This is a genomic window from Bacillus cereus group sp. TH152-1LC, assembly GCF_027710505.1.
GTDB lineage: Bacteria > Bacillota > Bacilli > Bacillales > Bacillaceae_G > Bacillus_A > Bacillus_A mobilis.
In genome coordinates this window covers 1-57,671 of record NZ_JAQFNK010000025.1, presented here as the reverse complement: position 1 = coordinate 57,671, position 57,671 = coordinate 1, and the positions used below count along the sequence as shown (strand labels likewise).

Here is a 57,671-nt window from a genome sequence, read left to right as displayed (position 1 = left end):
TTTTCAAATAACTTATTTAAAAAATAACGATCATGTGAAACAGCTAGAATCGTCCCATTATATTGCTCAAGAGCTTCCTCTAAAACTTCCCTTGATTCAATGTCGAGATGGTTTGTCGGCTCATCTAAAATTAAAAAATTGATATCTTGATACATAAGTTGCGCAAGCCTTAATCTCATTTTTTCTCCACCGCTCAGTTGCGTTACTTTCTTAAACACCGCTGGACCATAAAATAAAAACTTAGCTAATATACGTCTCGCTTCTCCCTCTGTTACAGCTACATATTCCCTGAAAGCTTCTAATACATTACTCTTCACATTTCCGTACGCATGCTGTGATAAATAACCGATTTTCACACTACTACCAATTCGAATTTCACCAGCGTCTGGTTCTATTTCTTCTAATAGTAATTTTAGTAGCGTTGTCTTTCCTGTACCATTACGACCGACGATCGCCGCACGCTCTTGAAAACGAACATGTAAATTCGCTTCATTAAATAAAGGATGGCCAGCAAACCCTTTACTCACTTCTTTCATTACAACAACATCTTTCCCACTTCTCTCTTGCCCTTCAAACTGAAGCCCCATTTGTTTTCGTTCTAAAATAGGTTTCTTTAGTTTCTCTATACGTTCCAGTGCGCGTTCCATACTTCTCGCTCTCTTATGCAATCCTTCATTCGGAGGATTCGCCTGATTTGCCCATTCACGTAGTCGCTTAATTGCTTCTTTCATTTTCTTTATTTTCTTTTGCTGTTCTTGATAAGCCTGGAACTCCTGCAGCAACCGTTCTTCCTTTTCCTCAACAAACTGAGAATAGTTTGTATGATACACGTGAATCTCTCCATCTTCTAAATCAAAAATCTTCGTTACAACTTCATCAAGGAAATAGCGATCATGTGAAATAACCATAACCGTTCCATTGTATTCTTTTAAAAATTGTTCTAGCCATTCTACGGCGAATAAATCTAAATGATTGGTTGGTTCATCTAATAGAAGTAGATCTGGTTTCTGCAATAGCATATATGCAAGACTTATCTTTGTTTGTTCCCCACCACTTAACTCCAGAAATGATCGAGGAAATAGTTCTGTCACCTGTAGACCATTTGCTACCTTCATCAAATTCGTTTCTATTTCATAGCCACCAAGGAACGCAAACTTTTCTTGAGTTACTCCGTATCTCTCCATTAATTTTTGTAAAGCAGACGGTTCTCGTTCTTCCGCCATATCTTTTTCTAAAGTACGCATCTCTCTTTCTAATTCCTTTTCTGCTTTAAAAGCCGAACTCAGTACATCATATACAGTCATATCCTCATCAAATTTCGGAATTTGTGCCACATGACCAATACATGTACCTTTCTTCATATGAATGGCTCCTGCATCTAAACTTTCCATTCCAGTTAGAAGCTGAAAGATTGTTGTCTTCCCACTACCGTTACGACCAACTAATCCAACACGTTCACCATTCTTTATTTCAAGCGATATATTTTCAAATATGATGTTTCCACCAAAAGATTTCGTTACATTATTTACACTACAAATTGTCATTTTCCGTACTCCTTTCAATATAAAAAACCATGGGAAAGAAACATTCCCCATGGTTTTCGACATAGAAAAAGGAAGCAAAATAGCTCCCTTTTCACACGTTTATTAAAAATGGGTGAAGAGATTTCTATCGTTCAATAGCTACTATGCAATTGTTAAAAAAGGACAGACGTATCCCGTTAACAACTACATCATGAAAAATCGCACGACAAAAATAGATATAATCTAAAAATTTGGCACGTGCAGCTAAAGAACGTTTCATCTCATTCACCCCTTTCGTACGGAATTTAATACTTACTTCTTTATTATACTTTCCCATTTCATGTTTGAATAGTCATTTTTCTGAAAATAATGAAGATAGACTAAACATTTCAATAAGTGACATCAAATCTTACAAAACTGTTATGTTCACGTAATGGAAAGCGATAGTACGAAAAGATGCCTCCCTATACAATAAAGATGCAAACAAGAGAGACAACAAAAGAAGGAAACAATCATGATGAAAGAAATCGTAAAAGCAATCTTTGAGGTATTAGTGAACGGACAAGCAGTTGTAAAAGAACTAAACGAACTATAAAAAGGAGTGAGAGAATATGATGAACATGGTAAAAATGATTTTACACGCTCTAGTTGATGCAAAAGCAGTTAGCCAAGAATTAAACCAACAATAAAAAAGGGGTAAACGAATATGAAGAAAGCCATTATTGTAATAGCGAGTACAGCAATTGCCTTATACACAATAAAAAATAGAAAAAAGAAACATAATAAAAACGATCTATATTATCCATACACATTATTAAAGAAAAAATAAAAGACAAGGTACCCTGTTGTAATGAGGATATCTTGTCTTTTATTTTTCCTATTCCCTTTAAAGGATTTCCTTCTTCTTTTCACGAATGTATTAAGCGGGATTTTTACACACATTTTAAAGGGGCATATATACAAATGGATACACAACAACTATACTTTTTAAACGATATCGGCAAACAAAAACCAGAAAGCATCCGGAATAGAAGCGCTGCATGTCCTTTTTGTGACAGAGAAAATTTAACAGATATTTTAGCAACTGAGGGCTCGATTATTTGGCTGGAAAACAAATTTCCTACATTAAAAGATACATTTCAAACGGTGCTAATCGAAACCGATAATTGTGAAGATCATATTGCGACATATACAGAAGAACATATGAGATCACTAATTCGTTTCTCGATTAAACATTGGTTAGGCTTACAGAAGAATGAAGAATTCACATCTGTGATTTTATACAAAAATCACGGGCCATTCTCAGGCGGAAGTTTGCATCATGCACACATGCAGATTATCGGAATGAAATATGTAGACTATCTCGGTAACGTAGAACAGGACAACTTCCGAGGAGTAATTGTACAAAAAAACGAACGCATTGAACTCAATATTTCAGATCGTCCTATTATCGGTTTTACAGAATTTAATATCATCATTGAAGATATTGGATGCATAGATGAACTAGCAAATTATATTCAGCAAACTGTACGGTACATACTGACAGATTTCCATAAAGGATGTAGTAGTTATAACTTATTCTTCTATTACTTAAATGGAAAAATCATTTGTAAAGTTGTTCCTAGGTTTGTCGTTTCACCATTGTATGTAGGATATAAAATACCGCAAGTTTCTACAAAACTAGAAGACGTGAAAATACAACTAGCGGCGTATTTCACAAAACAAGACGACGCAATTATTCACAAAAAATAGAGTAGGTATAGAAAACCTACTCTTTTATTACACCTTTATTTCGATAGTACACATCTTCTAATCCGATGTTATACTTCATGTTATTATCCGTCCACTCTGGACCCAGATTACCTGGCCATCCAGATGTATTTGCTACATATTTTAGTAATGCAAAATCCGTCAAACCTTTCTGCACCCCGCGCTTATACCCTTTCATTAAATGCGGCATTGCAATTTGCGCATTTTTGTGCGGATCTTTCAACTCTTCATCAGTTAAATGATCTGGTGCAAGTCCACCACCACGGTGCAATTGAAACAATCCGAATGAAGTTCCGTTATCTCCAACACTTCTTGGATTTAACCGGCTTTCATGTTCGGCAATTGTAAGAGGTATCCATTCCGGAAGATTGACTTTCTTTGCTTCCTCTATAATAATTTGTTTCATCTGTTTTGCTTCTTCTGAGTCAACATAGCTTGTCTCATTCACTAACTTGCCCATTCCTTCAGACTTTCCTTGGAAATATAAGTACACCCCAAGAACAACTAAAAATCCTACAAAGAATTTCTTCACTACCTCTACCTCTTTCTCCGCTGAAATTTGTCCCCTTTCAGCCTTCTTCCCTTTACAATTACCCACACTCTATCATTCTCTTACCCTTTTATCATAGCAAATAATTACACATATTATCATCATGCTTTAGACCGATTTTGTGAAAAAACAGCTGGTAAATACGTACAAAAATGTAACTTTCATAGACTACAACGTATTTCTTGTATATAATTGTAAATTGAACTCTACATATAGAATAGGAGCAGACCAAATGAAAAAGTGCATAATACTCTTGTTCAGTATTTTACTTCTTGTCCCTATCCACACCTCTGCACAAACATCATCAAAACCAAAAGTACTTGTTTTATACAGTACAAAAGACGATAAAATTACAAATAATATTCAAATCCTTAATACTCAATTAGGACATTTTACAAACGATATAACTACGAAAAGTTTAAAAAAGGCTAATGAAATTACTAATTCATCTTCTTATACACATATTGTCTATATCGGTGAACAAAAAGAAGAATTTCCTATTGAAATAAAGCAAATTCTAGAAAATTTCTCAGGCCCAGTATTAGTTTTAGGACAAAATGTTGAACAATTATCTAATCGCTTTTCTTTCATTACGCTAAAGGATAATGATATACGAGTTAATAAAATCGAATATCCAAGTAATAAACTAAAAAACACTTTAGAAGAAGAACGATTGATTCAATCTTTTGATACAAACGGAACCGTTCTTGCTAACGCTGTAAGCTCAAATAGCAAGAGCCCACTAATCGTTCAGCGCGAAACATCTTATTACGTTGCAACGCCAAATCTCTTTGACTGGATGTCTCATTACGTCGGAGAAATGTTATTTTCTTACTTTGGACAAAAACCAACGACAAATAAGGTGGAAGCTTATTTACGTCTTGAGGATGTTCATCCAGCCGCAGACACAAATCAATTAAAAGAAATTGCTGAATTACTAAAAGAGAAAAAGATTCCTTACATGATTACAGTCATACCGGTATATAAAGATCCTGATACAGGGAAGACAATACATTTAAAAGATAAACCTGAGCTAGTTGATCTTTTACGCTCTATGCAAGATAATGGTGCAGCAATTATTATGCATGGTTATACACACCAATTTTATGATAGTGAAACTGGGGAAGGTTTTGAATTTTGGGACGTAAAAACAGACCAACCAATTCGTCAACCGAAGCATGAAAAACCAAAAACAAAAGATGACTTTCCTAATATAGAAGCATACAATGCATACGTAAAAAAAGGGGAAGAATTTGAAGAAAAATATACAACTGAGCATATTGAAAAAGGCATTCAAGAACTTGTAGATGCCAAACTATATCCTGTCGCATTTGAAGCACCCCATTACACGATGTCTCAAAAAGGATATGAAATATTATCAAGATACTTTTCAACTTATGTAGGACAACTACAGTTAAGTGATACAACTTGGAAATCCATGCACTCACCATTTTATACAAGTACCCCATCATTTTTACACGGGATGAAATTAATGCCTGAAACAGTTGGTTTTATTGAAGAAGATAAGCCACATGCTATTGCAAAGATGAAGGAACGTGCTGTATCTGTTGCTAAATTATCCGATGGAGTTATTGGTGCATTCTATCATCCTTACTTAGGTGTGAACCCATTAAAAGAAGTACTAAAGGATTTAGAAAACATTCCAAATATACAATGGATTGATTTACAAAAAGAAACAAATGAAGTGAAAATGAAAGATATTCATATTACTACTAATAAAGAGGGCATTCACGTTGAAAAACCAACAAGTGCAAGTGACGTAATGGATTATGTAAAACAATATGGATTCTTCCTTATACTTGGTTTCTTCATCATTGTCTTTCTATTTTTATTAAGACGTGCGAAAAAATTAGAATCCTAAAATAAAACCACCAAGCAAAATGCTTGGTGGTTTTTTATAACACTAATTTCCTTTAATACCTCTCGAATCATTCTCGGATGCGTCATAACATTCTCTTGAAATTCCCACGTTCCATCCGTTTCATTATGTACAGCATAAAGTTACCTTGTTTGTATCCTTTTCTCGGATTTTCAAATTGTTGTTTTTATCAATTTTATAAGGAATATTATTATCTTTTAACTTTTGTAATACACTATCATTTTCGTATACGTTTTTTTCCCAAATAATATACTTTTCATTTTTTGTATTATTGAAAAATATAACTCCACTTAAGCATAGCAATAAAACTATTAATATTGAAATTAAAATATATATTTTTTTCATGATTTGTTTATTCCTAACCTTTCATTTATTGGTTGGTCCATAATAACCACCCTTCCGGTTCTCTTATATATTTTAGTAAATCATTTCTTATTGTAATATTTTTCATCTCCCTACAAATAAAATATTACAATAAATTCCTAAAAAAACAATAATGTTCATTTATGATTTTTTTTGTTAAAATTAATTTGTATCCAAATATTTATTTAATTAAATTAACTATAAACTTCATGTATATATTTTTGAAACGAAAGACGGAACAGAGACTTTTGATAATTCTGCCGTAATGACATTAGTTGCTATTCCTAAATAAGCCCAGAATTTAAAAATGGATATGAAAATATAAGTATCGAAGACATTAATAAGTTAGTAAATCCGACAGTAGTCGTAAGTAATCTACTTCTCTCTTCATCCTTATATTGGTCAACATGTATATGGCTATCAATCCATTTCATATTTATTCCCCCATAAAAAAAACAAGAAGGGAGATCCCTTCTTGTTTTTTCATCTATATTATTTAACAATTAAGTTTGTTATGATATCAAATAATCCAATACATACTACGGCAACAGTAAAGTAGCTACAGAAATCTTTAATTGGAAACTTCACTACTTCTTCTTTACGCATCCTAGTTTTCTCCCTTCTTACTATATCCCTAATTATTTTTATCTATTTGTATCTATTATGCAAAAAATATGACAAATTTACTATCGAATTAACTTACGTAAACCTTACAATGTTGTAAGGTTTATAAAAAGAGCCTCATCTACATACAGATGAGGGCTATTAAAAAGTAGTTGGTTTTCATCCTTCATTCATATTACAAACAGAAAGTAATACAGTGAAACTTTCTAAGTACACTATATAAAATTCATTATCTTTTAACCATCGAATTACATTACAGAAGGCTTACATGTTTGTAAGCTATGTGTAATGTAATTCGATAGTTTCCCTTCGCTACATCTCATACAATAAAGTTAGAAAGTAAGCCAAATAAGAAGAACACTCACATAACCAAATTACATTGCTAGTAGCTATTCTTCTTATACCTTTCATTCATGCTACTACAATGTACCCCCTTCCCCTTTATATAATGAAGAAAGCCTTAGTCCATATGGAGACTAAGGCTTTCTTCTACACCCAAAAATACCCCTACCTAGTATTTTTATTTTCGACAAAAAATAGGTGGGGGTATAATTCGCTATCTCATCGCTAAAAGTTTACTCTTCGCATTAATAGGAATATTTACAGCTTCAATTTCTTCAATCGCCTCGCCATAGCGCCCTTTTGCATATACCTTTAATGCTTCATCTCTCTTTAACATATGCTTAACAGTCTTCTTTATTTTTTGTTCTCTGCCACGTTCGTCAAACGCAATAAATTCATATTCATACCATTCATCACCAATAGGCTGACCAATTGTATTCACAACCGTATAGTATTCTTTCGTCTTATAAAGCGGATTATATTTATCGATAACCGGTCCAAGTTTCGTAGGCAGTAACATTATTACTATCACTACCATCGCTATTATAGTAGTGATCATTTTTTTCTTCATAATAAACATTCCTCCTCAGCAGGATATATATACATCCATTTTAAAAAGAAGGAATAAAATCTACTATTGAATCTCATTACATTACACTTACATTTTTGTAAGAATTAAAAAAGGTGAACGAATTTACTCGTTCACCTTTTAGCTCGCTTTAAAGCCACCGCCAAGTACATCACGTACATCATGAATAACAACGAAAGCATCTTCATCTACTCGGCCGATAACTTGCTTTAACTTAACAAGCTCTTGTTTATTAATAACAATATATAATACTTCTTTATTTTTACCAGTATATCCGCCGCGTCCTTCTAATACAGTGACACCGCGCGTCATGTTTTTCGTAATAGCTTCACGTATTAAGTCTGGTTGATTCGAAATGATTGTAACAGCCGTTTTTGTATCCATTCCTTCTACAATGAAATCAATCACCTTTGCTCCGATGAATACTGCAACAAGTGTGTACATCGCTTTTTCTTGCCCTATTATAAATACAGAACCAGCAATAACTACGATATCAATAATAAGTACGCCTTTACCAACGCTCCACCCTAAATATTGATTTGCTAATTGTGCTAAGATTGCCGATCCCCCTGATGTACCTCCAGCTTTGAACATACAACCTAATCCGACACCGACAAATAAGCCAGCGAATAAAGCCGCTAATAACGTATCACTATTTACATGATACTCAATATGTTCCGTAACATATAAAAACAAGGATGTTTCTACAATCCCTAAAATTGTATAAACCATCGTTTTCTTATCAAAAAATTTATAACCGATAGCTAGTAAAATTGCATTTATAGCAAAGTTCACAATTCCCGGCGACCAATCAAATAAATAGTACGTAACAACCGTTACACCGATAATTCCACCCTCTGATAAACGGTTTGGAATTGCAAAGTAATTAATACCAATTGCGAATAATAATGAACCAATTGTAATTAGTGTTATTTCCTTTATACGTTGATTAACCATAGTTTATACCTCCCCCCATTTGACATTGTATCACTATCTCCTAGAGGTTTAGAAGTTGTTTTTATTACGCATTTTCACTCTTAAAGATCGAGATATTATGTTTAAACAAAGGGGTGATTAATTATTCATATTCGCTCTAACTGTACGGACAAATCGCTCCACATTCCCCTTCTGGATATACTTAGCTCGAATGGTTTCATGATTACAAGTACATTCGAAATGCGGACGAAAATCTATGCTATCTATATGCAAATATGAATAATCTTTAAATGTTGCAGGATAGTATGGAAATTTCCCGTAAAAGAGGAGACGTCTAGTAGTAGCAGCAAAAATCCCATGTTGATACGATAGCGCAAAATCATCCTTCTCAAATATCCCTACTACAAAGGCCAAAATCTTTTCATCATCCTCTATATACTTTTTCATACTCAATAAAAGTTCATTCATGCATATCCCTCCAAATACTATTTTTGAAAAGAATCCATGGATTATTACAGACCGGTTTAACTCCTTTATAAAGTATGAAACGCGTTTCCTGTCAAAGATATTTCAAAAAAATAATCCGTTATGCACTTTCCACATAACGGATTAAAACTAAACAGTAGAGCGTTCCACAAGTTCGTATGGAATTTCCAACTTTTCTTGTTTAGAACTTTCATCACTTATTTGCCTATAAAACATTTCAAAGGCCTTTTTACCTATTTCCTTTAAATTTTGATCAATGGTTGTAAGTTGTAACACTTGCGAAATAGGTTGATTATCAAAGCCAATAATCGCTAAATCTTTAGGAACTTGAATGCCTAATTTTTCAGCTTCTGTCATCACCCCAATCGCAACTTCATCTCCTGCTACTATTAACGCTTCAGGAAGATGCTGCATCTCCTTTAATTTATGAGCCACTCTCACACCATCTTCTAATGTAAAACATTCTGTGAAAATCCATTCTTCATTCACTTCTTCATCTATAGATTGCAATTGCTGTTTATAAACATCAAAACGCTTTTGACTACTCGGTCCTAATTTCCTTCCCGTGCAATAACCAATTTTTTCATAACCTTTCTTGATTAAATAATCCATTCCTAATTGAAAAGCGGCCGAATGATTCGTATATACACTTGATATATTTGAAATATCATTATCTTCACAAGCGACAATTGCCCCATAGGAAGCATACGGCTCTATCGTTTCCCAATCATTTGCACGAGAACAAATAATAAGACCATCCAATTGTTTTGTTTTTAACATATGTAAACTTTTCATTTCTTCTTTTTTATTATAATTCGTTTGGCAAAGTAGCACTCTGTAATTATGAGCTAACGCCACCTCCATCATCCCGCCCACCATCGCATCAAAGCATGGATGATTAATATACGGTAAAATCACACCAACAATATTCGTTTTCCCTTTTGATAAATGAACAGCATTTGCGTTTTGCGAGTAATTCAATTTCTCAACTATCTCTATAACCGCTTTCCTTTTTTCTTCACTTACATACGGATGATCATTCAATACTCTCGAAACAGTCGTAACTGAAACTCCCGCCATCTTTGCAATATCTTTAATATTAGCCATACACTCACCTCTACTTTTAAATTAATGAATTCCATGCACATATGTCAAATCTACTCATCATTACACCTACATTCGTTTTTCTTACAAAAGTGTAATTTTCCTGTAAGCTAATTCGATAGTGACTCCCCGCAATATTTCATACAATTAAGTCAGAAGGAAACAACAACTATTCGAAAAGGAGCAGATTCATATGATGAACAAAGTGAAATCAAACAATTTTTTAAATACAATGGGCATGGTATTATCCGCTCTAATCGATGCTAAAGCTGTTGCTTCTACATTAAACAAGTAAGGAGAATTCATTATGAACAATATCACTTTTAACAAATTAGATTTTTTAGGACTAGCTAGCGGATCAGTTCTTCTTACTGCTTTCATTTACGCCGCTACGCTCATATAAATTTCGTGTCCCCTTTCCCCTTTATTATAAATAGTAATAGAAAAGACGACCGTCTATGCCCGGTCGTCTTTTCTTATTTTTGATTTGATTGCAAAGTTTCCTTTAGCTCCTCAAACTTCTCATTTAATTGATCTGTCATCATTTTCATCGCTGTTTTTCGATCTATTTGTTCTTCAGCATCAATTTGAATTGGGTCTCCAAAAATCAATTGCGCCTTTTTCCCCTTTATTAATTCTTTTACACTTGATGGACCAACATAAGCTGCCGGTACTAACGGGACATTAGAACGTAGCGCAATCGTAACAGCTCCAGCTTTTAATGAAACGTCTTCTGTTGATCGCGTTCCACTTGGGAAGATCCCTACTACTTTGCCTTCCTTTAATAAGCGTGACGGAATTTTGAGTGTGCTCGGTCCTGGATTTGCACGATCTACAGGGAATGCATTCACATTTTTAAAGAACCAATTTTTGAACTTCCCTTCAAATAATTCTTTTTTAGCCATGTAATGAATTTGGGTCGGATACATCCCTGTAGCTAACATTAATACATCCATAAAACTTGTATGTGTACACGCAACAACATACGGGCCGCCTTCTGGTAACTTTTCTCTTCCTTGCACTTCTACTTTTCCAGCTGTTTTAAATATATATTTCAACAAAAATGTAATTGGTTTATACATTTGTTTCGTTCCTTTCTGAACATCCGAATTATAATCATTCTCTTACAACGATTATAACACTAAGTTTTAGGAGTTAGTAATAAAAATGAGTATTAATTGTTAAATTTCAATTCTTACAAAAGTGTAATTTTCTTGTAAGCTAATTCGATAGTTACTTCTTGCAATATTTCATACAATTAAGTCAGAAGGAAACAACAACTATTCGAAAAGGAGCGGATCAATATGATGAACAAGATGAAAACGAACAATTTTTTAAATACAATGGGCACGGTATTTTCCGCTCTAATCGACGCAAAAGCTGTTTCTTCTACATTAAACAAGTAAGGAGAATTCATTATGAACAATATCACTTTTAACAAATTAGATTTTTTAGGATTAGCTAGCGGCTCTCTTCTTCTTACTGCTTTTATTTACGCTGCTACGCTTGTATAACTTTGTGTCCCCTTTCCCCTTTATATAGAAAAAGACGACCGTCTATGCCCGGTCGTCTTTTTAAATGTTTCTTTCTTTTAACTCTTTTAAGAGCTGTATCATTTCAGCTTGTTGTTTTATCTTCTTACGACCATTTCGGTTAATCGCTGCAAGCTCACAAGCAACTCCGACAGCAAAGAAAAACAATACACTTTCTAACATGTGAAATCCTCCAATTGCCTACTAAACAGCTTGGCGTAATTGCTCTTCTTGTAAAACCTTCTTATTTATATTTTTTTCTTTTCTCTGACAAACGTTATTGCGAATAAGTGCTGCAATAACAAGTAAAGTTCCTACAATATCAAACATCGTTATTTTGTATCCTTGCATCATCATAATCATTAAAGTCGTAATCGGTACAAAGTTAATAAATAAAATCCCATTAATAGATGATAAAATCTTCACACCATAATTCCAAGCGAGTAACGCTACGATTCCCGGTAATGTCATCATAAACAATAAATCATATTTCACGATAGAAATCGTTCCCATACTCGGAATCGATACATATCCAAGTGATGTAATAATTACAGTTATAATCCCTGTGACAGTCGTACCGAATACACACGTCAACGTAGAATAACGTAATGTTGACCAATCGCTACACGTTTGACCACCCATCGTATAAATAACCCAGCCTACAACTCCAACAAATATACATGCTAGTGAAAACATGTTATCTTTCAACGTTAAAAAGAAACCCATATCACCTTTTGTAATAACAAATATAGCTCCTACAAAAGCGATAATCATACTCGTTATCATATACTTTTTCGGTTTTACATGCTTATATCCCCATAGAATACAAATAGAAATCATCGGCATAAGTGCTTCCATAATGGAGGCTACCATCACACCTGATTTCCCCATTAACATTTGACCTAAAAATATAAGTACATTATATACAGTAAACGCCATCATCCCGAAAAAGACGAGTAACTTTCCTCTTCCCTCTAAACGAAATGCCTGCCTTCCTTCTTTCGCTAACAACAATACAATCAGTACGATTGCCACCGCTCCATAGCGAATAAGAGAAAAATAAAATGGATCTATGTATTCTAGCGCATGATCAGCAACTGGAAACATTGCTCCCCATGACATACTTGCAATTAAACACGCTAAAGCCCCTATTATCATTTGACCTTTTTTCACCACAATCCCCCACCTCTTTCTATTTGCACAAAGAGAATTGTAAAAGAAAAAATATATCACGTAAAATGATTCGAAATGATGTTAACTATCACTTATAATGATAGTTAACATCAAGGAGGAGCATAAAATGGAATTAAGAGACTTACAAATCTTCCAAAGCGTTGCCGACCAAGGCAGTGTAAGCGGCGCAGCAAAGGAATTAAACTACGTACAATCAAATGTAACTGCACGTATTAAACAATTAGAAAACGAACTAAAAACACCGCTCTTTTATCGTCATAAACGAGGTATGACTTTAACAGCCGAAGGAAGAAAAATGCTCGTTTATGTTCATAAAATTTTGCAAGATGTTGACGAGCTAAAACAAGTATTTTTAGATAGTGAAACACCCTCCGGTATATTAAAAATTGGTACAGTCGAGACAGTAAGTACATTACCTACCATCTTATCTTCTTACTATAAACGCTATCCGAATGTCGATTTATCATTACAAGCCGGTCTAACAGAAGAATTGATTAGAGAAGTCCTTAATCATCAATTAGATGGTGCCTTTATATCAGGTCCAATTAAACATCCACTAATCGAACAATATGATGTTAGTACAGAGAAATTAATGCTTGTAACACAAAATAAAGCTTTTCATATTGAAGAATTTACAACCACACCCCTCCTCGTTTTTAACCAAGGATGTGGATACCGTTCCAAACTAGAACGATGGCTGAAAGATGAAGGTTTGCTACCAAAAAGAATTATGGAATTTAATATATTAGAGACCATATTAAACAGTGTTGCACTCGGCCTTGGAATTACACTCGTACCACAGTCCGCTGTCCACCATCTTTCTAAAGCTGGTAAGGTACATTGTCATGCAATCCCTGAAAAATATGGTAGTATTTCAACGGTTTTCATACGCCGTAAAGATAGCTATATGACGAATTCAATGCGTAGCTTTTTAAAAACAATTGAAGAGCATCATCATATCAATATGCTTTAATAGACATTCTTACACGAATGTCTTTTTTTCTTACAAAAGTGTAAACCTTCCGTAAGCTAATTCGATAGTTGCAGGCGATCATATTCCCTATAATTAAGATATAAAGCAGGGCAATAACAATTCGAAAAGGAGCGGATACGCATGATGAACAAAATGAAATCAAACAAATTTTTAAATACAATGGGCATGGTGCTATCCGCACTTGTCGATGCAAAAGCCGTTGCAACTACATTAAACAAATAAGGAGAGATTATAATGAACAACATTACTTTCAACAAATCAGACTTTACCCCGCATTAACGGGCAGTAAGACTTCCACTTCAAAATCCAACGAAATCAAAGAAGTTAGGTTTGGAATCAACTGCCCGTAAAGCCCGATTGGTTCAACTAATAATCAGTGAGGGATACCCCGTCCTCATTGATTAAAGTTTCACTTTATCGGACTTGCAAGTGGAGCTACTCTTCTTACAGCTTTCATTTACACACTTGCTCAAGGTCTTGTTTAATACTTTGTTTCCCCAAAACCCTTTATAGATAGAAAAAGCTGCTCGTCTTATAGACAAGCAGCTTTTTAGTTTATCCCGCTTTAATGGGCAGTAAGACCTCCACCTCAAAATTCGACGAAAGCAAAGAAGTTAGGTGGGGGGCGGGCTGCCCATTAAAGTCCGATTGGTGAGGGATAGAACCCCCCACTGATTAAAGTTTTAGTTTATTTCATATATAATTTGACCTGTTTTCGTCATATCGTATCCGCCAATTGCTTTTAATTCATTATGAAATTCTTCCGATTGCAGAATATCTTTCACGACTTCAATCAGCTCTTCATTTTCTTTATTCTTCAAAATCACCAAATCATACTGTTCTTTCATGATTGGAATAAAATCTACATTTACAATTTGCGAAAACTTTTCTGATCCTACTCCCACATCAGCTTTTCCATTCGCGACTTGCGTGGCAACACCAAGATGATTCGATTCTTCCCATTCATATCCACTAATACGTTCTTTATTTAACTTTTGAATGCGCAATTGTTCATCGACTAACACCCTAATACCAGAACCTTTTTCTCGATTTACAAATCGTATAGATGATTGAGATAAATCAGCCCATGTTTTTATATTTTTAGGATTTCCCTTTTGCACATAAAACCCGACGTTCCTTGCTAATAAATTAATCATAGTACATGGTTGTCCAACTAAAATACGTTTTACGTAAGGAACATTATATGTACCCGTTTCTCCATCAAACAAATGAAGACTAACAATACTTCCTTCTCCTTGATACATTTTTATTAAACTCGTTAAACTACCTTGATATGCCCTTAATATATTTGAACTTGGCAGGCGATTTTCTATACGTTTTGCCAACATATCTAACGTTAGTTCTTGTCCGCTAATAATACATGTATCCAAGCCTCTACTATCTTCGCTCTTTACAGGAGTACCTTGTATTTTCCCTGTTTTCATTTGCTTTATATATTGTTCTAAATCTGTTGCATCAATGCGCATCTGTCTACCGATTCTATAAGAAGGCAGTTTTCCTTTTTTAATTAGATCGTATACAGTTAATTTTGATACTTTTAATCGCTTCGCTACTTCTTCCGTTGTGTAGGAATGATGATCCATAGACGATTCCTCACTTTCTTCCTTCATTGTAACAAAGAAAAGAATATTTCTCCTATATTTTAAAAACAACTACATCGTTCAAATTATATTCAATTATAACTAGTTATATTTAGTTATATTTAGTTATATTTAGTTATAATTAAATATGTCAAAACGAAAGGGGATTTTTTTATGAACAAGTTTACATTACGATCCATCGGAGCACTTATACTTTCTTTTCTTCTTATATTTAGTGCTGCATGTACAAGCGGCGAAAAGAAAGAGAAATCAACTGCTAAAGAAGGAAAAACAGTAGAACTTACTATATCAGCTGCTGCAAGCTTACAAGATGCACTAAAAGAAATTGAAACAAAATATAAAGAAAAAGAACCTAATATTAAACTTTCTTTTAACTTCGGTGCTTCTGGTGCACTTCAACAACAAATTGAGCAAGGTGCACCTGCTGATTTATTCTTCTCAGCAGCCGAAGATAAATTCCAAACCCTTGTTAAAAAAGGATTTATTAATGAAAAAGAAGGGAAAAATCTTCTTGGAAATGAACTCGTTCTAGTCGTCCCAAAAGATAGTTCTCTTACAAAAATTCAAGATTTAAAAGATGAAAAAATTAAGAAGATCGCACTTGGTACACCTGAATCAGTACCTGCTGGAAAATATGCAAAGGCTTCTCTCACACATGAAAATCTATGGAATGATATTCAAAATAAAATCGTATTTACAAAAGATGTTCGCCAAGTGTTAACATATGTAGAAACAGGTAATGTCGATGCTGGTATTGTATACAAAACAGATGCTCTTATTTCAAACAAAGTAAAAATTGGTGAGACAGCAGCAGCGACTTCTCATGAGCCAATTCACTATCCTTTAGGTGTTATAAAAGAATCTAAGCACAAGAAAGAGGCGACCTCATTTTATGAGTATTTGCAGTCAAAAGATGCACAATCTATCTTTAAGAAATATGGATTTACAGTCCTATCCTAATTGCCATGAGCTTTGATGCTATTTTGTCACCAATCTTTCTATCTTTACGAGTAGCTGCATGCGCCACCCTGATCGTTACAATTTTAGGAACGATAATTGGACGAGTGCTAGCACGCTCCTCATGGAGATATAAAGTAATATTAGAAACTATTTTCTTATTACCAATGGTGCTTCCACCAACCGTAATCGGCTTTTTTCTCATTATCATTTTTGGAAATAATAGTCCCATTGGAGCGTGGGTAGAATCAATATTTCAGCAGTCTATTATGTTCACATCTACTGCTGCTATCATCGCTTCTACAGTTGTTGCATTTCCGCTTATGTATCAATCAGCAAAAACAGGATTTTCTATCGCAAATGTACAAATTGAAGAAAGTGCTCGTGATCTTGGTGCAAGTGAATATCAAGTTTTTCTACACGTCACACTCCCGCTTGCATTTCCTGCCTTACTAAGCGGAATGATTTTGAGCTTTGTTCGTGCACTAGGGGAATTTGGTGCTACACTCATGTTTGCCGGAAATATTCCTGGTAAAACACAGACTATCCCAACTGCAATTTATATGGCGATTGATGCAAGTAATATGCAACTTGCTTGGACACTAGTAGTTATCACTATTAGTATGTCACTCCTATTTCTGCTATGTATTCAGCTTATTAATAAAAGAATTACTAACCCTTAAAGCAGCTTCTGTCGAAGCTGCTTCTTTATTTCTTAGGAAATAAAATATACTAACGGGAAATAACTGAATTTTACCTCTTATTAAAATATACATTTTATTTGAATTCACTTTCTAAAATAGGCAATTTCCTGTTATTATATGGAGGTGTTTCAAAAAATGAAGAAATGAAAACGCATTTATATCGTGAATTCTTCATCCTGTTTTAGCGATCGGTAATCTTCTACTCTATTAGTGGGGCATTACCGATCGTTAGAACGATATGTAATTATATTGGTATAGAAAACCGAAGGGAGTCTTGTAATGGACATTTTATTAGCGCTTCTTCCTGCAATTGCATGGGGAAACATCTTATTAGTAAGCGTAAAAATGGGCGGTGGTGCATATAGCCAAACGGTAGGTATGACAATCGGTGCTCTATTCTTCGCAACAATTATGTATGTATTTACTCAACCAGCTTTAACAATGACAGTCTTGATTGTTGGTTTTATTTCAGGTTTATTCTGGGCATTAGGACAAGTAAACCAATTAAAAACAGTTGAAAAACTAGGTGTTTCAACTACTGTAACGATTTCTACTGGTATGCAACTTGTTGCAACTTCTATCTTTGGGGTTATCGCTTTCCGTGAGTGGACTACTACAACAACGATTGTTCTGGGAACGATTGCAATCCTATTAATCGTAGTTGGTGTTGTATTCACATCACTAGATGACAAAGAAAATGCACAGCCACCAGGACAATTGAAAAAAGGACTTCTTACTTTAATTGTTTCTACTTTCGGCTACCTTGTATATGTAATTATTATTCGTTGGTATAATATCGATGGTTGGTCTGCTATTTTACCACAAGCAGTTGGTATGTTTGTTGGTGCGGTTGTACTGACATCTAAACATAAGCCATTTAACAAATATGCAATCCGTAATGCTTTATCTGGTTTACTATGGGGAACTGGAAACTTATTCTTACTTCTTTCATTACCACGTGTCGGAGTAGCAACAAGCTTCCCATTATCTCAAACTGGAATCGTTATCTCAACATTCGGTGCGATTGTCTTCTTAGGTGAAAAGAAAACAAAACGTCAATTGATCTTTATTGCACTAGGTAGTGTTTTAATTATCGGCGGCGCTGTATTGTTAGGTATGACAAAAGCATAAACTTATAATCTATTAATCCCTGAAGCAATTATGCTTCAGGGATTTTTTATTACAACTATTTTTTAAATATAATAATCTTTATAGCCTTATTTGTATCACCTCTCCTCCCTCCCATTCCATTCTTTTCACGATAAGTCTTTTCTTTTTACAAAATTCTCTTAAAAATGGTATCGTTTTTTATAACATATCTCCACTAGAAAGGAATAAAGGATATGCTAACTAAACATCGAATTCTATTTATTGGTGCTGGTCGTATGGCAGAAGCTATATTTTCCGGATTACTTAAAACAAGCGAAGAATACATCGAAGAAATTATCGTTTCTAACCGAAGCAACGTAAAAAAGCTAGAACAATTACAAGCACGATATAATGTGTCTACTGCAACAGATTGGAAGCAGCATGTTACATCTGTTGATACGATTGTTTTAGCAATGCCACCTTCTGCACATGAAGAATTATTAGCAGAATTATCTCCGTTACTATCGAATCAACTTGTCGTAACGGTAGCCGCTGGCATTGGCCCATCTTATTTAGAAGAAAGACTTCCCGGGGGAACACCTGTTGCTTGGATTATGCCAAACACAGCTGCTGAAATTGGAAAGTCTATCTCCTTATATACAATGGGACGATCAGTAAACGAGATGCATCAAGAAACCCTGCAACTGCTTTTAAGAGGCATTGGTACTTCGCAACTTTGTACTGAAGAGGAAGTTCATCAGCTTACTGCAGTTACTGGAAGTGCACCAGCTTTCCTTTATTACTTTGCTGAAAGCTTAATTGAAGCAACAAAAAGTTATGGAGTCGATGAAGCAACCGCAAAACACCTTGTCATTCAAATGATTTCCGGTTCTGCTTCTATGCTTGAACAAACGCAAGATCCAGCTAACCTCCGCGAACAAGTAACAACACCAGGTGGTTCCACAGCTGAGGGTCTCAAAGCTTTATATGAATATAATTTTTCAGAGGCAATTCAAAAAGCAGTAGAAGCAACAAACAAAAAAGCTAGGGGGAAATAATATGAATTTAACAAGTTTAAAAGACTATACAACATTACATAACGGTGTAAAAATGCCTTGGTTTGGTTTAGGTGTTTTTAAAGTAGAAGATGGTTCAGAAGTAATTGAATCTGTAAAAGCAGCAATTAAAAATGGCTACCGCAGCATTGATACTGCAGCAATTTATCAAAACGAAGAAGGCGTTGGAAAGGCGATCCGTGAATCAGGTGTTTCACGTGAAGAATTATTTATTACATCAAAAGTGTGGAATAGCGATCAAGGGTATGAAACAACACTTCAAGCATTTGAAACTACATTAGAGAAATTAGGCCTAGAATATTTAGATTTATATTTAGTACATTGGCCTGTAAAAGGGAAATATACTGAATCATGGAAAGCATTAGAAAAGCTTTATAAAGACGGCCGTGTTCGCGCTATCGGTGTGAGTAATTTCCATATTCACCACTTACAAGACGTATTTGAAATTGCTGAAATTAAGCCAATGGTCAACCAAGTGGAATATCACCCACGTTTAGCACAAGAAGAGCTGCATACTTTCTGTAAAGAACATAACATTCAACTTGAAGCTTGGTCACCATTAATGCAAGGCCAACTGCTAGACAATCCAACATTACAAGACATTGCAACAAAATATAATAAATCAACTGCACAAGTTATTTTACGCTGGGATCTACAAAACGAAGTTGTAACAATCCCTAAATCTATTAAAGAACATCGCATTATTGAAAATGCAAATATATTCGATTTTGAATTAAGTGCTGATGACATGCAAGCAATTCAAGCTTTAAATGAAGATCGTCGCGTTGGTCCAGACCCAGATAACTTTAATTTCTAATAGAAAAACCACTGCTATATGCAGTGGTTTTTTTCATCAAAGAAAACTGAAAATTTAAACTATATTTCATTCGGTTGACACTTCATTATCCAAGGTGTAAGATTTTGAATTATCAAAGAAACACAAAAATTAATAAAGTTTATTCGTTTACTCATTGTATCAAGAGAGGTGGAGGGACTGGCCCTTTGAAACCTCGGCAACAGGTTCACTTTGAATACTGTGCCACTTCCTGCAAGCTTTATGCTTGAAAGATAGAATGAGGGACTTCGTTTATATACGGGTGCATAACTTGTACGTAAAAATCCCTCTTTCTCAATACGAAAAGAGGGATTTTTTATTTTTCATTTCCCTCATCATCATCCAAACTTAATTATTTAGGAGGAAAATCAAATGAAAAAGAAGTTTGTACCCGGTATTGCATCAGTTGTAGGAGTAAGTATTTTATTAACTGGTTGCGGTAGTTATAAAAACGAAGCAAGCGGAGCAAATGCAAAAGACGAGGCGCCTAGTAAACAGGTTTTAAACTTATCTTCACCTACTGAAATACGAACAATGGATACAGCTCGTGCTACAGATACTGATTCTGGTCAAGTAATGAGAAACGTATTTGAAGGTTTGTATAATCTTGGTGAAGGTAACAAACCTGTCCCTGGTGTTGCAAAATCTCATGAAGTAAGTGGCGATAAAACGAAATACACATTCCATTTACGAGATTCAAAATGGTCAAACGGCACTCCTGTTACAGCAAAAGACTTTGTCTTTGCTTGGCAAAGAGCTGTTGATCCAGCAACAGCCTCTGAATATGCATTTCTATTCTTTGATATTAAAAACGCAACAAAAATTAACAATAAAGAACTTCCAGCCGATCAACTTGGTGTAAAAGCAATTGATGACCATACGTTTGAGGTAGAATTAGAACGTCCTGTTCCGTACTTTATAAGCTTAACAGCGTTCCCAACATTTCTACCAATTAACGAGGAATTCTTTAAAGCACAAGGTGATAAATATGCTTTAGAAGACAATACAATTTTGTACAACGGAGCTTTTACACTAAGCGATTGGAAGCACGAGCAAAGCTTTAAATTCAAGAAAAACCCTACCTATTGGGATAAAGATACTGTCAAACTAGAAGAAATCAACTTTAACATCGTAAAAGAAAAGTCTACAGAAGTAAATTTATTCGAGTCAAAACAATTAGACCGTATCAAACTAACATCTGACTTCGTTGATAAATATAAAAAGGATGCTAACTTTAAAGAGCGTCCGAATGTAGGAGTACAGTTTTTACGTATGAATCAACAAAACAAAGTACTTCAAAACGTTTCTGCACGCCAAGCAATCGATCAAACAATTGATCGAAAATCCTTTGTAAATACGTTATTAAATGACGGCTCTACACCAACCTCTAGTCTCGTGCCGAAAAACTTTGCAAAAGGACCTGACGGAACAGATTTCCGTGCTGCAAACGGCGATTTAACAAAGGTTGATACAAAATCTGCTCAAGAATTATGGAAAAAGGCAAAACAAGAACTTGGGTCTGAAAAAATAACGTTAGAGCTATTAACAAGTGACGGTGACCTTGAAAAGAAAACTGGTGAATTCTTAAAAGGACAACTAGAAAAGAATTTAGATGGCTTAACAGTAAATATAAAGCCGCAACCACGTAAGCAACAAGTTTCACTTTTATTAAAAGGTGACTACGAAATTGGAATTGACGGCTGGAGCCCTGACTTTGCGGATCCAATTACATTCCTTGAGCTATTTACAACGAATAACCCTTACAACTTAGATCATTACTCTAATAAGGAGTTTGATGAAACAATAGCAAAAGTGAAAACAACTTTAGCCGGTGATGAAAAAGCTCGCTGGGAAGCATTACTAGCATCCGAGAAAATATTATTTAAAGACTCTGTTATCGCTCCTCTTTACCAAAAAGGCGAATCTTATTTAGAACGTTCTTATGTGAAAGGAATTGTGCAAGTAGACTTTGCAGGTCAATTAAACTTCAAATGGGCAAAAATTGAAAAATAAAACAAAGCGTTAATCCGCATCAATCGAGCTTTTATCGGTAGCCGCAATTAGCGTAATAAAAGGCCACTTTATTTGAAGTTTCCCCACCTACACCAATTATTTTTTTAGAAAAACATATGAAAAGTAGGTTCCCTAATACGAGGGAATCTACTTTTTTAATATATTATTTCAAGAAATTAACAATCTATTTTTATTATTGACATATAGTTCTTTCCAGTGTTAATATTCTAAATAATCAAAAAAACGAAATATTTAACCATCAAAATATAATGTCTTCTACGCTGAAACATATAACGATAGATTATAGTTCAGCATGTATATACATATAGAACACCTGATTACCTACATACACATACCTATAATAGGTTCTCTCTTCTTCTATAGTTACACTTCAATACATGGACATTATGACGTTACGAACAACACATTTAGGGAGGAACGAACAATGAATAAAAAAGTTGTACCTGTTGTTGCATCTGTTTTAGGGGCAAGTCTATTACTAACTGCTTGCGGAGGAAATAAAGATAACGCAAGTGGAGCGAAAGCAAATGATAAAGCACCTGATAAACAAGCAATTAACTTATCATTTGCTTCAGAAATTCCAACAATGGATGTTGCAAAAGCGACGGACGGGGAATCCATGAGCGTAATGCGAAATGTTTTTGAAGGTTTATATGCAATGGGAGAAGATAATAAACCGATTCCTGGTGTTGCTGATTCGGTTGACGTTAGTCCCGACAAAACAAAATATACATTCCACCTGCGTGATTCAAAATGGTCAAACGGTACTCCTGTTACAGCAAAGGACTTCGTCTTCGCTTGGCAACGTGCCGTAAATCCTGATACAGCAGCTGAATATGCATTCCTATTCTTCGATATACAGAATGCGAAACAAATAAACCAAAAACAATCACCAATTGATCAACTAGGGGTCAAAGCTCTTGATGATAAAACGTTAGAAGTACAGCTAGACCGTCCTGTTCCCTACTTCTTAAGCTTAACGACATTTTCAACATTCTTACCAATTAACGAAGAGTACTTAAAATCTCAAGGAGATAAATATGGTTTAGAAACAAATCATTTAATTTACAACGGTGCTTTCACATTAGATAACTGGAAACACGAGCAAAGCTTCCAATTGAAGAAAAACCCTAACTATTGGGATGCTAAAACTGTAAAATTAGAGGAAATCAACTTCAATGTCGTTAAAGATAAGTCTACAGAAGTTAACTTATATGATTCAGGACAAATTGATCGCGTTGCTTTAACTGCGGAGTTTGTTGATAAATATAAGGGCGATCCAAACTTCAAAGACCGCGCTGAAGTTGGCATTCAATTCTTACGACTCAATCAAAAAAATGAAACGTTAAAAAATCAACATGCACGCCTTGCTATTAACGGAGCAATGAATAAAAAAGCATATGTAGAAACAATTTTAAATAACGGTGCTGTTCCAGCTGAAGGAATGATTCCTGCGAAATTCGCAAAGAGTCCAGAAGGTAACGACTTCCGTAAAGAAAACGGAAACCTAGTCAAAGATGATGTGAAAACAGCGAAAGAAAACTGGAAAAAAGCGAAACAAGAACTTGGTACTGACAAAGTAACAATCGAACTATTAACAAGTGATAATGCTTTAGCTAAAAAGACTGGTGAATATTTAAAAGGTGAACTAGAAAAGAATCTAGATGGATTAACAGTGACATTAAAACCACAACCACGTAAACAACAGTTAAAACTACTATTAAGCGGTGACTATGAAATCGGTATTGATGGCTGGGGCCCTGACTTCGCGGATCCAATTACATTCTTAGATTTATTTACAACAGATAGTGCTTATAATTTCGATAAATACTCTAACAAAGAGTATGATGAGCTAATCCATAAAGTGAAAAAAGATTTAGCTGGCGATGAAAAAGCTCGCTTTGAAGCAATGAAGCAAGCTGAAAAAATCCTATTACAAGACGGCGCTGTCGCTCCTTTATACCAACAAGGTCGTTCTTACTTACAACGCTCTTTCATTAAAGGGCTTGTAACAACTGACTTCGGCGGTGAATTTAACTACAAGTGGACAGAAGTTGCAAAATAATAAGTATCAGTAAAAAAAGGTATCCAATTGAAGGATACCTTTTTGTTTTATACTTCTTTAATTATAGAACTACTTCTCTTTACCATCCCTTTTATACATATAGTAATTCTTGCTACCAATTTTATAACTAGTACAATAAGTAATAATACAATAATATTTCTCTCCCTATTAACTTCACCAAATATTATTGTATGATAACCGTTTGTTACGGGAAATAATCTCTAATCTAGTGATAACTATTTGCGGATCAATAATAGGAAGACAAACAAAACGATTATCAATTTTCTTCATAGCACTCTTTTTGCATCGAACTAAAACTCATCATAAATATAAACATAAACATCAAATATGTTCTCCATGTCAAAGAAGGTATATGTCCTGACCAAAGATAGCTAATTAAATAATTAATTCCCATAATACAAGACGATATTACTAAACTAATACTTATTAGTTTTGCATATTTGAGCATATCTTTTCTCCTTACTTTTCTATCTCTTCAAATTGCAGATTTATCGGTTCTTCTAGTAGTGTTTCATAAAAGTTTTCAGCCAAATCTGTTGAAGGAATTTTTTCATCCACTTCATCAAATCGGATACTATCTAGCCACACGCTGCCTTCTCCTGACAATAAAATACCGAATGCAATACCAAGCGCCCCTTCTTTTATATCTAATACAACCGAGTACGATTGCCAGTTATTCGTATTTTTAATTGGACGATTTTGCATATTATCCATAGCGAGCGGTTCTGTATCTTTCCCATCTACTCGCATCCACAATCCTGCCCAATCTCTTACATTCTCACTCTTAATAAACGCTGTTAAACGTAATCTTTTACCTACATATTTATCTGCTCGGAACATTTGCATTAATGTTGAAAATCCTCCATGCGTAACATTCTCTTTTGCTTTTATGTATGCAGATACTTTTCCTTGATGGGCAACTTCATAATCTAAACCCATCTCATATTCAGCAGGATGACTTCCACTTAAGATCCATCCTTTCGGTATACCTTTTTGCATTGAAACACCCTCTCTTTCTATATAAAATGACTGAAAGTACTTTCGATATTTCTTTGGTGGCAATTGAAACATTCTTTTAAAAGCTCTCGTAAATGCCTCTTGTGAGGAAAAACCATATTGCACTGCAATATCAATAACAGCTCTCTCCGTTAACACTAAGGATTGTGCAGCATGAGTTAACCTTCTCTTTCGAATATAATCCGTTACACTCATCCCAATATACTTTTGAAAAATACGATGAAAATGGTACATCGATACTGCACTGTGAGACGCCACTCTTTCTGTAGTAAGCTCCTCATGTAAATGATCCTCTATATATTCAATTGCCTGTTTTACCATCTCTTTATATTCCTCATGCATATTAGTACCCCCTCACAACTTCAATTTACCATATACATACAAATCATTTTTGATTTAAATTGCGGATTATCCCTTGCGGCTATAGGATAATAATTTATTTTCAACTCATACATAATTACATGATTTTGGGAAAAACTTGTATAGAACGAATTTACATAAGGAGGAATTTATAATGAGAATTTTACTATCAGTTTTATTAGCTCTTATGCTAGTACCTGCATTAACAGGATGTAAAGCTCCTGCAAAAGAAGACACAACTTCTAATAAAAAGACTACAGAAGAGGCAAAGAATGAAGCCCCTGCTGATTTAAAACTAGACTTTAATGAATTCGATTTAAAGGCAGACTACCAAGATACAAAGAAAGACTACGAAGCTGACTATAAAAATGTAGCAGCAGATAAGAAAATGGAAGCAAAAATTGAAGATCATAAAGCAGATGTAAAATTAACAGGAGACGAGGCTATCACAAAATTAAGCCCACTTCTACAAGAATTAAAATTTAATAAAGATACTCCTGATCAAGAAGTAATCGATCAAGTAGTAAACGTGTTCAAGCTTGATAAAGACTACCAAAAGTTCGATTTAGAAGTTGTCTTCTCTGATGGAACGAAAAAAGAATATAAAAGAGAAATAAAATAAAGAAGTAGGCGGTTGCCTACTTCTTTATTTTTACATATTTTAAATCCGGTTTAGATCCAACATAATATTGAAGACCTGATACTGACCCTTTTTGTAAATAAGAATCAGAAGGGAATATAATTGGAATTAATGGTGAATCTGTAAACATAATATCTTCTGCTTTATGCAATAAGTCAAAACGCTTATCTTCGTTTTGTTCAACTTCTGCTTCTTTTACTAAAGCGTCAAATTCCTTATTATGCCATTTTGCATAATTATTCGGACCATCACCTGCATATAAATCTAGTTTAGTAATCGGATCTAATAAAGAGCCACCCCATCCCATATAAGCTAATTGGAAATCACTTTGCTTATATGTGTCGATGTAACTCTTCCACTCTTTATTTTCTAATTTAATATCTACACCAAGATTTTTCTTAAACATTTCCTGCATTGCTTCTGCTACTTTTTTATGCTGTGTATCCGTTGTAAACTTTAATGTTACTTCAGGTAATGTAGACCATCCTTGTTCTTTCATACCTTCTTCTAACAATTTTTTCGCTTCTGCTGGATCAAATTTAACGTAATCACCTTTTTCTTTACGGAAATCACGACCACCTTGTGTTTTTGCTCCTTCTGGTACGAATGCATATGCTTCTTGTGCATTATTCTTATACAGTTTTTCAACGATAAACTTACGATCAACTGCTAGTGAAAATGCTTTACGTACTTTCGCATTTGTAAATGGCTCTTTTTCTACGTTAAACGAGTAAATATAAGATGAGAATCCCGCAACACGTTTATATTCTTTATTCCCTTTTTCTTTCTCGATCATCTCTTGTGGTAAGCTACTTAATAAATCTAATTCTTTTGATTTGTACAATTGATACGCTGTTTTAGAGTCTGGAATAATACGAAACTCAATTTCTTTTAATGTTACCTTTTTATCATAGTATTCTTTATTTTTTTGTACTGTAATTGCTTGATTATGCTTCCATTCTTTTAACGTGAATGGTCCATTTGTAATTAACTCTTTGGGATCTGTTTTTAATTTGTTGTTATCATCAATTGATTTTTTAGATAGTGGAATAAATAATGAACTCGCTAATTTTTGTTTAATAGAAGCAACTGGGTGCTCAAGTGTTACCTTTAATGTTTGAGGATCAACGACTTGAATACCAACTTGGCCTTCTTCACCTTTTCCAGTATTATATGCCTCTGCACCTTTAATAAAATACATTTCTGTCGCATTCATAGAGCCTGTTTTCGGATTTAATAATCGCTTCCATGCAAATTCAAAATCATTTGCTGTAATAGGAGAACCATCTGACCATTTAATATCTTTCTTTAAATGGATTGTATATTCAGTTCCATTCGCATTTACTTCTTCTTTTTCTGCTAACTCATTTTGATATTTCCCATCACTATCTTGCGTATATAAGCTTGAGAATAAATGTCCAATTACATAACCTGATGTGCTATCCGTTGCAATAGCGGAATCAAGTGTATATGGATCGCTACCAATATTCGTTACTAATCGATCCCCTTCTCCCTTACCAGCACTCGCCTTTTGCGCCTCTTTCTTACCGCAAGCGACAGAAGTAATTGCTAATACGGTCATAATGACAAATAATAAAAACTTCTTCATCCTACATTCTCCTTTAACCCGAAATTTTTGGTGTTGATGCTAATAATGTTTTTGTATAAGAATGTTGTGGATTACGAAATACTTCATCCGTATTTCCAAATTCAACAAGTTCTCCTTTATATAAGACAGCCACTTTTTCACATAAGTAGTGAACCATCGGCAAATCGTGCGCGATAAATAAATATGTATAACCTTGCTCCTTTTGAATCTTTTGCAGTAAATGTACAACTTGAATTTGCAATGAAACGTCTAATGCAGAAATTGGTTCATCAAGAATTAATACCTCTGGCTCACATAATAACGCCCTTGCAATAGCGATTCGTTGACGTTGCCCTCCGCTAAATTCATGTGGGTATCGATCGACATATCGTCGATCTAAGCCAACACGTTCTAGCGCATCACCTGCGACTTTATCTTTCAATCCCTTATCACCTAAACCGAATGAAATATATCCTTCTGTTACGCTATCGCGTACTTTCCAGCGCGGATTTAATGCAGCTGTTGAATCTTGAAATATGAACTGTACTCTCTGCAAGAAATCCCGCTTATGAGCTGACTTCAACTTGTGGACAACTTGACCGTTATAATCAATTTGACCAGATGTTGGACTCTCGATCCCAGCTATGAGCTTACCAAGTGTTGTTTTTCCTGAACCACTTTCTCCAATAATGCCAAGCGTTGTTCCTTTCGGGATAGAAAGTGATATATCTTTTAACGCCGCGATTTCTTTCTTCTTACTCCCATACGTTTTTGTTACTTGCTTTACCGTAATTAAATCTGTCGTCATGAGGCATTCACCTTCTCTTTTGATTTCGCTTGGTTATGCTCTAGAACATGTTGCCAACAATGTGAATTATGTTCCTCAGAATAGGATGTTCTATCAGGGAAACGATGAATACATTCTTTTATTGCTACTGGGCACCTATTTACAAATGGGCACCCAAAGCTATTTAACGTTTCAATTGATGGTGTTGTTCCCTCAATAGCCCTAAGTACCTTTTCAGAATCATCCATATTCGGAATGGCCTGCAATAAACTTTTCGTATATGGGTGCTTCGGTGAACCTATTACTTCTTGTATCGTTCCTTTTTCAACAACACGTCCCCCGTACATCACAACTACTCGATCTGCTACTTCACGTACAAGTGCCAAATCATGTGTAATTAATAAAATACTCGTATTTTGTTTTTCTTTTCTCTCTTTTAATAACCCCATAATTTGTTTTTGAATCGTTACATCTAATGCAGTTGTAGGCTCATCTGCAATAACGAGCTTTGGGTGACACGCAAATGCAATTGCTAAACAAATACGTTGTCTCATACCTCCGCTTAATTGATGCGGGTACTGTTCAAAACGTTTCTCCGCTTCATGTATCCCTAAATCATTTAATAAGTTAATTGCAATTTCTTTTGCCTCTTTCTTTGACTTCTTTTCGTGTTGTAAAATCACTTCTGTGATTTGTCTGCCTACCTTCATCGTCGGATTTAAAGAGGACAGAGGGTCTTGAAAAATAAACGAAATATCTTTCCCTCGAATTTGATTCCACTCTGATTCTTGTAAATTCGTTAATCCTTGAGATTGGAAAGAGATACTTCCATCGTCGATATGAATAGCTTCTTGATTTAGTCCAATAATAGATTGTGCTGTAACGCTTTTTCCTGAACCACTCTCTCCTACAAGTGCAACAATTTCACCTTCGTTAATAGAAAAGGAAACATGCTTCACAATTGCTTGCTTACTATTCTTTTTTTCAACGGCCAACGTTACGTTTTCTAAAGATAAAAGCTGTCCCATGTTTTTTCTCCTTTCGATTCCTTTTTACGATTTTTGGATCAATTGCATCTTGCAAACCATCACCAATTGCATTAAATGCGAACATGATTAGTGCAATCATGATTGCTGGGAAGAATAATTGCCACCACTCTCCGCTTAATAATGTCCCGAGTGCATCGTTCGTCATCGTTCCCCAGCTAGCCGCTGGTGATTGTACTCCGAGTCCGATAAAACTTAAAAATGATTCTGAGAAAATAGCTGCCGGAATTGTAAATGACAAATTTACGATAATAATCCCTGTTAAGTTTGGAATTAAATGTCCATATATAATTTTCATATGAGACGTACCTAACCGCTCTGCTGCGATAACAAATTCTCTTTGTTTTAAAGACAGTACTTGTGCTCGAATAAGACGAGCCATTCCAATCCATCCTGTTAATGCAAGGGCAATGATAATAGTAAAAAGACCTGGTTTCATAACAATTAATAGCAAAATGACAATTAATAGATATGGGATACCATATAATACTTCAATCCCTCGTATAATCCACTCATCAATTAACGTTCCAAGACGATTACGCCCTCTTACATATCCGCTAAAACCTCCGATTAGTACACCAAGCCCTATGTCTAGCGCTGCCGCTACCAATCCAACTGTTAGCGAGATTTTCCCACCAGCCCAAGTACGCGCCCATATGTCTCTTCCTAAATCATCGGTTCCAAACCAATGCTCGCTACTAGGAGGTAAATTAGTTGCTTCTTTCACTTGTTCACTCGCAGTAAATGATGTTAAACTTTCGCCAATTAGTGAGAAAATAATAATGAGTAATAACGTCACTGCTCCTAAAACCGCTATAGGGTTTGATATAAACTTGCGAAACACTTCCTTCTTTCGGCTAATCGTTTGCTGCTCTTTATTTATCGTTAATTCTTTTTTCTCTTCATTCGTTAATAACTGGTTATTGATTTCATAAGCTCCCATTTAAATGTCCCCCCTCCTTATATAATAGAACGAATACGCGGATCAACAATACGATGAATAATATCTGTAATGAAAATACAAGAAATTAATAATGCACTATAGAAAATCGTTGTTCCCATAATGACTGGATAATCTCGGTTAAAAATGCTATCTACAAAATACTTTCCTAGGCCAGGAATGGAAAATATTTTTTCAATAACGAAAGTCCCTGTTAACAGTCCAGCCATTAAAGGTCCAACAAATGTAAGTACTGGCACAATCGCATTTCGAAGAGCATGTCTTATAATGATTTTCTTAATTGGGATACCTTTCGCTCTCGCTAGCTTAATATAATCACTCTGCAAAACTTCAATCATATTAGAGCGAACAAACCTTGTAATTACTGCGATTGGCCCTAACGCTAATGCGAAGGATGGTAATACCGTATGTTCGAATGTGCCCCAAGACGCTACTGGTAACAGTTCAAATTGAATTGCAAATACTTGTATAAATAGTGGCGCTAAAATAAAACTTGGAATAGAAATACCGAGAATCGCAAGTAAGCTCACACTATAATCAATTACTTTCCCATGATAGAGAGCTGCAAATGTACCTGCTGCAATTCCGACTAATAATGAAATGATAAGTGCTTGTAAACCAATAATCGCTGATGGACCAAATCCTGTCGTTATAATTTCTGATACGCCTTGTCCCGTCGATTGAACCGATTCACCAAAGTCAAAATGAACTACACCATCTAAATAAGCGACATATTGATTCCATAACGGTTCATCGAGGTGATACTTCGCCCTCATATTTTGTATTACTTCCTCTGGGAAGATTTTCGCATCTGATGAAAATGGATCCCCAGGAATGATATGCATAATCAAAAATGTTACTGTCGTAATGACCCATAGCGTGAACACCATAACCGATAGTTTTTTAATAACATACACTTCAATAACCCCCTAAACAAATGAATTTACTTTGTTTTATTGACATATTTATTCTCCTTACTTTTCCGCTTCTTAAAATACAAAAAGCCTTGATCTTAAAAAATAAGATCAAGGCTTAATAAACGAAGGCCCATCACTTATCTTTCAAGACTTGCTTGCTGGAATTAGCACGGTGTTCCTGTTACAGAACCCGCTGCTGAGGTGTCATAGGGCCAGTCCCTCTACCTCTCTGGATAAGTAAATTGCTATATTATTATTTGGTTCAAATTGTATATTTCGAATTATAATTCTGAAAAAATGAAAAGTCAATCAAATTGGATATATTTAGAAAAATCAGTTTTTTAATTCTTTTATCGGAATTACCATTAACAATCGTTCTACTTGTCATCCTCGGCTTCTACAAACTTTTTATACTCCATTCGATACTATTACCTGGCAAACCATTTCTGAATTTCACGAAGAACAGAAGGTATTAGTATCCGAGGATGAAGACGGAGATGGTAAGAAGAAAAAATAACCTTGCACGTACGCAAGGTTATTTTTTCGTTTCTGCTTGAAAACGTTTATAGTATGTTGATGCTGTTGCAAAGTTAATTTCTATATCACGAATCAATGATGAGTCTTCTTCTTTAGCTAACTTCTGCAATTTTTTCATCGCTTGTTCCGATTCATCCAAGAAACCAGCATATACCTCATGCTCTTGCTCTTTCGACTTTGGAACACGAATTTCTTTACGTATATGATCAATATCTTCTAACATGCTAGTCGTTACCTTTTGCACATCTTCTTTATATGTAGCATTCGTTATTTCCTTACCGCCCTTTTCTTTTGCCACTTCAAATAACTGCAGTGCTTTATTAATTTCTTTATTCATTTTTATATCGTATTTTTCATGTACTGCAAGATATGCTTTCATCTCTTCTGTTTGTTCAGTAGATTGCTCTACCTTTTCTTTCGGTTCTTTCGTATCTTTATTTCCATTACACCCTGCTAGAAGGAGCATACTTCCCATTACAGCAATACCCAAAACCTTCTTCATCTCTTCTTCTCCTTTTATCTACAGCTATTACTCATTATAGTTTCTTTTATCTCCACTTGTTATTATACCGATAACACTCTACTTTTTACACTTAAGACGATATCTTAATATACACACCAACATTTTTGTCACAGTATCGTCACTTTATGCAAATAACTTTTGCATCACCTTACAAAACTGTATAAGTTATTTCAAAGAAATGAAAAAAGAGCTAATTCAAAAATATTTGAATTAGCTCTTTTTTATAAATTAAGCCTCTAAATTTTGTCTTTGCTGCAGTTCAAACTGCTTTTCACTTCTTCTGGCCATAAATAGATAACATAACACAGCACCAATTTCACAAAGAGCGATCACAACCCCCATCGGTAATGCGGTGTTGCTTCCCCCAATACCTACTAATGGTGCAACAAGTGCTCCTGAAATGAACTGTAATAATCCTAATAAGGCCGACGCTGTTCCTGCAGCTTGTTTCTGATTTCTCATCGCTAACGAGAACCCAGTTGTTGAGACAACCCCAACACTTGATACAACAAGGAATAATGAACATAAAACACCAATTAAACCTATTCCTAGTACGATTGTCAGTAATAAAGATAGGCCACCAGCAGCTGCGATAATAATACCAGCAACAAATAATGTCTTCTCATTCACTTTCCCTGCTAAACGACCCGTTACCTGACTAGCAATAATAATACCGATACCGTTAATCGCAAAGAATAAACTAAATTGCTGTGGTGATGCTCCGTATATGTTCTGCAACACAAACGGTGAGCCCGAAATGTATGCAAACATTGCCGCCGTTACTAGCCCTTGTGACAATGCATATCCCATAAACAGACGATCCTTTAACAGTTTTCCATACGTCGCCAACGTCCCTGACAATCCACCTGTTTCTCTTTCTTCAAGAGGTAATGTTTCACGTAATACGAAAGTAGCTGATATTAACATGAATACACTAATTGCTCCAAGAACGATGAAGACACCGCGCCATGTTGTAAATTGTAACAATTGTCCTCCAATAATCGGTGCCAAAATAGGCGCTGCTCCGTTTACTAACATGAGCAGTGAGAAAAACTTCGTCATTTCAGAACCTGAATACATGTCACGTACCATTGCACGTGATATAACAATCCCAGCCGATCCTGAAGCTCCTTGTAAGAAGCGCAATAACACTAAACTCCAAATAGATGGCGCAATAGCACAAAGTAAAGAAGAAGCAACATAAATAATAAGAGCAATAATAAGAGGTTTGCGCCTTCCGTAAATATCACTAATTGAACCGACAAATAATTGTCCTACTGAAAGCCCAAGTAAACAAGCTGTTAAAGTAAGCTGCGCAAGGGATGCACCTGTTTGTAAATCATCCGTTAATTTCGGTAAAGAAGGTAAATACATATCAATAGATAATGGCCCAATCGCCGTAAGTGTCCCTAGTACAAGAATCATCCATAACCTATTTGTCTTTACAGGTTTATATATTTCTTGATTAACTCCATTCACTTTTTCCGTTCACCCTTTCCTATAACTACTGAATCGTAACAATTATAGTTACAACATAAACATACGTCAAGTATAGTGCATTTTCCTGTTTTATGCTGTAAAAAAAAGCGATAGAATTTCTATCGCTTTACTTTTTCAAATTACTATTTTCAAATTTAGATACGGAAGACATCGCCTCTCCTGTATCTAAATATGTGATTTGAATTGGATCTCCCACTTCTGTAAACATAGCATATGGGAATTTCTTCACAGGTATCATAAATACTTTTTGTTCATTCTCTAACAGTACGTACACAATTGTATTTTCACCTGATTTTTCTTTATATACACGTTGTACAACGCCTTTTTTTTGTGCCTCTTTACCATTTGAAGTTGGTCTAAATGAATCTCCACTTCCACTCAGCGCATTTTTATAATTCTCAAGCGCTTCTTTTTGCGTAGAACCTGTTGCAAATATTTTTGCATTAGAAGCATAGATAACTGTATGAGCACGTACTAATCCCCCGTCATCAATAACAGGTACAATCCAAGAAGGTTTACCATACACGTTATAAATAACCGGCATCGTTCCATGCCATTTCTCTCTCTTAAAGGAATTATCCACTACTTCCGAAGCAGCTGAACCATCCATAATTCCCTTCACTTCTTTTCCGTTATAGTAATACAACTTACCTGTACGCGCATCGATAAGCGAATAACCTAGTGCAGAATCTACTCCCTCTTTCGGAGAGGTGAAATCAGTAAAGTAATATAATGTTCCATCCTTACCGAAGATTGGTGTAACTCCTTCTTTCGTTCCCCACTCAGTCGGAATCTTCATATCCGTTTGTGAGAATTTTGTATTCCAAAATCCGTGAATATATTTACCGAAATACGTATTTAATGTAGATGCGGTCTCGTGATTTAATACACCATCAACAAATTTAGGTGCCTTTCCTTTATCGTATCTTTTCACTTCACCTGTTTGTGCATCTACTACTACAACGCCCTCTACCTCAAATCCAGATCTTCCTGAGATAAATTCACCATACGTCATTGTATAATACGGCTTTCCTTTATCATCAACTTCGAATTTAGGTTTCCCTTTAAAAATTAAATCCGGTTCTGCTTTTCGAACGACACGTTCTAATTTATTACCAAAAAACATGCTTGGCACATATTTCATTTTATAACCAAGATGCAGTTTCGCTTCCGCATCAGGATTCGTACCTGACATCGTTACGTACCCTGGAATTGTCTCAGCTTTACGTGCTTTAAAAAAGCCTGAAACTTCAATAGGTGCTACATATAAAGCCTCACCATTTACCATTTGTGGCGTTAATTCCCCTAGCTCAAAATAAGCTACTTTCGGAATGTCCCCAAATACTTTTTTCATTTTATTCTCCGCTGTCTTTGGCGGCACTGTAAACGGCTGATCATTTTCAGTAAATGGCTCTGAAATATCTTTCTCTATCTTTACAACAGAATCATATTTTTTTTGCGTGATTACTATATCGTGCAAATAACCAAAATAGCCGTAACTTGCGAGTAAAACAAACATTAGAAGTCCTTTTAACGTACCTTCTAATTTCCCTATTTGATCTTGTGAAAATAAAACAAGCCCAATTAAAATTGCTACTGCAACAGAATAATGAGTAAGAATCGAATCTGCTCGATCATCAATTAGCCAAAGATATTCATAGATTGCAATACCGATCCAAAATAAAACAGGAATAACTAAAATGGATGATTTCTTACCCTTTACAACCTTCTCATCCCCTTTCTTATCCACTGCACGAAGTTTACTACCGCTTCTTGTCCATGGAATCAAAAACAAAGTGAGAATAGCTAAAATTAAAAATTTCATCAAAGGCAATGTCCCCTTTTCTTTTGTCTTCCCTTTTAGTATAACAAATAAAGGGTATTCAGGTAAAAATGGGGATGATTATATTTTTTTACTACTTAATACAACGCCGCTCACTACATATAAGATAGATGCAATATAAAAAATCGTACCAATCGTAAAGAAATCTACTAAATATCCCGTTGCAATAATTGCTACTGCTCCTCCAATCGATGTCCACACATGATATTTTCCAATCTCATAACCAGCATTTTCTTGCACAACTTTTCGCGCTAACGATGTCTTCTCCGTATTACGCTGCACAGCACCTAAAACCCCCATTAAAATTTGAAGAATGTACACATGCCAAATTTCCGTGGCAATCGGGAAACAAAGCATTAATATTGCCATGGACCAAGCATATATAATTAATAATTTCTGATCACCTACTCGATCAGACACCTTTCCTACTACCGGATATACAAGTGCTGAAGTTAGGGCAAATAAGCCATACGCCCAGCCAAACTGCGAGAAGCTATTCCCAACATTCCGAAGCAATAGAATGTAAAAAGGAAATACCATACTTCCCGCCATCATAATTATGCTTTGTGATGCTACAAATCTTCTATATGTCATTTGCTATACTCCTTATAAAATAAATTCACAAACCGTTCCTCTGGGTCTACTTCCTTCTTCTTCTGAAGGAACTCTTCTATGCGAGGATATGCTTTCTTTAGTTGCTCCTTTTCTGGATAAGAATAATAAGGTAAATAATAACTTCCATTATGCTTCAAAGTAACATCAATCATCTTCTGAATGACCGCTTTTGTTTTCTTTATTTCATCCTCTGAGCGCCCTTGATTAATTAAAAGTACAAGCGCAAACATATCATCTTTCGCATAAGATAGTACCGCATTTTCATTCTTTTCTACATAGCGGATGGTAATGTTAAGAAGGTTTAATTCCTCTTCATTCAAAACACTTCGCAAGTCATCTATATATGCTGCAAAACTATCTACCGGTACGAAATACTCCTGTAAAATCTCGGTCAAGTTTGGATTATCGTATTCCATAAAGGCACTATCCGATCTCATTACATTATTTCGTGTTTCGTACTTACCATTTGTACGTTCAAAATAACTTCTTTGTATATCCCAAAACGTATCCTTTCCCCAATCACTATAGCGTGATAAACCAAGTAAAAACTTTGGCGCAGCTATAATATTTTCTTCTTTTAATTTGCTGTATTCTTTCAACCTCTGCTGATCTTTTGCTAATACATAATCTGTCACATACATTTCTTTTAAAAATGAATGTGGGGCAACAGAAATACGTGCTAAATGCATACGTATATTCTCTTCCCTTCGCACTTTATTCTTAAAATATGAAGAGTACTCTTTATAATCTAGTACCTTCGTATGCTCTTCATACAATTCATCATCTGTTAACTTTAGCGTCACATCTAAAATCACGCCAAACAATCCATATCCCCCAATTACATACGTAAACAGATCCGCATTTTCTTCTCTACTTACATTACGCACCTTACCATCTGCCATTAACAACCTAAACGACTCTACTGTATCAATCAATGCTTCATGACGAATATCACGCCCATGTACATTTACACTTAATGAACCACCAACAGTAAAAATATTTTGAGATTGCATCACTTGAACCGCAAGACCATATGGATTGATTTTCTTTTGAATGTCATTCCATGTGACACCACTTTGCACCCTAATCCTCTTCTTCTCCGCATCGAATTCTAATATTTCATTATACCCTTTCATATCAAGCATCGTACCGTTCGGATAATACGTCTGACCGCCTTGGCTATGCTGCATACCTGCAATAGAAATCTTCTCTCCAGAAACGTTTGCATCTTGCACGACCTGTTTTAATGAACTTTCATCCTCAGCATGTTCAACACGTTTAATTTTTGTTGGAAGTAACTTTCCTACATCGCTCATAATGGGATGATTTAGTTGCTCCTTATATGTATTTACAGATGTTGCAAGCAACACTGTATAAGCTACAATGACCACCGCTATCTTTCTTTTTTTCAAATGACACTCTCCTCTTCTACAGTTTTCCCTCTTCATATTGTACCTATTTTCCTAAGAAGAAAGTATACAAAAAGGGGGCCCTTATTTTAGGTCCCCCTCATCAAAACTGTTACTTTGCTGCTGGCAATTGTATTGGGTCAAACTTTTCGTACGACGTATATTTTGCGTTCGTAATAATGTGTGCTTTATCCTTGCCATTACTACTCATAATCATATCTATCTTTGCTGATTCATATTTAAAATCTTTTGTAATGATATATTCTGCATCCACTTCTTCTATCTTCGCATTTTGTGCTTGTAACATTTTCTTCTGCGTTTCATCCATGCTAGTTAACATACTTTCTGTTTCTTGCCCTTTTAATGTAAATTTCAGTTTATATTTATCTCCGCTTTTCTCCATCTTCATTTTATCTAAAACTACTTCCGGTACTTCTAACTTATCTATAATATCTTGAGTCGCTTTCATTCCACCAGCGTTTAATTGCTCCTCTGGTACAGTTATAACTTCTCCTGTATTAGGGTTTTTTACCTCACCAGCAACTTTACCATCCACAGTATACACTACAACATCTGTACCAGAAATATTCATTTCAGAACGAGAATTCTTTGTCTTTGGCTCTAATTGCATCTTAGCCTTTAATATATCCATCTCTGTTCCCTCAGCTTTTACTCCTACACCATATGTCATCGTTACATACTCTTCATTTTTAAAAGATTCGTTCGTTTTCTTGAAAACATCCTTCGCCGCTAATTCCTTTTCTTTTTGAACTGATTCTTTTTTCGGTTCATTCGTCTTTGCCGTTTTCTCATTACTACATCCTACCCCTAGACTGATTGCAAACACTAAACTTGAAATAAAAATAATTTTTTTCATAATGTCGCCCCCTTTTCCAAAATAATATCACCTCTTTTCCTATGAAATCTATACAATTTTTAATCTATATTCGCTATATAGCGACATGTTTAATGAAGATGTTAAATATGATGTTAATAACAACAACTAAATTCAGGAGGTCATTATGAAAGCAATTATTTGCACAAAGTATGGACCACCTAACGTTCTTCAACTTCAAAATATAGAGAAACCTACACCTAAAAAGAACGAAGTATTAATTAAAATTCACGCAACAAGTGTATCAACTGGGGATTGTAGAATACGCAGTTTTAATAGCCCTCTCTTATTTTGGATTCCTATGCGGGTCATATTAGGTTTCAGAAAACCGAGAAAACCTATACTCGGCGTAGAGTTATCCGGTGAAATCGAAGAAATAGGAACAGATGTAACTCAATTTAAAAAAGGTGACCCAATTTTCGCATTAACAGAACTAAACCTCGGTGGTTATGCCGAGTACACATGCGTACATGAAAGTGGATTAATAACATTAAAACCTACCAATGTGACGTATGAGGAAGCTGCAGTTATTCCTTTTGGTGGAACTTCAGCATTGCATTTCCTCAGAAAGGGCCGTATAAAAAATGGGCAACAAGTGCTCATATATGGTGCCTCAGGATCAGTAGGAACAGCTGCTGTACAACTTGCTAAATATTTCGGTGCGAACGTTACGGCTGTTTGTAGTAATTCAAATTTTGAACTCGTTCAATCTTTAGGAGCTGATACAGTAATTGATTATACAAAAGAAGATTTTACTAAGCAGGGCGAGCGCTACGATATTATATTTGATGCAGTTGGGAAGTATAAAAAATCCCTTTGTACAAATACATTAACACCTAATGGAAAATATGTATCTGTTAATGGAATGATGGCAAAGGTAAGTAAAGAGGATATGATTCTACTAAAAGAACTAACTGAAACAGAATATTTAAAACCTGTTATTGATAGAACCTACCGGTTAGAAGAAATTGCTGAAGCTCATATGTATGTGGAAAAGGGACACAAGAAAGGGAACGTTTCGATTACCTTAAAATAAAATATATTCTGAAAATAACATTGACAATTCTTTTTGTAAGATTTACTATTAATACCATATTAAAAAACTACATACACAAACTCTTATCAAGAGTGGCGGAGGGACTGGCCCGATGATGCCCGGCAACCGAGCTTATGACGTATAAGCTAAGGTGCTAATTCCTGCAAAACGATTTTTCGTTTTGGAAGATAAGAGAGGAACCTATTTTGTCTATTCGGCACCTCTCTTATTTTGAGAGGTGCTTTTTATTTTGGAACGTATATGGAGGGGGAATTATAGATGAAAAAAGTATTATTAAGCATTGTAAGTGGAGCGGTATTATTGCTAGGTGCATGTGGTGCTAATTCTGATAAAGAGGTAAAAGCATTAGATGAGAAAAAGATTACTGTCGGTGTAACTGGCGGACCGCATGAACAAATTTTTGAAAAGGTAAAAGAAGTAGCAGCGAAAGACGGACTCGAAATTGATGTAAAAGTATTTAATGATTATGTAGCACCAAACGTATCTTTAGATGAAAAAAGCCTCGATGTAAATAGCTATCAAACGAAATCATATTTAGACGTATTTAAAGCTGAGCGCAATATGAAATTAACGGAAGTATTTTCAACAGTAACATTCCCTATGGGCGTATATTCTAAAAGCTTAAAAGATGTAAAAGACTTAAAAGAGGGCGACGCAATCGCTGTACCAAATGATCCAACGAATGAACTTCGAGCTTTAAAGCTATTTGAAAAAGCAGGAGTTTTAAAAGTAGATCCAAAGGCGACAGAAAAAGCGACTGCGAAAGATGTCATTGAAAATCCAAAAAATTTAAAGATTGTTGAATTAGAGGCATCTCAATTACCAACACAACTAAGTGAAGTGAAAGCAGCTGCAATTAATACAAACTTTGCATTAGGTGCAAAATTAAGCCCTGCGAAAGATTCTATCTTCCGTGAAGGAAAAGATTCACCATATGTGAACTGGGTCGTTGTTCGTACTGAAAATAAAGATGATGTTGTTGTAAATAAATTAAAGAAAGCTTATCAATCTAAAGAAGTAAAAGAATTTATCGAGAAAAAATTTGATGGTTCTGTTTTACCGTCTTGGTAGGAGCTGACGATAATGATTGAATTAAAAAATGTATCCAAAGTATTTACAACAAAAAAAGGGAATGTAGAAGCACTTAAGTCTACTTTCCTTCAAGTAAAAAAGGGCGAAGTATTTGGAATCATTGGATATAGTGGCGCTGGTAAAAGTACATTAATTCGATGTGTAAATTTATTAGAAAAACCAACGACAGGAAATATCATTGTAAACGGCCAAGACTTAACAACTTTATCAGCAAAAGAACTAGCAAAATCGAGACAAAAAATCGGGATGATTTTTCAAGGATTCAACTTACTTAAAACTGTGACAGTTTATGAAAATATCGCATTACCTTTACGTCTATCTGGTCTTCCCAAAAATGAAATTGAAAAAAGGGTAGAAAAGTATTTACGTATTGTCGATCTTTTTAATCGAAAAGATGCCTATCCGAGTGAACTTTCTGGTGGCCAGAAGCAGCGTGTTGCCATTGCACGTGCACTATCACATGAACCGGAAGTATTATTAAGCGACGAAGCAACAAGTGCTTTAGACCCTGAAACAACGGATTCTATTCTTGACCTATTACTAAAGATTAATGAAGAAATCGGGATTACAATTTTATTAATTACACATGAAATGAATGTCATCCAGCGTATATGTGACCGAGTTGCTGTGATGGAACATGGAGCAGTAGTTGAAAGCGGGAACGTGAAAGATATCTTCACAAACCCACAACATGTAACAACGAAGAAATTCGTAAATAGTGCATTTGCAGCGAAGATTCCAGGAGAGATACAAAAAGAACTACAAACTACTGGCGAAATTGTAACTCTCTCCTTTATAGGGACTGCTTCAGGAGAGCCAGCATTAGCTATTGCTACAAAACGTTTCCAAGTGTATCCGAATATTTTATCCGGTAATATTACACAGTTAAAACATGAATCATATGGGAAACTGGTCATTCATATGCAGGGTGAAAAAAATGAAGTAGCCCGCGCTTTATCATTTTTACAAGAGCAAGGGATCATCGTAGAAGGAGGGAGAACAGATTATGGGAAACAAGTTCTTTTTGGATGAATGGGGTAAAGTCATATGGGAAGCAACCATTCAAACATTTCAAATGACATCTATTTCGCTATTCATCTCTATCCTTATTGCATTACCACTTGGCGTTACACTTGTTTTAACGAGACCTGGTGGACAGCACGAAAATAAAATCATTTATCCAATTCTTAATACAATTATTAATATCATTCGCTCCCTTCCATTTATCATTCTATTATTCTTCATTTTACCTTTTACAAAGTTTCTAATGGGAACGTCCATTGGCGTACAAGGTGTTATCGTGCCACTTGTCGTATTCACAGCTCCTTATATTGCACGATTAATGGAGACAGCTTTATTAGAAGTGGATCGTGGTGTTATTGAGGCTTACCAAGCGATGGGCGTTTCTACTATAAAAATCATTTGGCACGTTATGGTGAAAGAAGCTCGTCCCTCCCTTGTACTTGGCCTAACAATTGCAACAATCGGCCTAATTGGTGCAACAGCAATGGCCGGACTTGTAGGTGCTGGCGGTCTTGGTGATTTAGCATATCGATTCGGACACTTACGCTACGAACCTGAAGTAATGTATGCAACAGTCTTTATTTTAATTGTCCTCGTTCAAGGGCTACAGTCTTTAGGAAATGGTGTTGCAAGAAGATTGAAGAAAGATTAAAAAAGAAGGTATCTCACCAGGGTGAGATACCTTCTTTTTACCTTTTAAACCCACCTTCAGAATGAATAACTTGTCCAGTAATCCATTCTGCTTCTTCACTTACTAAAAACTTAATAAGTCTTGCTGCATCCCTTGGCTCACCAATTCTACCAAAAGGAAACATCGGCTTTAACCCTTGCTTTATCTCTTCATTCATCCATCCCGTACTAGTTGGACCTGGGTTAATTGCATTCACTGTTATTCCTAGATGAGCTACCTCAGCTGACAACGTACTAGTAAGAGCGTCAATAGCTCCCTTCGTTGTTGCATACGCTAGTTCTCCTGCCATAGGTCCTTGAAATTGTCCCGACGTCATATTCACAATTCTACCACCAGATTTCTTATCAAATCCTCGGGCAAATTGACTACTTAACAATGTAGTTGCACGAACATTTACCATGTAGTGCTTCTCTAATTCTTCAGCTGTCAAATTAGAGAAATTATTATTCATAGAATACGCTGCATTATTAATTAATATATGAGGGTAGCCTAGTTGTTCAGTAACTTTATTTATAAGCTCTTTCGGTGCATCATTCTGAGTTAAATCTAACTCCATACTTGATACTTTCACACCGTTTTTTAGTAACTCTTCTTTTAATTGTATTTGTTCACTTTGATCAACGCCCCAGGGCATCTCTTTATCGTACGCTGTCCAATACGTAAAAAATATATCGTATCCTGCTTCAGCTAATTCTTTACAAATTGCTGCGCCTATACCATCTAGACGACTTACACCTGTAACAACTGCTATTTTATGTTTTAATTGATTCATCATATACTCCTCCAATTTTAAAGGACGCATACTTTATATAAGAGATATGAATTTCCCTACACATTATCCTTACAAAAGGGATGTACAAGCCAAATATGCAGTCCTTGAATGATTTACAGATAGCTAAATAAACCCTCACTTATGAGAGAAAAATTGATCTATCTAGTTTCCTAATCATTACAAGTTCATCCGCATATTGAGTCCTTGTCCCCTTTCCATATATCTCTATTTCTATCATACCAATATGATGTAATATTTCAAACGATAAAAAAATAAAACCCAATATCCCATGCCAATTTCCTATTAATTTCAATATATTACAATAACTAAATAATTAAAATAATCAGAAAAACACTGGTAAATACTGGCTCTTTTTTTATAATAAAATGTGGGGCTAATGTGAGAGTTGTAAGTGGTCTGATTATACAGACCCAACTAGTTTTAAACAAATAGGGGGAAGCAATATGTCAAAAAAATTACTTTCTTTATTTTCTACAGTAATCGTGGCAGCTTTTGTAATAACTGGCTGTGGTCAAAGCGATACGACAAATAAAGAACAAAAAGAAAATACAACAAAAGAAAGCAAAACAGAAAAAACGGATACAACGAAGGAAAATAAACCTGAAGAAAAAAAATCCGAAGATAAAAAAACTGATGATAAAAAGCCTGAAAATACAGCTACTAGCTCAAGCGATTACTCTAAGCTGATTTCCTATATGGAAAAAGAAACAGGTGGTAAAACAAAAGTTCTTTTTGAAAATAAGGAACCACAAGTCCATAAAGCTGAAGATGTTTCAGTATCAATGAATAGTTACACATTAGTTGAATTAAATGGATTCCATACAAACTTCGATATTCCGTTTAATCGTCAAACAGAAGGCGGAGTTATTCTTGTGAACTACAGCGTGAAAAATAGTTCAGCTAAAGATATTTATTATATGCCAGCATTGGACATGTCATTTACTGGTGCGCAGAAAGTATATAGTAACTATAAAGATTTAATTCCAAAAGAAGATCAGCTCCCAACTAAACTTGCTCCAACGAATGATTACTTAGTAAAAGCAGGAGAAACTATTTCTGGTTATATCGCTTATCCATTCGGAAAAGATGATCTAGCCAAAATTTCAAGTCTCTCAACAGTCTCAGTCACAGTCCCAACTGCACAAGCTAATAAAGGAAAATTTGATGCTCCAATCGGAAGCCCTGGAAACTTTTCATTAAGTTTAAACAAGCAAGGCGCTGAAAAGGTTGCAACAGATAATACTTTCTACCAAGATAAAGCTACAGCTAATAACATGGGCGATAAAAAAATGTTAAAAGAGAAATCAAGTATTAATAACAGCCAAGAATTAGGCGCTGTTAATGTTACATTAGACGGATACCAATTCACTCAATTCACACCAAATTCCGTCGAAGCTCCACGCTTTGCAAATTTTAAAAACGGTCTTGTTCTGTTAACAGTAAAATTTAAGCTTGATAACAAAGATGCCCAAGACGTTTCACTATCTCCTATAAGCTCTACATTAAGAGTAAATGATGGTACACAATATACGATTAATGAGGGTATGCTATTAAATTATGACTATAACGCTGCGGTTAAAACTGGAACATCTGGAGAGTTACTACAAGTATATATTTTAGATCAAGAGCAGTATGAAAAGATTTGGAAAGACAAAAGCTTTGAGATTGAGTTAGGACCTATGAGAAATAAAGAAGCAAAAGATATTTCACAAGGTAAAAAAGTTAAATTTACATTACCTAAATAAATTACTAAGCATATATTAGAAAAGGCATATAACATATGATTGTTATATGCCTTTTTCATTTTATAAAATCACAATTTTTGTTCACACTTTATCCATTGTGAATCTTTTCACAATGGGTATATAATAAACATGTAAATAAAATATTGGAGGGATTTCAATGGTTATCAATTTTTTAAGAACTGATAAACGTGCTGCTTTCATATTATTATTTTTACGATTTTACATAGGATATGCATGGCTCGCTGCTGGGATAGGTAAAGTTTTCGGACAATCTTTTGATGCAAGTGGTTTTCTAAAGGGCGCTATCGCTCAAGCATCAGGTACCCACCCTGCCGTACAAAGTTGGTGGGCAGACTTCCTTCAACACTTTGTTCTTCCAAACGCAGACCTATTTAGCTTTTTAGTTCAATGGGGAGAAATTTTAGTAGGTCTAGGTTTAATTTTAGGCGGATTAACAAAAACTGCTGCATTCTTTGGAATTATAATGAACCTTTCATTTTTACTAAGTGGAACTGTTAGTGTAAACCCAAACCTACTTATTCTGACTATGTTCATTTTAGTTGCAGGTCATAACGCTGGACGTATTGGATTAGATGGCTATGTTTTCCCTAAACTTTTCCGTAAAAACAACCATGAAGCATATAAATTAAGTAAAACTGCGTAGTAACAGTTTACTTTTAAAATATAAATAAGAAAAAGAGCCTAAGTATAGGCTCTTTTTCTTATTTACTCCAAATTTAAACGCTTAACGAACCGCGAAATCCTCTAGCAGCATAATAGGAATCTGCTCCATTGTGGTACACAAAAACGTGTCCGAAGCGATAATCGCAAAATAGAGCACCACCGAGTTCTCGAATGTCTGAAGGCGTTTGTACCCAACTTGATGATTTCATATCGAAATCCCCAAGTTGTTGCAAATCTCGATATTGTTCTTCAGTTAATAGTTCAATACCCATAGCAGTTGCCACATCAATAGCGTTATTTTCTGGTTTATGCTTTTTTCTTGCCTCTAACGCTTCAAGGTCATAACAAAGACTTCTACGACCTTTAGGACTCTCCTTTGAACAATCATAGAAAGTATACTCGTCCTTCTCTTCATCATAACTAACAACATCCGGCTCACCGCCAGTTACTTCCATTTCATGAATTGACCATAATTTTTCATTATTAGTAGCTAGCTTTACTTCAACTTTAGCCCATTCAAGACCTTCATGGCGGTTCATGTTTTTCTCAAAACGAGCTTGTAATGCTTTTAATAGTTCTTCACGTTGTTCTACAGATAACTTATTCTTATTCGCTGTCATATTAGTCCTCCGAATTACGTTTCCTTATAATAGCTTAAGTATAAATCATCTCAATGATTGTTTGAATCTCTTTTTCAACAATTTGACCTGATTAAATCCCTGTACGAAAGCCCTCCATACTTTCCCCAAGAATATAGTGTGAAAACCACATCAAATTCTGTTTCATAATAGCTACTCTCATTCCTGGCTGATCCGAACTATATGCCATTTCTTTAAATATAATTAATTCTGTATCAACTTCCATATCTCTTAACCCTTCATATAGCTCATATGCATTTGTAGTTGGAATTCTTACATCCTTTTCTCCATGTTGAATTAACGTAGGCGTACAAGCTGATTTAACATATGTCATTGGCGATGTTTTCTTATATATCTCTGGATCATTCCACGGAGTATTTCCTAAATACATGTTAATAAAGTAAGGAATATCTGTATTTACATAATGGGTACTCCAGTTCGTGATTCCGCCCCCAACTGAAATAGCTTTAAATCTACTGCTATATGTAGAACAGAAAGCTGCTATATATCCTCCGTTACTCCATCCCATAACTCCTACGCTATCTTTATCTACAATCCCTTTTTCAACTAGTTCATCCACTCCAGATATAATATCATCATAATCAGCAAATCCTTGTTTTCTATAGTTTGCTTTTAAAAATTCATTACCATAACCAGAACTTCCTCTATAGTTTGGCTCTAAAACGATAAAGCCTTTTTCAACAAACTGTTCAATCGGATATTTCTCATTGAAGCAGTCTGAAAATATCGGAAAGGACGCCCAATTCGGACCACCATGGATTACTACTAATAAGGGATATTTTTTATTTGTATCAAACTCTACTGGAGTTGATAGAACACCTTCTATTTCAAGACCATCACTACTTCTCCATGAGATGATTTCCCTGTTACTTTTAAGCTTGCCTTCGAAAAAGCTATTTTCATTCGTTATTTTTTTATCATCCAAATAGATTTCAAAGGTTTCATTTGTTATAGCCTTAGTATATGTTATATGATTGCCATCCCTTGTTATAGAGGCATCCATTATAAAACCATCTACTGTTTCGCTTAACATTTCCACAGTACCATCCTCACATAGCAATCCAATACGGTAATTCGTTTTATCCTGCCATCTAATTAAAATCCCTTTAGCTGTCCACTGTAATGGCATAACCGTACTATCAAAGGTTGGTAAAGGTTGAATTACTTCTCCAGTATTCCTATCATATATCTCTAATGTATTATCTTGTATATGATTTCTATAGTACTCCTTCTCTCTTATGCTTGCTGCGTAACATATTTTGCTGCCCTCAGGAGAAAAGCAGACGCTCGCTCCTAACAACTTATCCATATTCATTTTTTGTAGTTCTCCAGCTTCAACATCTAATATGTAGAGCTCACCATTCATATAATCGTTTAAGCTTGGTGTAGCCATACATACAACCTTTTTCCCATCATTTGAAATATCAAAGTTATGTATATAAAAATCCTTACCATCCGTTAGTTGATAAACACCTTTAATCTCGCGTTCCTCTTTATCATTTTGTATCCCTTTTTCTATTTCAATGTAATATAAACAATTATTCCGATGTTCCTTACCTACATGATGGAAATCCCCATATAACTCCTTACGTTTCTTTATTTCCTCACATTCTTTTGACTGTGCAATATAATAAAAGCCTTTACCAGTAGGCTCCCATTTGAATGTATTAACTCCCTCCTTCTCATTCGTAATTTGAACCTCACTACCACCGGCTATGGACTTAACAAAGATCTGATTTGTATTATCCTCGTCACCACCTGGGCTAAGGTATGCAATAGTCTTAGAATCTGGAGACCATAATGGATGTGTACTATCTATATCCCCATTTGTTAGTGGATAACTCTTCCCTTTATCTTTCTCATATATCCATACATGATTTCTATATGTATTGTCTTTCCAGTTAGCTGAAGTCTTTACAAATGCTACGTTTTTGCCATCATCACTTAAGTTTGCACTTGATAAGGACGGTAATGAAATAATCTCTTCTATACTTAAATATGTTTTCGCTTTCACTTTCATATAATAAGCCCCCTTGTAATGTCCATGAATCTATCGTCTCTTCTCTTCATAATAAAGAAAATTGTTCACGCATACTTAAAATGATAATGGAAAATTCAGATAAATAAAAGTAATTCTATTCCAACTCCAATAAAGTAAAACTGTCATTAGTAGGTAGGATGCTGTCCACTTACCAATTTTAGATGTTCTTTTTGTGCATAAAAATACCCCTTTAGATAACATATCTAAAGGGGTACAGATTTGTATATTTATTAACCTACCAATCTCCTACTCAACAGTAACAGACTTAGCTAAGTTACGTGGCTTATCAACGTCACACTCGCGGTGAAGTGCTGCGTAGTATGAGATAAGTTGGAATGGAATAACTGCTACTAGCGGTGCTAGTGCTTCGTGTACAGCTGGTAATACGAAGCTGTCACCTTCCATTTCTAAGCCCTTCATTGAGATGATACATGGGTTAGCTCCACGTGCTACTACTTCTTTCACGTTACCACGAATTCCAAGGTTTACGTGCTCTTGTGTAGCAAGTGCGATAACTGGTGTACCGTTTTCGATTAAGGCGATTGTACCGTGTTTTAATTCTCCTCCAGCAAATCCTTCTGCTTGGATGTAAGAAATTTCTTTTAGCTTTAACGCACCTTCTAATCCTACGTAGAAGTCTACGCTACGTCCGATGAAGAAACAGTTACGCGTTGTTGCTAAAAATTGTTTTGCTAATGCGTCCATTTCTTCTTTTTGATCACAAAGTTCTATCATTGCATTTGCTACAAGTCCTAATTCGTGTGTTAAATCGAAATCAAGAACTTCACCTTTTGCTTTAGCAATGTCCGCAGCTAAAATTGAAAGTACTGCAAGCTGTGCTGTGTAAGCTTTCGTTGATGCAACTGCGATTTCTGGTCCCGCGTATAACGGAAGTGTGTAATCAGCTTCACGAGAAAGTGTAGAACCAGGTACGTTTGTAATCGTTAATGCTTTATGACCCATTTCATTTGTTTGTACAAGTACTGCACGGCTATCAGCTGTTTCACCACTTTGTGAAATGTAAATGAAGAATGGTCTTTCTGTTAATAATGGCATGTTATAAGAGAATTCACTTGCTACATGCACTTCAACTGGCATTTTTGCAAACTTCTCGATAAATTGTTTTCCAACAAGACCTGCATGATAACTCGTTCCACATGCAATGATGTAAACACGGTCGCTATCTAAAATCGCATTGCGAATGTCTTGATCCAATTCAATCTCGCCATTTTCATCTTGATACTTTTGAATTATATTACGGATTACAAGTGGTTGCTCATCGATTTCTTTAAGCATGAAATGAGGGTATGTTCCTTTTTCAATATCACTTGCGTCTAATTCCGCTGTAAACGGTGCACGTTCAATCGTTTCACCTTGTAAGTTTTTAATTGTAATACTTTCTTTCGTTACAATTACGATTTCTTTATCCATTAATTCGATAAATTGATCTGTAACTTGTAACATCGCCATAGCATCGCTCGCCACAACATTAAAGTTGTCACCAACACCTACTAATAGCGGGCTTTTGTTTTTAGCAACATAAATCATGTTTGGATTTTCAGCATCAAGTAATCCGATTGCATAAGAGCCATGTAAAAGCGATAGCGTATTACGGAACGCTTCTTCTACACTTAGTCCTGTGCTCACTTGTTGTTCCATAAGCTGTACAATAATCTCTGTATCAGTTTCACTTACGAACGTTACATCTTGTAAATATTCTTTTTTCACTAATTCATAGTTTTCAATTACACCGTTATGAACTAGTGTAAAGCGTTTTGATGTACTTTGATGCGGATGCGCGTTTACTTTGCTTGGAACACCATGTGTAGCCCAGCGTGTGTGACCGATTCCCACGCTTGCTGCTACTTTCTCATCTACGATTTCGCGAAGTTTTGCAATACGACCTTTTTCTTTGTATACAACAACACCGTTCTCTGTTTGTACTGCAATACCTGCTGAATCATATCCACGATATTCTAGCTTTTCTAAACCTTTTAATAAAATTTCCTTTGCATCTTGCTCTCCAATAAATCCTACGATTCCACACATGTTTAGTCGCCGTTACAAATGCTTACATTGCTCTGCGAACATGTAACGACATAGTCCGATACCATTTTTATTTATACTAAAAAACGGATTACATATTGCTAGCCCTGTAAGCTTGTAACGGCTTTCACCTTCCTCTCGATTGGGTTTAAGTCCGTATATACTTATACAGCTAGTTTTCATCCGTTCCTTTTCTCTCATCACACTTTCACCTTTGTCCACTAAGTCACCTTAATGATTTAAGTAAAAGCTTGCGGTTGTGATGAACAACCGGGAGTCATCCGCCGAAATCTCGATAAACTCCACCTCGTCAACTACACTACTTGTAGTTCTGGCGCTTCTATAATTTACAATATTTCCTTTGAGAAAAAGAACAAGACCATCTTATAACAAACATGGATAAACCGTCAATGAAATTTTTTTCATCATCTATAAAACATATGAAAAAGGAGCACTTCTTGTGCTCCTTTTCAATAAATTTATCGAATTATTCAGCGCCAACTTCAGCTTTCACAACTTCTACAATGCGATGTACATATGCGTCACAAACTTCTTGTGTTGGTGCTTCTGCCATTACACGAATAAGTGGCTCTGTTCCAGATGGACGAACAAGAATGCGGCCATCACCGTTCATTTCTTCCTCTACAACACGAATAATTTCTTTAATTTTTTCATTTTCTAATGCTAGTTTTTTATCTGTTACACGAACGTTTACTAGTAATTGTGGGAATTTTGTCATCTCACCTGCAAGCTCAGATAATGGTTTTTTCGTCATTTTCATGATGTTTACCAATTGAAGTGCACTTAACATTCCATCACCAGTTGTAATGTAATCAAGTAAGATAATATGACCCGATTGTTCTCCACCTAAGTTGTAACCACCACGCTTCATCTCTTCCATTACGTAACGGTCACCAACTGCTGTTTTATCACTTGTGATATTGTTAGCTTCAAGTGCTTTGTAGAAACCTAAGTTACTCATAACAGTTGAAACAACTGTATTATGCTTTAGTTGACCAGTTTCTTTCATGTACTTCGCACAAATAAACATAATTTGATCGCCATCAACGATGTTTCCTTTTTCATCTACAGCGATTAAACGGTCACCATCACCATCAAAGGCAAGACCGATATCAGCGCCTTTGTCTGTTACTAATTTAGCTAATACTTCTGGATGTGTAGAACCTACTCCATCGTTAATGTTCATGCCGTTTGGTGAAGTTCCCATTGTTGAAATATCAGCCTCTAAATCCGCGAATAAGTATGGAGCTAAAGAAGATGTAGCACCATGCGCACAATCTAAAGCGATATGTAAACCAGAGAAATCTTCCTCTACAGTTTGTTTAATATATTGTAAATATTTTTGTCCGCCTTCAAAATAATCACTCACTTGTCCAAGATTCGTACCTGTTGGACGTGGTAGTTCATCAACTTCTTTGTCTAATAAAGCTTCAATCTCTGCTTCTTGCTCATCTGTTAATTTAAAACCGTCTGAACCGAAGAATTTGATTCCGTTATCCTGTACTGGATTATGAGATGCAGAAATCATAACACCTGCTTGTGCATCTAACGCTTTTGTTAAATAAGCAACACCTGGCGTAGAAATAACACCAAGACGCATTACTTCTGCTCCAGTTGATAATAGACCTGCTACTAAAGCTCCTTCTAACATATGTCCTGATATACGTGTATCACGGCCGATAATTACTTTTGGACGATCTGTATCTTTTGTTAATACATAACCACCAAAACGTCCAATTTTAAATGCTAATTCAGGTGTTAACTCCTGGTTCGCAACCCCGCGTACTCCATCTGTACCAAAATATTTACCCATTATGATTCGCTCCTTTTTCTGGCTCTTTTTGATTATCTACTGTTGGCTCTTGACTAGTTTCTTTATCTTTTTCTTTTTCTTTATCTTGTTCCTGTTCCGTGTCAGGCTTAGGCTGATGTTCAGGTTCAGGATTTTTTGGTTTTTCAGTTTGATTATCTTGGTTATTATTTGAATCTGGTTTTTCACCGTTACCCTGTACTTCTTTATCTGGATTTTCTTTCTTCACAATTGTGACTTTAGCACTTTTTTGCTTTGGCTCTATTGAAATATTACCAGGACCGCTCACTTGAATAGAAACATCCTTCGTCCCCGGAGATACATTTTGCAGATTAATGGCTGCTGTTATTTGAGCAGCTGTTATTTTATCTACTATACTTGTTTCTCCTGAAATTTCAACGCTTATCTTCCCATCTTGCGGCGAAAGTAGCTGAGCCGTAACGTCTTTAGAAAGTCCATTTTTTTGAATTGATATACCATCAATCGTTCTTGTTTTCGTTTGTTTTGTTTTTTGCACACCTACTGAAACCTTTACTTGATTCGGTTTCGCACTTGTTACACCTTTGGGCAATAAAACAGAGGTATCGAATGTTGTAGACTCTGTCAATTGACTAAGATCTACTTCGACCCCCTCTATCGATTGTATATTATCCAATACATCTTTTGGACCTGCTATCGTTACTTCTCGCGGCTCAACGCTAATATTTGTAACGGCCAATCCTTCTGGCAAACTCCCCTTTTTCGTATACGTTACAGGAACAGTTTTTTCCGTATTATTGGCCGTAGCTTGCGTCGCCACGTTTAACGTTACACTAATTTTAGATGGACTCGTTCTTACATTTAAACGTTTTCCTTCTTTATTGTATAATGTAACTTCAGCTGTTTTTGTAACAGTTTTATTAACACCTTTTAAATCAATATACGCCTTAGCGGATGAAATACTTTCAATCTCTTCTTTCGTCCCAACTACCTCAACAGTATCAGGTTTAATGTTTGATTTTTCGAGAGTAGAACCCGCTGGCATTTGATCCTCATTTGATAACTTTAAGTCTACATGAACGTATTTTCTCGCTTTTTCATGTAGCGTAATTTTAATTGTTGATGGCTGAACTGTTCCTTTCACATCATCTGGAAGCCCGTTCGTTTTTAAAGAAACTTCATAAGTTCCTTTTTCGCTATCTCTCAAATCAACTGGTATATCAAATTGTTTTTTCGCTTTTGCTGTAGCAACTGCTGCTTTTGGGCCCTCTAACTTTACCTTGACGCCCTCTGCCGGAATACCACTTACGATATATTTATCTTCATCATACTTAAGGGTAATAGCATAATTAGTTAATGTTTCTTTCGCATCATTTGCAAAAGGTATTATCCCCGATGTCGTATTTTTTTCAGTTAAAGTCGCTGACATAAAAAGCATACACGCCAATAGTAATGAGATCCCCTTTAAGAACCAATGATTCTCCATTAACTTATCCATGACGCTTTCTCCTCCAATTCCATAAAGACGAAGAAGTCGTTTTTTCGCTCGCACTAAATTCAGCTAACAACATATCTTTCAGTTGTTCAGTCTTCAAATCACGATGCAACTTACCATTTTTCGTTAAAGAAATTTGACCTGTTTCTTCCGACACAACTACTGTAATACTATCAGTAACTTCACTAACTCCCATTGCAGCGCGATGTCTAGTTCCTAACTCCTTAGAGATAAAAGGACTTTCCGATAACGGAAGATAACAAGCTGCTGCTTTAATGGTACTTCCTTGCATAATAACTGCTCCATCATGAAGAGGTGTATTAGGAATGAAAATATTAATGAGTAATTCCGATGATACGTTTGCATTTAGCGGAATACCTGTTTCCACATAATCACCCATACCGGTCTCTTTCGACAAAGTAATTAATGCACCAATTCTACGTTTTCCCATATATTCCGTTGCTTTCGCTATCGCTGTTGCAACGATTTCAGGTTCATCATCCTCATGAGTTCCAACACGCGAAAATAAACTCCCGCGTCCTAACTGCTCAAGTGCCCTTCGCAATTCTGGCTGGAAAATAATAATAACGGCTAAAAATCCCCACGTTAATACTTGCTCAGTCAGCCAATAAAGCGTATGCAATTCAAGGAAAATACTGATCATCCGAACGACAATAATAACTGTAATCCCTTTTAAAAGTTGAACAGCTTTCGTCCCTCGGATTATGAGAATTAGCTTATATATAATAAACCATACAACGGCAATATCTAATACCGTACTAAGATATTTCAAAATGGTCGTATCTTCAAAAGGCATGCTAACCCTTCCTCCTACTTACGAGCAATTCTATCCATATATTGAAATATTGTTTTATGCTCTATCTGTATGTATTTCCAACAACTAGTTAATTATACCATACATGAAACAAACAACAATTACAAACAACCCCCTTTAGTCTAAATTAGTAAGATGTCAAACATTATTATCGTACAGTATAATATAAATCATTATTATACGCTTATTTTCAAATAAAAAAAGCAACTTCTCAGTTGCTTTTCTTACATTTATTTTAGTTTTTCACCGAATAAAGAACCCATTAAAGCAACTGCTGTTGTTGCCGTTCTATTTCGCTCATCTAGAATAGTATTTACTTCAACAAACTCAGCTGATGTAACAATATCAGCTTCCGCTAACATTTCCATTGCTAAATGGCTTTCACGATAAGATAGGCCACCAATTACAGGCGTTCCAACTCCTGGTGCATCATGTGGATCAAGACCATCTAAATCTAATGATAAATGTACACCATCAGTATGAGATAAATACGCGATTGTTTCTTCCATAACAGCTGTCATACCCATACGATCAATCTCATGCATCGAGAATACTTTAATACCTTCATTGCGAATAAAGTCTTTTTCTCCTTCATCTAATGCACGTGCACCAATAATTACAACGTTCTCTTTTTTCACCTTTGGATATGCCCCATATAAATCTACAAGCGTTTGATGTCCATACCCTAAACTTGCTGCAAGTGACATACCATGAATATTTCCAGATGGTGAAGTTTCTTCTGTATTTAAATCACCATGTGCATCATACCAAATAACACCTAAATTTTTATAATGTTTCGCAACACCAGCTAATGTACCAATAGCGATACTATGATCGCCACCTAGTACAAGTGGAAAACGTCCTTCTTCTATAATATGATCCACCTTACTTGCTAATTCGTTACAAACAGTTGCAACTTGTGTAAGGTTTCTTAAGCTTGTATTTACATCTACTTCTTTTTCTCTCTCTATACATATATCTCCCATATCTTTAACGTCATATCCAATTTCTTCAATTCTTTCAATTACGCCTGCATAACGGATTGCGCTCGGCCCCATATCAACTCCGCGACGCATCTGTCCTAAATCCATTGGAACTCCAATAACCGAAATTTCTTTTTTCATAGATAGTATCCCCCTTTTGTGCCTTCACTAAATATTTTAAATCTTTTATATAGTCTGACTCAACTCGACATTTTTCTGTATGGATATACAAATTATTCACTTATATTCGCCTTGAAAACCAAACTTTAAGACTATTCTATGTATAAAGTTAACTTAATGAAACAATTACCATCATTATTATTAAATAATAATAAAAAACACTCCTACATTTAGAAGTGTTTTTCTGATGCTATTTTCCATACTGCAGCAATATTCTTTGCTGTCATTTCGGTATTCTCTTCCGCTACTTTATATGCCTCTTCTAATGTCATAGGGCTCGCTGTAATACTAAATACTGCATCGATTCCTTTTTCGTGAACAGCTTGATAATTCGGAGATACAGATCCTCCAATAGCAATGACAGGAATACGAAAATGCTTTGCACGCTCTGCAACACCCACAGGGGCCTTTCCATATGCTGTTTGTTCATCTATTCTCCCTTCGCCAGTTATAATTAAATCTGCTCCTTCTATATGCTTATCAAAATTTGTATAGTCTAATACAATTTCAATTCCTCTCCGTAAATTTCCCTTTAACACTGCAATAACAGCTGCTCCCATTCCTCCTGCTGCTCCTGCGCCAGGTATTTTAGATACGTCGCAAGATAAATATTGTTTAAGGATATTCGCATAATGCTTTAAATTCTCATCCAGCTCTTTCATCATCTCTGTATTCGCACCCTTTTGCCTCCCAAATACGAAAGATGCTCCTCTTATTCCAACTAAGGGATTATCTACATCACATGCTGCTTCTATCTTTATATGCGTTAAGCGTGAATCCAAGCACGAAAAATCAATAGCGACAATCGAATGTAACGTTCCGCCAGATGGCTCTATTACTTCCCCTTTTCCATCTATAAACCTGACTCCTAAAGCTGTCAACATACCTGCTCCACCATCATTTGTAGCACTTCCGCCAAGTCCCAAAATAATGTGCTCAGCTCCTTCGTCTAGCGCATGTAGTATAAGTTCACCTGTTCCTTTAGTTGTTGTAATAAGTGGATTTCGCTTTTTAACCGGAACATGTTGTAATCCTGATGCTGCTGCCATTTCAATAAACGCTGTCTTTTTATCTTTAGACATACCGTAAAAGGCTTGTACGCGTTCTCTAAGAGGTCCTGTCACATGAAGTAATACAATCCTTCCCCCTGTAGCATCAACAAGAGAATCAACCGTTCCTTCTCCTCCATCTCCAATTGGTATTTTCACATACTCTGCTTTAGGGAAAATTACTCCAAAACCTCTTTCAATAGCTTCACATACTTCTATAGCTTTTAAGCTTTCTTTATATGAATCAGATGCAATAACAACTTTCACAATTATCCCCATCCTTTATTTTCGCATTTTCTCCATTTTAAATGACAAATATGAAGTTGTCTTTTTAAACACAAAAAAAGCTTACATCATATGATGTAAGCTTCTCTATTAGATGGAGCCTAGCGGGATCGAACCGCTGACCTCCTGCGTGCAAGGCAGGCGCTCTCCCAGCTGAGCTAAGGCCCCTTAGTAATAAAGCGGAAGACGGGATTCGAACCCGCGACCCCAACCTTGGCAAGGTTGTATTCTACCACTGAACTACTTCCGCGAAAA

General features: G+C 35.5%; 54 protein-coding genes, 2 tRNA genes, 4 pseudogenes and 3 riboswitches (1 of these 63 running past the window's edge). Of the genes and pseudogenes, 22 read left to right on the top strand and 38 right to left on the bottom strand.

The window, feature by feature from the left end; genetic code table 11:
• Together abc-f and PDL00_RS30070 are read right to left on the bottom strand one after the other, a co-directional pair.
• Positions 1-1,544 carry the 5' portion of a ribosomal protection-like ABC-F family protein gene (gene abc-f / locus PDL00_RS30075; protein WP_270733277.1) on the bottom strand. The gene continues 337 nt to the left of window position 1, outside the view, so only the first 1,544 of its 1,881 coding nucleotides appear in the window; it begins with the start codon at positions 1,542-1,544; the stop codon falls past the left edge of the window.
• 124 nt (positions 1,545-1,668) lie between these two features.
• A complete protein-coding gene (locus tag PDL00_RS30070; RefSeq protein ID WP_046956655.1) occupies positions 1,669-1,803 on the bottom strand; it encodes an RAxF-45 family protein in 135 nt (44 codons plus the stop codon).
• Between the two features lie 426 nt (positions 1,804-2,229).
• Here PDL00_RS30070 and PDL00_RS30065 point away from each other — a divergent pair, with 426 nt between their 5' ends.
• Both PDL00_RS30065 and PDL00_RS30060 read left to right on the top strand, forming a co-directional pair.
• Complete coding sequence (locus PDL00_RS30065) at positions 2,230-2,352, top strand: hypothetical protein (protein WP_000709145.1); 123 nt, start codon at positions 2,230-2,232, stop codon at positions 2,350-2,352.
• 134 nt (positions 2,353-2,486) lie between these two features.
• A complete protein-coding gene (locus PDL00_RS30060; protein WP_242257394.1) occupies positions 2,487-3,275 on the top strand; it encodes a DUF4931 domain-containing protein in 789 nt (262 codons plus the stop codon).
• Positions 3,276-3,291: 16 nt separating this feature from the next.
• Here PDL00_RS30060 and PDL00_RS30055 read toward each other — a convergent pair whose 3' ends face one another.
• Positions 3,292-3,825 carry a transglycosylase SLT domain-containing protein gene (locus PDL00_RS30055; RefSeq protein ID WP_242257397.1) on the bottom strand — a complete coding sequence of 178 codons (534 nt, stop codon included), beginning with the start codon at positions 3,823-3,825 and terminating at the stop codon, positions 3,292-3,294.
• A gap of 250 nt (positions 3,826-4,075) precedes the next feature.
• Here PDL00_RS30055 and PDL00_RS30050 point away from each other — a divergent pair, with 250 nt between their 5' ends.
• Entirely contained in the window at positions 4,076-5,725 is a 1,650-nt protein-coding gene (locus PDL00_RS30050) for a polysaccharide deacetylase family protein (RefSeq protein ID WP_270733273.1), read from the top strand.
• Positions 5,726-5,754: 29 nt separating this feature from the next.
• Here the strand turns inward: PDL00_RS30050 and PDL00_RS30045 are convergent.
• The 6 genes and pseudogenes from PDL00_RS30045 to PDL00_RS30020 form a co-directional block, all read right to left on the bottom strand.
• Positions 5,755-5,847: pseudogene (locus tag PDL00_RS30045) on the bottom strand (TatD family hydrolase); the annotation flags it as partial.
• Positions 5,848-6,474: 627 nt separating this feature from the next.
• Positions 6,475-6,597, bottom strand: a pseudogene (locus PDL00_RS30040) (TatD family hydrolase); the annotation flags it as partial.
• 689 nt (positions 6,598-7,286) lie between these two features.
• The gene (locus PDL00_RS30035) at positions 7,287-7,643 is read right to left on the bottom strand and encodes a YxeA family protein (RefSeq protein ID WP_088022593.1); all 357 of its coding nucleotides are present in this window, start codon (positions 7,641-7,643) and stop codon (positions 7,287-7,289) included.
• A 138-nt stretch (positions 7,644-7,781) separates the two neighbouring features.
• Positions 7,782-8,618 (bottom strand): YitT family protein, encoded by an 837-nt coding sequence (locus PDL00_RS30030; RefSeq protein WP_242257387.1) that lies wholly within the window; start codon positions 8,616-8,618, stop codon positions 7,782-7,784.
• Between the two features lie 117 nt (positions 8,619-8,735).
• Positions 8,736-9,065 carry a PH domain-containing protein gene (locus PDL00_RS30025; protein WP_242257386.1) on the bottom strand — a complete coding sequence of 110 codons (330 nt, stop codon included), beginning with the start codon at positions 9,063-9,065 and terminating at the stop codon, positions 8,736-8,738.
• 147 nt (positions 9,066-9,212) lie between these two features.
• Entirely contained in the window at positions 9,213-10,190 is a 978-nt protein-coding gene (locus PDL00_RS30020; protein WP_270733270.1) for a LacI family DNA-binding transcriptional regulator, read from the bottom strand.
• Positions 10,191-10,494: 304 nt separating this feature from the next.
• Between PDL00_RS30020 and PDL00_RS30015 the strand changes: the two genes are divergently transcribed.
• Positions 10,495-10,590 (top strand): DUF3948 family protein, encoded by a 96-nt coding sequence (locus PDL00_RS30015; protein ID WP_070127837.1) that lies wholly within the window; start codon positions 10,495-10,497, stop codon positions 10,588-10,590.
• A gap of 73 nt (positions 10,591-10,663) precedes the next feature.
• On the opposite strand, the gene PDL00_RS30010 is transcribed toward PDL00_RS30015, so the two are convergent.
• Positions 10,664-11,269, bottom strand: coding sequence for a lysophospholipid acyltransferase family protein (locus PDL00_RS30010; protein ID WP_000277789.1), 606 nt, complete (start codon positions 11,267-11,269; stop codon positions 10,664-10,666).
• A gap of 336 nt (positions 11,270-11,605) precedes the next feature.
• On the opposite strand from PDL00_RS30010, the gene PDL00_RS30005 reads away from it, so the two are divergent.
• The gene (locus tag PDL00_RS30005; protein ID WP_001060007.1) at positions 11,606-11,701 is read left to right on the top strand and encodes a DUF3948 family protein; all 96 of its coding nucleotides are present in this window, start codon (positions 11,606-11,608) and stop codon (positions 11,699-11,701) included.
• 60 nt (positions 11,702-11,761) lie between these two features.
• On the opposite strand, the gene PDL00_RS30000 is transcribed toward PDL00_RS30005, so the two are convergent.
• Together PDL00_RS30000 and PDL00_RS29995 are read right to left on the bottom strand one after the other, a co-directional pair.
• On the bottom strand, positions 11,762-11,902 hold the full coding sequence (locus PDL00_RS30000; RefSeq protein WP_061677922.1) for a YrzO family protein: 141 nt from the start codon (positions 11,900-11,902) through the stop codon (positions 11,762-11,764).
• 21 nt (positions 11,903-11,923) lie between these two features.
• Positions 11,924-12,892: a DMT family transporter gene (locus tag PDL00_RS29995; RefSeq protein WP_270733267.1), complete on the bottom strand. Its 969-nt coding sequence runs from the start codon at positions 12,890-12,892 to the stop codon at positions 11,924-11,926.
• Positions 12,893-13,019: 127 nt separating this feature from the next.
• On the opposite strand from PDL00_RS29995, the gene PDL00_RS29990 reads away from it, so the two are divergent.
• Positions 13,020-13,886 carry a LysR family transcriptional regulator gene (locus PDL00_RS29990; RefSeq protein WP_061677920.1) on the top strand — a complete coding sequence of 289 codons (867 nt, stop codon included), beginning with the start codon at positions 13,020-13,022 and terminating at the stop codon, positions 13,884-13,886.
• Between the two features lie 425 nt (positions 13,887-14,311).
• A pseudogene (locus PDL00_RS29985) lies at positions 14,312-14,392 on the top strand (DUF3948 family protein); the annotation flags it as partial.
• A 198-nt stretch (positions 14,393-14,590) separates the two neighbouring features.
• Here PDL00_RS29985 and PDL00_RS29980 read toward each other — a convergent pair.
• On the bottom strand, positions 14,591-15,538 hold the full coding sequence (locus PDL00_RS29980) for a helix-turn-helix transcriptional regulator (protein ID WP_242255689.1): 948 nt from the start codon (positions 15,536-15,538) through the stop codon (positions 14,591-14,593).
• Positions 15,539-15,682: 144 nt separating this feature from the next.
• Here PDL00_RS29980 and modA point away from each other — a divergent pair, with 144 nt between their 5' ends.
• The 7 genes from modA to PDL00_RS29945 all read left to right on the top strand — a co-directional run bounded on the left by modA (position 15,683) and on the right by PDL00_RS29945 (position 24,289).
• Positions 15,683-16,489, top strand: coding sequence for a molybdate ABC transporter substrate-binding protein (gene modA, locus PDL00_RS29975; protein WP_076542571.1), 807 nt, complete (start codon positions 15,683-15,685; stop codon positions 16,487-16,489).
• 5 nt (positions 16,490-16,494) lie between these two features.
• Complete coding sequence (gene modB, locus PDL00_RS29970; protein ID WP_270733263.1) at positions 16,495-17,169, top strand: molybdate ABC transporter permease subunit; 675 nt, start codon at positions 16,495-16,497, stop codon at positions 17,167-17,169.
• Positions 17,170-17,469: 300 nt separating this feature from the next.
• The gene (locus PDL00_RS29965; protein ID WP_000353549.1) at positions 17,470-18,321 is read left to right on the top strand and encodes a GRP family sugar transporter; all 852 of its coding nucleotides are present in this window, start codon (positions 17,470-17,472) and stop codon (positions 18,319-18,321) included.
• A 212-nt stretch (positions 18,322-18,533) separates the two neighbouring features.
• Entirely contained in the window at positions 18,534-19,337 is an 804-nt protein-coding gene (proC, locus tag PDL00_RS29960) for a pyrroline-5-carboxylate reductase (protein WP_242255685.1), read from the top strand.
• A gap of 1 nt (position 19,338) precedes the next feature.
• On the top strand, positions 19,339-20,172 hold the full coding sequence (locus PDL00_RS29955) for an aldo/keto reductase (RefSeq protein WP_270733261.1): 834 nt from the start codon (positions 19,339-19,341) through the stop codon (positions 20,170-20,172).
• Positions 20,173-20,325: 153 nt separating this feature from the next.
• Positions 20,326-20,430, top strand: a riboswitch (SAM riboswitch).
• A gap of 132 nt (positions 20,431-20,562) precedes the next feature.
• Positions 20,563-22,203 (top strand): peptide ABC transporter substrate-binding protein, encoded by a 1,641-nt coding sequence (locus PDL00_RS29950; RefSeq protein WP_097819856.1) that lies wholly within the window; start codon positions 20,563-20,565, stop codon positions 22,201-22,203.
• A gap of 445 nt (positions 22,204-22,648) precedes the next feature.
• Entirely contained in the window at positions 22,649-24,289 is a 1,641-nt protein-coding gene (locus tag PDL00_RS29945) for a peptide ABC transporter substrate-binding protein (protein ID WP_242255682.1), read from the top strand.
• 277 nt (positions 24,290-24,566) lie between these two features.
• Here PDL00_RS29945 and PDL00_RS29940 read toward each other — a convergent pair whose 3' ends face one another.
• Both PDL00_RS29940 and PDL00_RS29935 read right to left on the bottom strand, forming a co-directional pair.
• Complete coding sequence (locus PDL00_RS29940) at positions 24,567-24,758, bottom strand: hypothetical protein (RefSeq protein WP_242255680.1); 192 nt, start codon at positions 24,756-24,758, stop codon at positions 24,567-24,569.
• Positions 24,759-24,769: 11 nt separating this feature from the next.
• On the bottom strand, positions 24,770-25,669 hold the full coding sequence (locus PDL00_RS29935; RefSeq protein WP_242255678.1) for a helix-turn-helix transcriptional regulator: 900 nt from the start codon (positions 25,667-25,669) through the stop codon (positions 24,770-24,772).
• Between the two features lie 172 nt (positions 25,670-25,841).
• Here PDL00_RS29935 and PDL00_RS29930 point away from each other — a divergent pair, with 172 nt between their 5' ends.
• A complete protein-coding gene (locus PDL00_RS29930) occupies positions 25,842-26,309 on the top strand; it encodes a YusW family protein (RefSeq protein ID WP_061677911.1) in 468 nt (155 codons plus the stop codon).
• 16 nt (positions 26,310-26,325) lie between these two features.
• Here PDL00_RS29930 and PDL00_RS29925 read toward each other — a convergent pair whose 3' ends face one another.
• The 5 genes from PDL00_RS29925 to PDL00_RS29905 are packed head-to-tail and all read right to left on the bottom strand — an operon-like array spanning position 26,326 to position 31,626.
• Positions 26,326-27,936 (bottom strand): peptide ABC transporter substrate-binding protein, encoded by a 1,611-nt coding sequence (locus PDL00_RS29925; RefSeq protein WP_242255676.1) that lies wholly within the window; start codon positions 27,934-27,936, stop codon positions 26,326-26,328.
• Between the two features lie 13 nt (positions 27,937-27,949).
• Positions 27,950-28,723, bottom strand: a complete 774-nt coding sequence (locus PDL00_RS29920; RefSeq protein ID WP_242255674.1) for an ABC transporter ATP-binding protein — start codon at positions 28,721-28,723, stop codon at positions 27,950-27,952.
• A complete protein-coding gene (locus PDL00_RS29915; protein ID WP_242255672.1) occupies positions 28,720-29,730 on the bottom strand; it encodes an ABC transporter ATP-binding protein in 1,011 nt (336 codons plus the stop codon). Before PDL00_RS29915 ends, PDL00_RS29920 begins: the two co-directional genes overlap by 4 nt.
• Entirely contained in the window at positions 29,687-30,691 is a 1,005-nt protein-coding gene (locus PDL00_RS29910) for an ABC transporter permease (RefSeq protein ID WP_242255670.1), read from the bottom strand. Before PDL00_RS29910 ends, PDL00_RS29915 begins: the two co-directional genes overlap by 44 nt.
• Positions 30,692-30,708: 17 nt before the next feature.
• Positions 30,709-31,626 carry an ABC transporter permease gene (locus PDL00_RS29905; RefSeq protein ID WP_270733255.1) on the bottom strand — a complete coding sequence of 306 codons (918 nt, stop codon included), beginning with the start codon at positions 31,624-31,626 and terminating at the stop codon, positions 30,709-30,711.
• A 134-nt stretch (positions 31,627-31,760) separates the two neighbouring features.
• Positions 31,761-31,866: riboswitch (SAM riboswitch) on the bottom strand.
• Between the two features lie 92 nt (positions 31,867-31,958).
• Between PDL00_RS29905 and PDL00_RS29900 the strand changes: the two are divergent.
• Positions 31,959-32,143: pseudogene (locus tag PDL00_RS29900) on the top strand (DUF3951 domain-containing protein).
• Between the two features lie 18 nt (positions 32,144-32,161).
• Here PDL00_RS29900 and PDL00_RS29895 read toward each other — a convergent pair.
• From PDL00_RS29895 to PDL00_RS29870, 6 genes are all read right to left on the bottom strand, one after another.
• Positions 32,162-32,665, bottom strand: a complete 504-nt coding sequence (locus tag PDL00_RS29895) for a hypothetical protein (RefSeq protein WP_242255666.1) — start codon at positions 32,663-32,665, stop codon at positions 32,162-32,164.
• Between the two features lie 249 nt (positions 32,666-32,914).
• Positions 32,915-34,165: a multidrug effflux MFS transporter gene (locus PDL00_RS29890; RefSeq protein WP_270733253.1), complete on the bottom strand. Its 1,251-nt coding sequence runs from the start codon at positions 34,163-34,165 to the stop codon at positions 32,915-32,917.
• Positions 34,166-34,292: 127 nt separating this feature from the next.
• Positions 34,293-36,011: a DUF3981 domain-containing protein gene (locus PDL00_RS29885; protein ID WP_242255688.1), complete on the bottom strand. Its 1,719-nt coding sequence runs from the start codon at positions 36,009-36,011 to the stop codon at positions 34,293-34,295.
• Positions 36,012-36,089: 78 nt separating this feature from the next.
• On the bottom strand, positions 36,090-36,623 hold the full coding sequence (locus PDL00_RS29880) for an MFS transporter (RefSeq protein ID WP_270733252.1): 534 nt from the start codon (positions 36,621-36,623) through the stop codon (positions 36,090-36,092).
• Positions 36,620-38,056 carry an FAD-binding oxidoreductase gene (locus tag PDL00_RS29875; RefSeq protein ID WP_270733250.1) on the bottom strand — a complete coding sequence of 479 codons (1,437 nt, stop codon included), beginning with the start codon at positions 38,054-38,056 and terminating at the stop codon, positions 36,620-36,622. Before PDL00_RS29875 ends, PDL00_RS29880 begins: the two co-directional genes overlap by 4 nt.
• A gap of 109 nt (positions 38,057-38,165) precedes the next feature.
• The gene (locus PDL00_RS29870; RefSeq protein ID WP_270733248.1) at positions 38,166-38,930 is read right to left on the bottom strand and encodes a DUF6612 family protein; all 765 of its coding nucleotides are present in this window, start codon (positions 38,928-38,930) and stop codon (positions 38,166-38,168) included.
• A 145-nt stretch (positions 38,931-39,075) separates the two neighbouring features.
• Here PDL00_RS29870 and PDL00_RS29865 point away from each other — a divergent pair, with 145 nt between their 5' ends.
• The 4 genes from PDL00_RS29865 to PDL00_RS29850 all read left to right on the top strand — a co-directional run bounded on the left by PDL00_RS29865 (position 39,076) and on the right by PDL00_RS29850 (position 42,772).
• The gene (locus PDL00_RS29865) at positions 39,076-39,984 is read left to right on the top strand and encodes an NAD(P)-dependent alcohol dehydrogenase (RefSeq protein ID WP_270733246.1); all 909 of its coding nucleotides are present in this window, start codon (positions 39,076-39,078) and stop codon (positions 39,982-39,984) included.
• An 80-nt stretch (positions 39,985-40,064) separates the two neighbouring features.
• Positions 40,065-40,179: riboswitch (SAM riboswitch) on the top strand.
• Between the two features lie 84 nt (positions 40,180-40,263).
• Positions 40,264-41,076: a MetQ/NlpA family ABC transporter substrate-binding protein gene (locus PDL00_RS29860; RefSeq protein WP_270733245.1), complete on the top strand. Its 813-nt coding sequence runs from the start codon at positions 40,264-40,266 to the stop codon at positions 41,074-41,076.
• Positions 41,077-41,088: 12 nt separating this feature from the next.
• The gene (locus PDL00_RS29855) at positions 41,089-42,129 is read left to right on the top strand and encodes a methionine ABC transporter ATP-binding protein (protein ID WP_270733244.1); all 1,041 of its coding nucleotides are present in this window, start codon (positions 41,089-41,091) and stop codon (positions 42,127-42,129) included.
• Positions 42,104-42,772 (top strand): methionine ABC transporter permease, encoded by a 669-nt coding sequence (locus PDL00_RS29850; protein ID WP_270733242.1) that lies wholly within the window; start codon positions 42,104-42,106, stop codon positions 42,770-42,772. Before PDL00_RS29855 ends, PDL00_RS29850 begins: the two co-directional genes overlap by 26 nt.
• 37 nt (positions 42,773-42,809) lie before the next feature.
• Here the strand turns inward: PDL00_RS29850 and PDL00_RS29845 are convergent, their stop codons facing one another.
• Positions 42,810-43,586, bottom strand: coding sequence for an SDR family oxidoreductase (locus PDL00_RS29845; RefSeq protein WP_270733240.1), 777 nt, complete (start codon positions 43,584-43,586; stop codon positions 42,810-42,812).
• Positions 43,587-44,047: 461 nt separating this feature from the next.
• On the opposite strand from PDL00_RS29845, the gene PDL00_RS29840 reads away from it, so the two are divergent.
• Together PDL00_RS29840 and PDL00_RS29835 are read left to right on the top strand one after the other, a co-directional pair.
• Positions 44,048-45,349 (top strand): DUF5068 domain-containing protein, encoded by a 1,302-nt coding sequence (locus PDL00_RS29840; RefSeq protein WP_270733238.1) that lies wholly within the window; start codon positions 44,048-44,050, stop codon positions 45,347-45,349.
• A gap of 157 nt (positions 45,350-45,506) precedes the next feature.
• Positions 45,507-46,013 (top strand): DoxX family membrane protein, encoded by a 507-nt coding sequence (locus PDL00_RS29835; RefSeq protein ID WP_270733236.1) that lies wholly within the window; start codon positions 45,507-45,509, stop codon positions 46,011-46,013.
• Between the two features lie 73 nt (positions 46,014-46,086).
• Here the strand turns inward: PDL00_RS29835 and PDL00_RS29830 are convergent, their stop codons facing one another.
• The 11 genes from PDL00_RS29830 to PDL00_RS29780 all read right to left on the bottom strand — a co-directional run bounded on the left by PDL00_RS29830 (position 46,087) and on the right by PDL00_RS29780 (position 57,666).
• Positions 46,087-46,653 carry a DUF4256 domain-containing protein gene (locus tag PDL00_RS29830; protein WP_242255654.1) on the bottom strand — a complete coding sequence of 189 codons (567 nt, stop codon included), beginning with the start codon at positions 46,651-46,653 and terminating at the stop codon, positions 46,087-46,089.
• 91 nt (positions 46,654-46,744) lie between these two features.
• On the bottom strand, positions 46,745-48,712 hold the full coding sequence (locus tag PDL00_RS29825; protein WP_270733234.1) for a S9 family peptidase: 1,968 nt from the start codon (positions 48,710-48,712) through the stop codon (positions 46,745-46,747).
• A 267-nt stretch (positions 48,713-48,979) separates the two neighbouring features.
• Positions 48,980-50,782, bottom strand: a complete 1,803-nt coding sequence (gene glmS / locus PDL00_RS29820; RefSeq protein ID WP_242255652.1) for a glutamine--fructose-6-phosphate transaminase (isomerizing) — start codon at positions 50,780-50,782, stop codon at positions 48,980-48,982.
• A 12-nt stretch (positions 50,783-50,794) separates the two neighbouring features.
• Entirely contained in the window at positions 50,795-50,980 is a 186-nt protein-coding gene (locus PDL00_RS29815) for a hypothetical protein (protein WP_033659100.1), read from the bottom strand.
• A 286-nt stretch (positions 50,981-51,266) separates the two neighbouring features.
• Positions 51,267-52,613, bottom strand: coding sequence for a phosphoglucosamine mutase (gene glmM / locus PDL00_RS29810; protein WP_242255650.1), 1,347 nt, complete (start codon positions 52,611-52,613; stop codon positions 51,267-51,269).
• Positions 52,606-54,087, bottom strand: coding sequence for a CdaR family protein (locus PDL00_RS29805; RefSeq protein WP_270733232.1), 1,482 nt, complete (start codon positions 54,085-54,087; stop codon positions 52,606-52,608). Before PDL00_RS29805 ends, glmM begins: the two co-directional genes overlap by 8 nt.
• Complete coding sequence (gene cdaA, locus PDL00_RS29800; protein WP_048528662.1) at positions 54,080-54,901, bottom strand: diadenylate cyclase CdaA; 822 nt, start codon at positions 54,899-54,901, stop codon at positions 54,080-54,082. The genes PDL00_RS29805 and cdaA overlap by 8 nt, the downstream gene beginning before the upstream one ends.
• 248 nt (positions 54,902-55,149) lie before the next feature.
• A complete protein-coding gene (gene rocF, locus PDL00_RS29795; RefSeq protein WP_000711573.1) occupies positions 55,150-56,043 on the bottom strand; it encodes an arginase in 894 nt (297 codons plus the stop codon).
• A 209-nt stretch (positions 56,044-56,252) separates the two neighbouring features.
• On the bottom strand, positions 56,253-57,398 hold the full coding sequence (locus PDL00_RS29790) for a glycerate kinase (protein ID WP_270733229.1): 1,146 nt from the start codon (positions 57,396-57,398) through the stop codon (positions 56,253-56,255).
• 113 nt (positions 57,399-57,511) lie between these two features.
• A tRNA-Ala gene (locus tag PDL00_RS29785) sits at positions 57,512-57,584 on the bottom strand.
• A gap of 10 nt (positions 57,585-57,594) precedes the next feature.
• Positions 57,595-57,666, bottom strand: a tRNA-Gly gene (locus PDL00_RS29780).
• Positions 57,667-57,671: the final 5 nt, after the last annotated feature.

Excerpts from the sequence above, each read along its gene's own strand:
- PDL00_RS29815 (WP_033659100.1), bottom strand. The coding sequence starts at position 50,980 with ATGAGAGAAAAGGAACGGATGAAAACTAGCTGTATAAGTATATACGGA.
- PDL00_RS29855 (WP_270733244.1), top strand. The coding sequence starts at position 41,089 with ATGATTGAATTAAAAAATGTATCCAAAGTATTTACAACAAAAAAAGGG.
- PDL00_RS29910 (WP_242255670.1), bottom strand. The coding sequence starts at position 30,691 with ATGGGAGCTTATGAAATCAATAACCAGTTATTAACGAATGAAGAGAAA.
- PDL00_RS30050 (WP_270733273.1), top strand. The coding sequence starts at position 4,076 with ATGAAAAAGTGCATAATACTCTTGTTCAGTATTTTACTTCTTGTCCCT.
- PDL00_RS30065 (WP_000709145.1), top strand. The coding sequence starts at position 2,230 with ATGAAGAAAGCCATTATTGTAATAGCGAGTACAGCAATTGCCTTATAC.
- PDL00_RS29850 (WP_270733242.1), top strand. The coding sequence starts at position 42,104 with ATGGGAAACAAGTTCTTTTTGGATGAATGGGGTAAAGTCATATGGGAA.
- PDL00_RS30010 (WP_000277789.1), bottom strand. The coding sequence starts at position 11,269 with ATGTATAAACCAATTACATTTTTGTTGAAATATATATTTAAAACAGCT.
- rocF (WP_000711573.1), bottom strand. The coding sequence starts at position 56,043 with ATGAAAAAAGAAATTTCGGTTATTGGAGTTCCAATGGATTTAGGACAG.
- PDL00_RS29845 (WP_270733240.1), bottom strand. The coding sequence starts at position 43,586 with ATGATGAATCAATTAAAACATAAAATAGCAGTTGTTACAGGTGTAAGT.
- PDL00_RS30030 (WP_242257387.1), bottom strand. The coding sequence starts at position 8,618 with ATGGTTAATCAACGTATAAAGGAAATAACACTAATTACAATTGGTTCA.
- PDL00_RS29935 (WP_242255678.1), bottom strand. The coding sequence starts at position 25,669 with ATGCATGAGGAATATAAAGAGATGGTAAAACAGGCAATTGAATATATA.
- proC (WP_242255685.1), top strand. The coding sequence starts at position 18,534 with ATGCTAACTAAACATCGAATTCTATTTATTGGTGCTGGTCGTATGGCA.
- PDL00_RS29950 (WP_097819856.1), top strand. The coding sequence starts at position 20,563 with ATGAAAAAGAAGTTTGTACCCGGTATTGCATCAGTTGTAGGAGTAAGT.
- glmS (WP_242255652.1), bottom strand. The coding sequence starts at position 50,782 with ATGTGTGGAATCGTAGGATTTATTGGAGAGCAAGATGCAAAGGAAATT.
- PDL00_RS29860 (WP_270733245.1), top strand. The coding sequence starts at position 40,264 with ATGAAAAAAGTATTATTAAGCATTGTAAGTGGAGCGGTATTATTGCTA.
- PDL00_RS29920 (WP_242255674.1), bottom strand. The coding sequence starts at position 28,723 with ATGACGACAGATTTAATTACGGTAAAGCAAGTAACAAAAACGTATGGG.
- PDL00_RS29870 (WP_270733248.1), bottom strand. The coding sequence starts at position 38,930 with ATGAAAAAAATTATTTTTATTTCAAGTTTAGTGTTTGCAATCAGTCTA.
- PDL00_RS30020 (WP_270733270.1), bottom strand. The coding sequence starts at position 10,190 with ATGGCTAATATTAAAGATATTGCAAAGATGGCGGGAGTTTCAGTTACG.
- PDL00_RS29930 (WP_061677911.1), top strand. The coding sequence starts at position 25,842 with ATGAGAATTTTACTATCAGTTTTATTAGCTCTTATGCTAGTACCTGCA.
- PDL00_RS30060 (WP_242257394.1), top strand. The coding sequence starts at position 2,487 with ATGGATACACAACAACTATACTTTTTAAACGATATCGGCAAACAAAAA.
- PDL00_RS30000 (WP_061677922.1), bottom strand. The coding sequence starts at position 11,902 with ATGTTAGAAAGTGTATTGTTTTTCTTTGCTGTCGGAGTTGCTTGTGAG.
- PDL00_RS29895 (WP_242255666.1), bottom strand. The coding sequence starts at position 32,665 with ATGAAGAAGGTTTTGGGTATTGCTGTAATGGGAAGTATGCTCCTTCTA.
- PDL00_RS29825 (WP_270733234.1), bottom strand. The coding sequence starts at position 48,712 with ATGAAAGTGAAAGCGAAAACATATTTAAGTATAGAAGAGATTATTTCA.
- PDL00_RS29925 (WP_242255676.1), bottom strand. The coding sequence starts at position 27,936 with ATGAAGAAGTTTTTATTATTTGTCATTATGACCGTATTAGCAATTACT.
- PDL00_RS29945 (WP_242255682.1), top strand. The coding sequence starts at position 22,649 with ATGAATAAAAAAGTTGTACCTGTTGTTGCATCTGTTTTAGGGGCAAGT.
- PDL00_RS29835 (WP_270733236.1), top strand. The coding sequence starts at position 45,507 with ATGGTTATCAATTTTTTAAGAACTGATAAACGTGCTGCTTTCATATTA.
- PDL00_RS29980 (WP_242255689.1), bottom strand. The coding sequence starts at position 15,538 with ATGAAGGAAGAAAGTGAGGAATCGTCTATGGATCATCATTCCTACACA.
- PDL00_RS29955 (WP_270733261.1), top strand. The coding sequence starts at position 19,339 with ATGAATTTAACAAGTTTAAAAGACTATACAACATTACATAACGGTGTA.
- PDL00_RS30070 (WP_046956655.1), bottom strand. The coding sequence starts at position 1,803 with ATGAAACGTTCTTTAGCTGCACGTGCCAAATTTTTAGATTATATCTAT.
- modB (WP_270733263.1), top strand. The coding sequence starts at position 16,495 with ATGAGCTTTGATGCTATTTTGTCACCAATCTTTCTATCTTTACGAGTA.
- PDL00_RS29840 (WP_270733238.1), top strand. The coding sequence starts at position 44,048 with ATGTCAAAAAAATTACTTTCTTTATTTTCTACAGTAATCGTGGCAGCT.
- cdaA (WP_048528662.1), bottom strand. The coding sequence starts at position 54,901 with ATGCCTTTTGAAGATACGACCATTTTGAAATATCTTAGTACGGTATTA.
- PDL00_RS30035 (WP_088022593.1), bottom strand. The coding sequence starts at position 7,643 with ATGAAGAAAAAAATGATCACTACTATAATAGCGATGGTAGTGATAGTA.
- modA (WP_076542571.1), top strand. The coding sequence starts at position 15,683 with ATGAACAAGTTTACATTACGATCCATCGGAGCACTTATACTTTCTTTT.
- PDL00_RS29990 (WP_061677920.1), top strand. The coding sequence starts at position 13,020 with ATGGAATTAAGAGACTTACAAATCTTCCAAAGCGTTGCCGACCAAGGC.
- PDL00_RS29805 (WP_270733232.1), bottom strand. The coding sequence starts at position 54,087 with ATGGATAAGTTAATGGAGAATCATTGGTTCTTAAAGGGGATCTCATTA.
- PDL00_RS30025 (WP_242257386.1), bottom strand. The coding sequence starts at position 9,065 with ATGAATGAACTTTTATTGAGTATGAAAAAGTATATAGAGGATGATGAA.
- PDL00_RS29915 (WP_242255672.1), bottom strand. The coding sequence starts at position 29,730 with ATGGGACAGCTTTTATCTTTAGAAAACGTAACGTTGGCCGTTGAAAAA.
- PDL00_RS29865 (WP_270733246.1), top strand. The coding sequence starts at position 39,076 with ATGAAAGCAATTATTTGCACAAAGTATGGACCACCTAACGTTCTTCAA.
- PDL00_RS29885 (WP_242255688.1), bottom strand. The coding sequence starts at position 36,011 with ATGAAATTTTTAATTTTAGCTATTCTCACTTTGTTTTTGATTCCATGG.
- PDL00_RS29830 (WP_242255654.1), bottom strand. The coding sequence starts at position 46,653 with ATGACAGCGAATAAGAATAAGTTATCTGTAGAACAACGTGAAGAACTA.
- PDL00_RS29940 (WP_242255680.1), bottom strand. The coding sequence starts at position 24,758 with ATGCTCAAATATGCAAAACTAATAAGTATTAGTTTAGTAATATCGTCT.
- PDL00_RS29880 (WP_270733252.1), bottom strand. The coding sequence starts at position 36,623 with ATGACATATAGAAGATTTGTAGCATCACAAAGCATAATTATGATGGCG.
- PDL00_RS30005 (WP_001060007.1), top strand. The coding sequence starts at position 11,606 with ATGAACAATATCACTTTTAACAAATTAGATTTTTTAGGATTAGCTAGC.
- PDL00_RS29965 (WP_000353549.1), top strand. The coding sequence starts at position 17,470 with ATGGACATTTTATTAGCGCTTCTTCCTGCAATTGCATGGGGAAACATC.
- PDL00_RS30015 (WP_070127837.1), top strand. The coding sequence starts at position 10,495 with ATGAACAATATCACTTTTAACAAATTAGATTTTTTAGGACTAGCTAGC.
- glmM (WP_242255650.1), bottom strand. The coding sequence starts at position 52,613 with ATGGGTAAATATTTTGGTACAGATGGAGTACGCGGGGTTGCGAACCAG.